Source organism: Pseudooceanicola nanhaiensis, from assembly GCF_020171315.1.
Taxonomy (GTDB): domain Bacteria; phylum Pseudomonadota; class Alphaproteobacteria; order Rhodobacterales; family Rhodobacteraceae; genus Pseudooceanicola; species Pseudooceanicola nanhaiensis_A.
In genome coordinates, this window is the sequence record NZ_JAIUZP010000008.1 from 282,933 (window position 1) to 329,979 (window position 47,047).

Below are 47,047 nucleotides of genomic sequence, written 5' to 3' on the forward strand. Positions count from 1 at the left end.
GCACGTCATAGGTGCCGGTCAGCACCTTGGCAAAGAGCACGGACTGGATCGCCTGCCCGAAGTTCGAGTTGTAAGCCCCTAGATTGCAAAGGGTTTTCACATGATAGGCCAGCAGCTTGTGATCCGCGTCGAAGCCCATGCGCACCACGTGGTCAAGGTCACGCGCACCGTTGTCGGCCAGCATGGATTCGGTCCGATCCGCGATCCAGCGCACCGGGCGCCCCAGTTCCTTGGCCGCGAAGGCGGCCATGACGTATTCCGGGTAGAGCTTGGCCTTCATGCCGAAGCCGCCGCCCACGTCCGGGTGGGTCACCCGCACCGCCTCGCGGTCGAGGGCGAAGAGTTCGGCCAGTTCGGCCTTCGCGCCCCAGACGCCCTGCCCACCGAAGGAGACATGCATCCGGCCCGCCTCCCATTCGGCAAAGCAGCCGCGCGGCTCCATCGCGTTCACGATCACCCGGTTGTCGTGGACCGAGAAGGTCAGCACATGGGCCGCCGCCTGCATCGCCGCCTCGACGGCCTCGGCATCGCCCATGGACCAGTCGAGCCCGCGGTTGTCCGGCGCCTCGTCATGCAGCGCCACCTCGCCCGGGGCGAGCGCCAGTTGCACCGGCAGGTCGTCGATCTCCATCTCCACCAGTTCGGCGGCGTCGCGGGCGGCCTCGAGGCTCTCGGCCACGATCATGGCGACCGGCTGGCCGACCCAGCGGACCCTGTCCTCGGCGAGAATCGGGTGCTTGGGCGCTGCCGCGCTGGAGCCGTCGCGGTTCTTCAGCACGGTGGCGCCCAGGCCCCCGGTGAGACCCGCGGCGTGCAGCTCGGCGGAACCCGCCACCATGACCACGCCCTCGGCCGCGCGGGCCTCGTCGAGGGAGAGCGCGCTCAGCGTGCCATGGGCCACCTGCGAGCGCACCACGTAGAGATAGAGCGATCCGGCCGGGGCGACGTCATCGACGTAGCCGCCCGCACCGGTGATGAAACGGGTGTCTTCGAACCGGCGGACCGGCTGGCTCTTGCCGAACTTTTCCATGGCGTGCCCCTCCTCGATGTGACCTCTTGAGGCGAGAGTACCGGCCATGGGTCCGGTGTCCAGCCCCATCGCCGGGGCAGCGTGTCAGAGGCCGCGCACCGCCACCGGATCGCCAAGCCCGTAGCCGTTGAACCGCGTGCCCGTGGCCAGCGAATAGGCGCCCATGCCCGAGAAGACGAGGTAGTCGCCCTCGGCGATGGTGGCGGGCAGCGGGGTCTCCCCCGGCAGCCGGTCGACGGAATCGCAGGTCGGGCCGAAGAGCACCCGCGGGCGCAGCGGTCCGGTCACCTCCGTCCCGTCGCGCAGAACGCGCAGACGATCGGTCGGGCCGATCTCGCGCAGCTCGCTGAGCCCGCCATAGACGCCGTCATTCAGGAAGACTGTCCCGTCGCGGCGCACCGCCTTGACCCGCGCGGCAATGGCGAAGGCATCGGCCACCATGGCCCGGCCCGGTTCGCAGACGAGCGTCGGGGCCGCCGGCCCGAAAGCCGCCCGCGTCGCGCGGCCGATCCGGTCAAAGATCGCCTCAAGATCAGGCGACAACCCATTGCGGTGGCTTGGGAAACCGCCTCCGACATTCAGCCGCTCCAGCGTCACGCCAGCGGCGCGGGCGACCCGGGCGGAGGCGTGGATATAGGCCTCCCATGCGGCGGCATCCTCGCATTGGGTGCCGGGGTGGAAGGTGATCGCGGGCCGGAAACCTGCGCGGGCCACGCGGCGCAGCAGCTCCGCCGCCTCCACCTCGCCCACACCGAACTTGGAGCCGAAGTCATAGGCCGCGCCCTTCACCGGCAACGCCAGCCGGACCGAGACCTCGATCCCCGCAAGCGGCGCCAGCTTGGCCAGTTCCCCCGGATCGTCGACCGAGGCGGAGGAGATGCCATAGCCCGCCGCCTGCGCGACCTCGCCCCGGGACCGCACGGGGTTGTTGTAATGCAGCACGGCCTGTGGATCGGCGGCGCGGACGGCGGCCATTTCCGCAGGGCTCGCCACGTCGAAGGCCCGCAGACCCGCGCGCACCAGCGTGTCGAGGACGACAGGCGCCGGGTTCGCCTTCACCGCATAGGTGACGAGGCCCGGAAAGCCCGCGCGAAACCGCCGCGCGGTGGCCTCCAGCCGCTCCGCATCGAAGAAGAGCACCGCCTCATCCGGGCACTGCTGGCGCAGGTGGTCAGGGATTTCGGGACGCTCGATCAGGTCAAACATGGGCCTCTCCTGCAGGTTTTCTTTCAGTCTGCGGCACGGCACCGTCGATTTCCGCTGTCACTCCTGCTATTTTGACGGAAACTTTCGGCAGATTGACGGCATGACCAAACAGATTGACGAAACCGACCGCGCGTTGATCGCGCTGCTGTCCCGCGATGCGCGCAGCCCGGTGGCCACGCTGGCCCGGCGGCTGGACCTCGCCCGCTCCACCGTGCAGGCCCGTCTGGAGCGGCTGGAACGTGCGGGCGTGATCGCGGGCTATACCCTCAGGCTGGGGGCAGACGCCCGCCCCGCGATCCGCGCCACCGCCCTCCTCTCGGTCGAGGCGCACCGGCAGGCGGCGCTCGTCTCCACGCTGGAGGCGATCCCGGAGGTGGAGGTGGTGCACACGACCTCGGGCCGGTTCGACCTGATGATCCAGATCGGCGCGCCCACGACAGAGGCGCTGGACGCGGTGCTGGACCGGATCCATGCCGCCAAGGGGGTCAAGAGCTCGGAAAGCCTGATCCACCTGACCACGCGGATCGACCGCCGCCCGCTCTAACCCCTGTCCGACCTTTCCGTCGCGCGTCAAAATTCTTTGAAGAATTTTGAGCAGAATTTTCGAAAATTCTGCCTGCGCCCCGCCCCCGGACCGCAGGGCCCGCCCCCGGCCCGTCAGACGCCGCGGCGACGCTGCCACGCATCACGGCTTTTCCTCCGGGGCCGGACGGGGTATCTCCCCCTGCAAACGTAAAGATAACCTCACGATCTGGGGATCCTCCGATGCCGATGGAAAAGACCTTCAACTCCGCCGAAGCCGAACCGCGCCTCTATGAAAGCTGGGAAAGCTCCGGCGCCTTCAAGGCCGGTGCCAATGCCAAGCCGGGGGCCGAGACCTTCAGCATCATGATCCCGCCGCCCAACGTGACCGGCTCGCTCCACATGGGGCATGCCTTCAACAACACGCTGCAGGACATCCTCGTCCGCTGGCACCGGATGCAGGGCCATGACACCCTCTGGCAGCCCGGTCAGGACCACGCCGGTATCGCGACCCAGATGGTCGTCGAACGGGAACTCGCCAAGTCCCAGCAGCCCGGCCGCCGCGAGATGGGCCGCGAGGCCTTCCTCGAGAAGGTCTGGGAGTGGAAGGGCCAGTCCGGCGGCACGATCATCAACCAGCTGAAGCGCCTCGGCGCCTCCTGCGACTGGTCGCGCAACGCCTTCACCATGTCCGGCGCCCCCGGCGCCCCCGAGGGCGAGGACGGCAACTTCCACGATGCCGTGATCAAGGTCTTCGTGGACATGTACAACAAGGGCCTCATCTACCGCGGCAAGCGGCTGGTGAACTGGGACCCGCATTTCGAAACCGCGATTTCCGACCTCGAGGTCGAGAACATCGAGGTCGCGGGCCACATGTGGCACTTCAAGTACAAGCTGGCCGGCGGTGAGACCTACGAATACGTCGAGAAGGACGAGGACGGGAAGGTCGTCTTCCGCGAGACCCGCGACTATATCTCCATCGCCACCACCCGGCCCGAGACGATGCTGGGCGACGGTGCCGTGGCCGTGCACCCCTCCGACACGCGCTATGCGCCGATCGTCGGCAAGATGGTGCACCTGCCGCTCTGCGACCGCCTTATCCCCATCGTCGTGGACGAATACCCCGATCCCGAATTCGGCTCCGGCGCGGTGAAGATCACCGGCGCGCATGACTTCAACGACTATCAGGTCGCCAAGCGCTGCAATCTGCCGATGTACCGCCTGATGGACACCAAGGGCGCGATGCGCGCCGATGGCCTGTCCTACGAGGAGGCCGTGGCCCGCGCCCGCGAGATCGCCGCCGGCTCCGAGACCAACGAGCTGGAAGTCGACAGCCTGAACCTCGTCCCCGAGAAATACCGCGGCATGGACCGCGCCGAGGCCCGCAAGGCCGTGGTCGCGGACATCAACGCCGCAGGCCTCGCCGTGACGATCAAGGATGAAGACGGCGAGACGGATATTCCCTACGTCGAGTCCAAGCCGATCATGCAGCCTTTCGGCGACCGCTCGAAGGTGGTGATCGAGCCGATGCTGACCGACCAGTGGTTCGTCGACACCTCCAAGATCGTGGGCCCGGCGCTGGACGCGGTGCGCAACGGCACCACCCAGATCCTGCCCGAGCGTGACGCCAAGGTCTATTTCCACTGGCTGGAAAACATCGAGCCCTGGTGCATCTCGCGCCAGCTCTGGTGGGGCCACCAGATCCCCGTGTGGTACGGGCTCGACCTCGGCATCCGCAAGACCGTGGACGCAGAGGGCGACGGCGCCCTCGACCTCGTCGAGATGCTGGAGCTGCTGAACGAAGGCGGCATGCTGCATGCGGGCGACGTGATGCACTGCGCCTCCGACTTCGAGGCGGTCACCGCGGCCTTCCTGAAAGAAATCGCCGATACGCCCACGCCGATCTCCCACGCCCGCGTGGTGGAAGTGGCCGACAAGCACGAAGCGATCGAGACCCTCGCCCGCTGCCTCGCCGAATACACCGCCAGCCAGGACCCGACGAAGATCGTCTACCCGGTCTGGCGTGACCCGGACGTGCTCGACACCTGGTTCTCCTCCGGTCTCTGGCCGATCGGCACCCTCGGCTGGCCCGAGCAGACCGCGGAACTCGACAAGTACTTCCCCACCAGCGTGCTGGTGACCGGCTTCGACATCATCTTCTTCTGGGTCGCCCGGATGATGATGATGCAATACGCCGTGGTCGGCGACCGGCCCTTCGACACGGTGTACGTCCATGCCCTCGTCCGCGACGAGAAGGGCAAGAAGATGTCGAAATCTCTGGGTAACGTGCTCGACCCGCTGGAGCTGATCGACGAATACGGCGCGGACGCCGTGCGCTTCACCCTGACGGCCATGGCCGCCATGGGGCGTGACCTGAAACTCTCGACCCAGCGGATCGCGGGCTACCGCAACTTCGGCACCAAGATCTGGAACGCCGCCCGCTTTGCCGAGATGAACGGCGTCTACGAGCAGCCCGCGCCCGCAGGCGTCCCCGCGGCCACCGCCACGGTCAACAAGTGGATCCTCGGCGAAACCGCACGCGTGCGCGAAGAGGTCGACGCGGCGCTTGCCGCCTTCCGCTTCAACGACGCGGCCAATGCGCTCTATGCCTTCGTCTGGGGCAAGGTCTGCGACTGGTACGTGGAATTCTCCAAGCCGCTGCTGATGGACGATGCGCCCGAACGCGCGGAAACTCAGGCCGTCATGGGCTGGGTGCTGGACCAGTGCCTGGTCCTGCTGCACCCGATCATGCCCTTCATCACCGAAGAGCTCTGGGACAGCCTGCGCAACCGCGCCACGCCCCTCGTCCACACCGACTGGCCGACCTACACCGCCGCCGATCTCGCCGATGCCGAGGCCGACCGCGAAACCACCTGGGTCATCTCGCTGATCGAGAACGTCCGCTCGGCCCGTGCCCAGATGCATGTGCCCGCCGGGCTTCAAATCCCGATGGTCACCACCCAGATGGATGCCGCCTCCATGGCAGCCTGGAGCCGGAACGAGACGCTGATCAAGCGCCTCGCCCGGATCGACAGCCTGACCGAGGTCGCCGCCATGCCCAAGGGCACGATCGCGATCCCCGTGGAGGGCGCCACCTTCGGCCTGCCGCTCGCCGATGTCATCGACATCGCCGAGGAGAAGGCCCGGCTCGAAAAGACGCTCCAGAAGCTCGCCAAGGAGATCGGCGGCCTCGCCGGGCGCCTGAAGAACCCCAAGTTCGCCGAAAGCGCCCCGGCCGAGGTCGTGGAGGAAACCCGCGAGAACCTCGCCGCCCGCGAGGAGGAACAGGCCAAGCTCAACGAGGCCCTCGCCCGCCTTGCCGAACTCGGCTGATCCATTTTCGTTTCGAAAATATCCCGGGGGAGTCGCAAAGCGACGGGGGCAGCGCCCCCTCCCACCCCCGCCTGAAACGCCAACGGCCGGACACGCAAGTGCCCGGCCGTTTCTCTTTCCCGCAAACCTCGGACGTCGTGCCGGGACCAATGCCCCCACGCCTCGCGCCCTAGGGATCAATCGACGATGAAAATCTTCGCGCCCGTCTTGGTCGAGGAGCGGTGCGCCGCATCGCCAAAGTCCGAGACGTGGTAGCCCGTGCCCGCCTTCATGGTGAAGGTCCGGCCATCCTTCAGCTCGGTCTCGATCTCGCCCTCGATAACGTAAAGCACGTGGCCCTTGTCGCACCAGTGGTCCGCCAGGTAGCCCGGCGCATGTTCCACCACACGCACCCGCAGGTCGCCCGCCTTGAAGGTGCGCCAGCTGGTCGAGCCGGTCTCGCCGGGATGTTCGGTGGGGGCGATCTCGCTCCAGTCCACGAAGGTGAAGGGCATGTCGGGGAGTTTCATCTCGGTTCCTTTCGAGTCTGTCTTGGCGCGGACCCTGCGCCAGCCTCCCTGAAAGCACCAGCGCCGCGGACTGGAAAGCCCGCGGCGCTGTGTCATTCGCCTGCGATTTCAGCCGGTCCCGCCCGCTCTGCCCTATACGGGGCATAGGGCGAGGCAAAGGGCGATACCCAGGCCGCTTACTCCTCGAGCTCCGCCTCCGGGTCGCCCCGGCCGACGCCGCGGAAGATCATCTTGAAGGGCAGCGCCCAGACGATCCCCAGAAGGACGTAGACAAGGAATTCCACCCAGATCGGCGGACGTTCCAGCCAGTTCATGATCGTGACGGCCGCCACGATGTAGAGCGGCAGCCCGACCAGCAGGATCACCAGCGACCAGCGCCGCCGCGCCTTGTAGCCGAGCGCCATGGCCTCAGTCCTCGAAGGGGTCGGTGACGAGGATCGTGTCCTCGCGCTCGGGCGAGGTGGAGAGCAGCGCGACCGGGCAGTCGATCAGCTCTTCGACGCGACGGACGTACTTGATCGCATTGGCCGGCAGGTCGGCCCAGCTCCGCGCGCCCTCGGTCGACTCGCTCCAGCCTTCCATTTCCTCGTAGATCGGCGTGCAGCGCGCCTGTTGGTCCGAGGCGATCGGCAGGTAGTCCATGCGCTTGCCGTCCAGTTCGTAGCCGACGCAGATCTTCAGCGTCTCGAAGCCGTCGAGCACGTCGAGCTTGGTCAGCGCGATGCCGTTCACACCCGAGACCGCGCAGGTCTGCTTCACCAATGCCGCATCGAACCAGCCGCAACGGCGCTTGCGCCCGGTGACGGTGCCGAACTCGTGGCCACGGGTGCCGAGGCGCTCGCCGGTCTCGTCCTGCAGCTCGGTCGGGAACGGGCCTTCACCGACGCGGGTGGTATAGGCCTTCACGATGCCGAGCACGAAGTCGATCGAGCCCGGGCCGATGCCCACACCCGTGGCCGCCTGACCGGCGATCACGTTGGAGGAAGTCACGAAGGGATAGGTGCCGAAGTCGATGTCCAGCAGCGAGCCCTGTGCGCCCTCGAAGAGGATGCGTTTGCCGGCCTTGCGCTTCTCGGTCAGGACCTTCCAGACCGGGGCGGCGTATTGCAGGATCTCCGGCGCGATCTCGTTCAGCTTGGCGATGATCTCGTTGCGGTCGATCGCCTCCAGCCCGAGGCCCGCACGCAGCGCGTTGTGGTGCACGAGTGCGCGGTCAACGCGCAGCGCCAGCGTGGCCTCGTCGGCAAGATCCGCGACGCGGATCGCACGGCGGCCGACCTTGTCCTCGTAGGCCGGGCCAATACCGCGGCCGGTGGTGCCGATCTTGGCGACCGAGTTCTGGCTTTCCCGCGCGCGGTCCAACTCGCCGTGGAACGGCAGGATCAGCGGGGTGTTCTCGGCGATCATCAGCGTCTCGGGGCTGATCTCGACGCCCTGCGCCCGGATCTTCTCAATCTCGGAGACGAGGTGCCACGGGTCGAGCACGACACCGTTGCCGATCACCGACAGCTTGCCGCCACGCACCACGCCCGAGGGCAGCGCGTTCAGCTTGTAGACCTTCCCGTCGATCACGAGCGTATGGCCCGCGTTGTGCCCGCCCTGGAATCGGGCGATGACATCGGCCCGCTCCGAGAGCCAATCGACGATCTTGCCCTTTCCTTCATCGCCCCACTGGGCGCCCACGACGACAACGTTTGCCATGACGGACCTCTTGGCAGTTATGAAACCCGGCACTCTATAGCGAAGCCCGTCCCGCTCCGAAACCGGTTTCTTCGCCCTTTTGCCTGCGCCTCACGCAACCCGGCCACCCGTCCCCGGCCCCGGGACACCTGCCGGCGCGCCTCCGCCTGCCCGCGTCCTGACCCTGCGCGTCACGCTCCGCCCACCCAAAGCCACCACCCCCGGGGGACTTGCAAGGCGCAGCCGCGCAAGGGGGTCAGCGCCCCCCGACGCAGGGGCCGGAGGGACCCTGCACAGCCTCGTGCCTCCGCCCCGCCGGGGCGGAGACCGCTGGACAGGTCGCCCTTCCCGCCCACATAAAAGGAGCGCACCAGATACGGAGACGCCGATGCTGTTCCTCGCCCGCTGGGTCATGGCCTTCCTGCTGCTGGCCCTGACCTTCAACCCGACGCCCTGGAACTATATCACATGGGCGCGGACCGATGGCGGCGCGCAGCTTCCGCTGATCCTGCTGCTGGGGCTGCTGCTTCTGGTGGGCTACATCATCTACCTGCGCGCCACGCTGCGCTCGATCGGAGCGCTCGGCATGGGGCTGGTGCTGGCCATCGTCGCCGCGCTGATCTGGGTGCTGGTGGATTACGGCCTGCTCTCGCTCGACAATCCCGGCGTGAACACGTGGCTGGCCATTGTTGCGCTCTCCTTCGTGCTTGGCATCGGGCTCAGCTGGTCCCATGTGCGCCGCCGCCTTGCCGGACAGGCCGATGTGGACGACGTGGACGAGTGACCGGCCGCCTGCCCCTGCGTGAAGTGCGCGTTCCCTTCTACAGGCCCCACCGCAGGAACCCGCACGCAACCCGCAACGATCCGTTTTGCACCCCCTTTGCGTCGCTAAATGGGGTTGTGCCAAGCCGCGTGCTGGCCTAGATAGCCGGCTGATACGAAAAGGAAGGCCCGGGCATGGAAAACGTCGTCCTCATCATCCACCTGCTGCTGGCGCTCTCGCTGATCGGCGTGGTGCTGCTGCAACGCTCCGAAGGGGGCGGTCTCGGCATGGGTGGCGGCGGCGCGATGACCGGGCGGCAGGCCGCCACGGCGCTCAGCAAGATCACCTGGTTCCTCGCCATCGGCTTCATCATCACCTCGCTGGTGCTGACGATCGTCGCCGCCGAGAAATCCGCAGGCTCCTCGATCCTCGACCGTCTCGGCGTGGCCGCACCGGCCGCCGAGCAGAGCCAGACCGCGCCTGTTTCGCCGGACACCGGCGGCAGCCTCGTCCCGCCGCCGGCGGCTGACGACAACACGCTGGTGCCCTCGGCCAACTGAGCCGGGGCCCCGCCGCGGGGGCAGGTCCGCCCTGCCCGTCCGCCACGCGGCAAAACCGCCGCAGCCCGCCCCCGACCCATCGGCGCGGGCAACGGGGACAGCACCCCTGACGACATACAACAAGTTGAGGATCGCCCATAATCCTCAACAGCATCTTGCGTTTGGATTGCCAAAGGCCTCCGAATCTGATAGCGGTCAAATCCCGTGATGCTGCGGTCCCGAGGGGCCGTTTTGGGCATGAATTGGCGTTTCCGACGCTTTGAATGAGACTTCACGGGGGTTATCCGAGCATATGGCCAGATACATCTTCATCACGGGCGGCGTCGTGTCGTCCCTTGGCAAAGGTCTGGCCTCGGCGGCCCTTGGGGCGCTTCTGCAGGCGCGCGGCTTCTCGGTCCGCCTGCGCAAGCTGGATCCCTACCTGAACGTGGACCCGGGCACGATGTCGCCCTTCGAGCACGGCGAGGTCTTCGTGACCGACGACGGCGCCGAGACCGACCTCGACCTCGGCCATTACGAGCGCTTCACCGGCGTGGCCGCCCGCAAGACCGACAGCGTCTCCTCGGGCCGGATCTATTCCAACGTGCTCGAGAAGGAGCGCCGCGGCGATTACCTGGGCAAGACGATCCAGGTGATTCCCCACGTCACGAACGAGATCAAGGATTTCCTCGCCGTGGGCGAGGACGAGGTCGACTTCATGCTCTGCGAGATCGGCGGCACCGTCGGCGACATCGAGGGCCTGCCCTTCTTCGAGGCGATCCGCCAGTTCAGCCAGGACCGGCCCCGCGGTCAGTGCATCTTCATGCACCTGACCCTGCTGCCCTGGCTGGCGGCCTCCGGCGAGCTCAAGACCAAGCCGACCCAGCACTCGGTGAAGGAGCTGCGCTCCATCGGCCTGCAGCCGGACATCCTCGTCTGCCGCTCGGAGCACCCGATCCCCGACAAGGAGCGCGAGAAGATCGGCCTCTTCTGCAACGTGCGTGCGGATGCGGTGATCGCGGCCTACGACCTCAAGTCGATCTACGAGGCGCCGCTGGCCTACCACCGCGAGGGGCTGGACCAGGCCGTCCTGGATGCCTTCCAGATCTCGCCGGCGCCGCGCCCTGACCTCAGCGTCTGGGAAGACGTGTCGGACCGCCTCGTGCACACCGACGGCGAGGTGAACATCGCCATCGTCGGCAAGTACACGCAGCTGGAAGACGCCTACAAGTCGATCAAGGAGGCCCTGACCCACGGCGGCATGGCCAACCGGATCAAGGTCAACGTGGAATGGGTGGATGCCGAGGTCTTCGACCACGAAGACGCGGCCCCCCACCTTGAAGGCTACCACGCGATCCTCGTGCCCGGCGGCTTTGGCGAGCGCGGCACCGAGGGCAAGATCAAGGCGGCGCAATTCGCCCGCGAGCGCAAGATCCCCTACCTCGGGATCTGCCTCGGGATGCAGATGGCCGTGATCGAGGCGGCCCGGAACCTCGCCGGTCTTACCACCGCGGGCTCCGAGGAATTCGACCACGAGGCCGGCAAGAAGCGGTTCGAGCCGGTGGTTTACCACCTGAAGGAATGGGTGCAGGGCAACCACGCGGTGCAGCGCAAGGTCGACGACGACAAGGGCGGCACCATGCGTCTTGGCGCCTATACCGCGGCCCTGGCCGAAGGCTCCAAGGTGGCCGAGGTCTATGGCACCACGCAGATCGAGGAACGCCATCGTCACCGCTACGAGGTGGACATCAAGTACCGCGAGAAGCTGGAAGCCTGCGGGCTTCAGTTCTCGGGCATGTCGCCCGATGGCCGCCTGCCCGAGATCGTCGAGGTGAAGGACCACCCGTGGTTCATCGGCGTGCAGTTCCACCCGGAACTGAAATCGAAGCCCTTCGACCCGCATCCCCTGTTCCGCGACTTCGTGCGCGCGGCCAAGGAAGTCTCGCGGCTGGTGTGATCCCGCCCGGACCCGACCCGGACCCGGACCGAACATGACAAAGGGGAGCCTCGCGGCTCCCCTTTTGCATTCCCCCGACAGTCTTGGCTGCGTGGCAGCTCAGAACCGCATCCGCTGTGCGGCCAGTTCGTCGTAATGCTCCTGCGCCGCATCGAGGGCGCGCAGCATCTCGTCCGTCGAGCGCGAGATATAGAGCGGGTATTCGAACAGCATGCTGACCTTGAGGCGCGGGTTGATGATGATCGTCTTGCGGATCGTCGTCTCGACTTCCTCGTGCGGCAGGATCATCCCGAAGGTGCTGGTCAGCAGCCCGTCCGGATCGGACATGATCGGCACCCTGATCCGCTGACCGCCCCGGGCCGAGGCCTGGGCACACCAGTCGTTCAGCTCTGCCACGCTGTTGCGCGCAATGCCCACCACCTTGACGCCCGCACGCAGCAGGTCTTCCTGAAGCGCACCGAGGGAGATCAGTTCGCGCGTACAGGTGTCCGAGAAGGCCGCAGCGATCGAGAAGAAGATCGTCCAGTTGCCGCTCGCATAGGGGTGGAATGTCATCTTTCCGATGGTGGAGTCGGCGGAGAAGTTGGGGAAGTTCTCACCGATTCTCGGCGTCCATCGTGCCGAATTCGTATAGTCGGTCGGGACCTCGATCCAGGTGGCGGGCACCTTGGGCGGGTCTTTCTTCGGATTTCTCAGCATAACGCCTCAGATATTTATTATGTCACAGACGAACAGCTGTACTCGTACCGGTCGTTTGCCTGTGTCTATTGGGAGCACTGGGTGAGACTAGGAACAATATGTGTCGAAAGTGGGGCCTGTGGCGTTTCCGTAAACAATTTATCGACCGCGCCCAATTTTGTCCCAACGGCCGCCCGCCGGGCCTGTCCTCCGGCCGGAAACCCGGGCCGGTGAGCGGAAAAACTCCCGTCTAGACGGCCCCTTGCGGGTGCCCCCCTGCTCCCGCCGCGCAGGGTCCGAGGCATCATCTGCCTGTCACAAATCCATGGTCTAAGGCTCCCAAAGGCCCCCGTTTCGGCGTGGGGCCCGTATAGTTGCGCGAAGGAGCCCCCGATGTCCCCTGATGATCTCGATGCCGCCCAGGACTGGCTGGAAGCCGAACTGCAGGACGAGCTGGACGAGGATTACGAGATCGAGCTGGAGGATGCCGTCCTCTCGATGAAGATCCGCGAGATCTACCGCAAGGCCCATGGGCCCACGATCCCGCGGCCCGAGTATTTCCGCGCCCTGCTCCACCTTCAGGCCGAGCTGATCAAGCTGCAGGACTGGGTCATCGCCAACAACGAAAAGGTCGTGGTGATCTTCGAGGGCCGTGACAGCGCGGGCAAGGGCGGCGTGATCAAGCGGATCACCCAGCGTCTGAACCCGCGCGTGGTGCGCACCGTCGCCCTGCCCGCCCCGACCGAGCGCGAGAAATCCCAGTGGTATTTCCAGCGCTACGTGCCTCATCTGCCCGCGGGCGGCGAGATCGTCCTCTTCGACCGCTCGTGGTACAACCGCGCCGGGGTCGAGCGCGTCATGGGCTTTGCCGATGAGACGCAGGTGAAGGAGTTCTTCGACGACGTGCCGGAATTCGAGCGGATGCTGAAACGCTCCGGCATCCGGCTGATCAAGTACTGGTTCTCGATCACCGACGAAGAGCAGCAGATGCGCTTCCTCATGCGCATCCACGACCCGCTGAAGCAGTGGAAGCTGTCGCCGATGGACCTGCAAAGCCGCGTGAAGTGGGAGCAGTACACCAAGGCCAAGGAAGAGATGCTGGCCCGCACCAACATCCCCGAGGCGCCGTGGTACATCGTGCCCGGCAACGACAAGAAGCGCGCCCGGCTGAACTGCATCGACCACCTGCTGTCGTTGATCCCCTACGCGGAGGTCGACCACGAGGAGATCGCCCTGCCCGAGCGGGTGTTCAACCCGGCCTATGAGCGCGACGTGCTGCCGCCAGAGCTTTACGTGCCGTCGAAGTACTGATCCCCGGCACGCGCCTCAGAACGACAGAAGGCCCGGCAGATGCCGGGCCTTTCAGCAGCCGGGCCTTTCAGATGACGGGGCCGCGTGGGCCCCTGCGGGGCCGTCAGCCCTGAAAGAGCGGCAGCACGTGTTTGCGAAACAGGCTCGAGTCGCGCACGATGCAGCGGCGTTTGCCCGAGGCGCGATACTCCGCGATCATCGGGGCCACGAGCACCGGGTTGAAGCACCAGCGGCCCCGGCGGCCATTGCGCGCATCAGCCTGCTGGCCCGAAACCCACTGGCAGAAGCCCCGGCAGTCGCGCATCTGGCGCGAGGCATCGGGCAGGTAGAAGCCACAGTTCACCCGCTGGCAGATCGCATCGAGAAGCGCACAGGCTGCGCGGTCCTTCTCCGGCACGTCGTCGCGCGGGGTCATGTTGTATTTCAAAGGGTTGCCGTTCATGAACACGGTCAGCGCCGTGCCCAGATCCACGCCCTGATGCGCGAGGATGTCGCGCAGTTCGGGCAGGTTCTCTTCGGTCCAGGGCATTTGCCGGGCACGCCGGCAGTTTTCCACCACGGGATCGACCGCAGGCAGCGGCCGCGATGCGTCTTCAACCTCGCCATTGAGGTCGTGCATCAGCGACATTGTCGCGAGCATTTCACAGTACTCCGTTGTACCAATAGGTCTCAGATGCTGTCCTTCTTTCAGGGGACTTGGAAAATAATTCGGAAAAAATGTGGCATTTACTGGATCGGGCATGTTTTCTCCGTCCGGTGCTGAAAAACCCTTGAAAGACGGGGTTTTGCCTGCGGCCCTTGCTCACAAGTGCTTGTAGATGCGCACATCCCCGGCTTTCTGTGTTGGCGGCCTCCCGCACTCCGCTTATATCGGACCCATGTTCGGAGATTTCCTTGCCCGCCTGATCCAGCCCGAGCCGCCGCGCCTGCCGCAGGCGGAGGCCCGTCTTGCGCTGATTGCCCTGCTGGTCCGCGTCGCGCGCAGCGACAACCATTACGCGGGCGCCGAGCGGGACCGCATCTTTCGCATCGCGCAGAGCCGCTACGCGCTCGACGCCTCCGCCGCGGCCGCCCTGCTGGAAGAGGCCGAGACGCTGGAAGGTCAGGCCCCCGACACCGTCCGCTTCACCCGCGCGATCAAGGATGCCGTGCCCCTCGAAGAGCGCATCGGCGTGATCGAGGCGATGTGGGAGATCGTCATGGCGGACGGCAAACGCGACGAGGAAGAGAACGCGCTGATGCGCCTCGTGGCCTCGCTCCTCGGCATCACGGATCAGGACAGCAATGCCGCGCGTCTGCGCGTGACCCCGCGCTGATCCACCGCCCTCTAGGGATTACCCGGAAAATTCGAATTTTCCGGCCCGTTTTCTTCGAAGAAAACGGACAGTGCCGCTGTCGGAGGCACGATTGACGCTGCCTTGCGCGGCGTCATCCGCCCGTTTTCAGGGCATTTCCCTACGTCATGGGGCACATCATCGTTGATTATACCCCGGAATCGCGCCCTACTGGCCGCGTAACGGATCAATGACACCAGAAGAGGCCCCGTGAGCCACCAGCCCCCCGTGATCGAAATCCGGGATCTGCACAAAGCCTATGCCGATCTCGAAGTGCTCAAGGGTGTCACGATCACCGCGCGTCGCGGTGATGTCGTGTCCATGATCGGCTCTTCCGGTTCGGGCAAGTCGACCCTTCTGCGCTGTGCCAACCTGCTGGAGGACAGCCAGCAGGGCGAGATCCTCTTCAAGGGCGAGGCCGTGCACTGGCGCGGTTCCGGCCCCCATCGGCGCCCGGGCGACCCGAAACAGGTGCTCCGGATCCGGACAAATCTTTCCATGGTGTTCCAGCAGTTCAACCTCTGGTCCCACATGACGATCCTTCAGAACGTCATGGAGGCCCCCGTCACCGTGCAGGGCCGCGACCGGGCCGAGGTGGAGCAGAAGGCACGCCATTACCTTGCCAAGGTGGGCATCGGCGACAAGGCCGACGCCTGGCCGGCGCAGCTTTCGGGCGGCCAGCAGCAGCGGGCGGCGATTGCCCGCGCGCTCTGCATGGAGCCCGAGGCGCTGCTCTTCGACGAGCCCACTTCGGCGCTGGACCCGGAACTGGAACAGGAAGTGGTGAAGGTCATCAAGGATCTGGCCAACGAGGGCCGGACGATGATCCTCGTCACCCATGACATGCGGCTGGCAGCGGACGTGTCGGACCACGTCGTCTTCCTGCATCAGGGCCGCATCGAGGAGGAGGGTCCGCCCTCCGCCCTCTTCGGCGCGCCCAAGACGGCCCGCCTGCAGCAATTCCTCAGCGCGACGCAGAGCGCCTGAGGCAATCGGACCCAAGTCCAACACAAACGGGAGAAATTTCATGAAAACGCTGATCCAAGCCACGGCCATTCTGGCGCTCACCGCCGGCATGGGCATGGCTCAGACCGTGCGTCTGGGGACCGAGGGCGCCTACCCTCCGTACAACCTGATCAACGACGCGGGCGAGGTCGACGGCTTCGAACGCGAGCTGGGTGACGAGCTGTGCAAACGCGCCGAGCTGACCTGCGAGTGGGTCACCAACGACTGGGATTCGATCATTCCGAACCTCGTGTCGGGCAACTACGACGTGATCATGGCCGGCATGTCGATCACGCCCGAGCGGGACGAGGTCATCGACTTCACCCAGAACTACACCCCGCCCTCCTCCTCCTCCTACGTCGGCCTGTCTGATGACGTGGACATCACCGGCGGCGTGATCGCAGCCCAGACCGCCACCATCCAGGCCGCCCACGTGGCCGAGACCGGCGCGACCCTGCTGGAATTCGCAACGCCCGACGAAACCGTCGCGGCCGTGCGCAACGGCGAGGCCGACGCGGTGCTGGCCGACAAGGACTTCCTCGTGCCGATCGTGGCCGAGTCTGGCGGCGAGCTGACCTTCGTGGGCGATGACGTGCCGCTCGGCGGTGGCGTCGGCGCGGGCCTGCGCGAAAGCGACACCGAGCTGAAAGAGAAGCTCGACGCGGCCATCGGTTCCATGAAGGAAGACGGCACGCTCAACGCGATGATCACCAAGTGGTTCGGCGAAGACGCCCTGACCTACGAGTGATCCCGGCGGTTCTTCCGCTTTCCTGATCGGGGTGGCCGCGCCTCTGCGCGGCCGCTCCCTCCGGACCCAACCCGGATTTCACACAGATGTTCGACTACTGCGCCAATCCCGACACGCTGGAAGGGCTCCGCTGGTTCAGCTGCTACCTGACCACGGCCAAGCACATGATGTTCTACGAGAGCTTCCTCGTGGTCATCGGGCTGATGCTGATCACCGTGCCCTGCGCCATGGCCTTCGGCTTTGGCGGCGCGCTTGCCGCGCGCTCGCATGTGACGCCGCTGCGCTGGATCGGCAAGGGCTATGCCGCCATGGTGCGCGGCGTGCCGGACATCGCCTTCTTCCTCTTCGTGCCGCTCGCCCTCGATCAGGGGCTGGAATGGATGCGGCACAAGGTGAAATGCCCCGACTGGGATCAGCCGATCCGGCAGGGCAACGATTTCGTGGTCTGTGCGCAGGCCAAGCTGCCGCTCGGCTCGGCCCCGCAATGGCAGCATGAGACCTATGGCATCATCCTCGCCGTCGCGGCCTTTGCCTTCGTCTTCGGCGCCTTCGCGGCCCATGTCCTGTCGGGCGCGATGAACGCGGTGCCCAAGGCGCAGCTGGAAACCGCCGAGGCCTATGGCATGACCAAGGGCCAGATCACCCGCCGCATCCTGATCCCGCAGATGTGGGTCTATGCGCTGCCGGGCCTGTCGAACCTCTGGATGGTGCTGATCAAGGCGACGCCGCTGCTGTTCCTGCTGGGGGTTCAGGACATCGTCTACTGGGCGCGGGAACTGGGCGGCTCGAAGACCAGCGCCTATGCCTATCCGCACCCGGACTGGCGTCTTTATTACTTCCTCGCGCTGCTCGTCTTCTACCTCGGGCTGACGAAAGTGTCCGAGATCGGGCTGGCGCGGCTGAACCGCCGCCTGTCGCGGGGACAGGCCACACTGGCCGGTGAAGAACAGAGGAAGGCCCCGGCATGAGCTGCGCCCAGACCATCCACGACTACGCCCTGCGCTCCATCGGCATCGGCGAGCGCCTGCTGCCGCGCTCCGACTTCACGCTGTGCCAGCAGTTCACGCTGATCGGCTCCGGCCTGATCTGGAACATCTACTTCGCGGTCTGCGCCCTCGCGCTCGGCTTCTTCCTGTCGACCGGCGTGGCGCTTGCCCGCTCCGCCCCCTCGCCCTTCGTGCGCAAACCGGCGGAATGGTTCATCTTCGTCTTCCGGGGCAGCCCGCTCTTCATCCAGTTCTTCCTCTTCTACGAGGCGCTGACCCTGCTGCCCAAGGCGGGCATCGACCTGAACCTCGGCATCGTCGAGATCAACATGGCGACCCGCTGGCTGACCCGGGCGTGGGCGGGCGCGCTGATCGTGCTGTTCCTGAACACCTCCGCCTATGGCGGCGAGATCTTCTATGGCGCCCTGCGCTCGGTCCCCAAGGGCGACCTGGAGGCGGCGGATGCCTACGGCTTCTCGGGCTGGAAGAAGTTCCGCAAGATCACCTGGCCCACCATGCTGCGCCTCGCCTGGCCCGCCTATACGAACGAGGCGATCTTCCTCTTCCACGCCACGACGCTGGTCTACTTCAGCTCCTTCCCGGCGTGGCAGCAGAAGGGCGATGCGCTCTACTACGCGAGCTATTTCGCGGACAAGACCTTCAACCCCTTCATCCCCTACCCGATCCTCGCCTTCTATTTCATGATGCTGACGCTGGCGATCATCGGCACATTCGGCCTGATCAACAGGCGGTTGAACCGCCACCTGCCACAATCCTCCCGCAAGGGGTTACGCCCGCGGATGATGTTGGTAAGGTGATCCCATGCGTTTCGATCCCAAGGTAATGGCCGCGATGGGCTGCGTCTGGTGGCGCCGTCGCATGGGCCAATGGCAGGGCCGGACCCCGGGGGCCGGCGGCAAGGGCTTCTAAAGCCCTTCCGATCGCATGTTTTCTCGCAGGCGGGCCGGACGGGCATTGACCCCTTGTGCCTGATTGACGGGCCCCCACGGCCCCATTGCCAGATGAGAAAACCATGATCGACTTCGAAGGATTCCGGACTTTCCGTGTTGCCGCCGCCGACCTGAACGGCCAGATGCGGGGCAAGCGCGTCCCCCACGGACAATATGACAAGCTGAAGGACGGCACCGTGCGGATGCCGCTTTCCGTGCTCAACGTGGATGTCTGGGGCGCGGATATCGAGGACAGCCCGCTGGTCTTCGAAAGCGGCGACGCCGATGGCGTGCTTTATCCCACCGACCACGGCCCTGTGCCGATGCCCTGGCTGAACTCGCCCTCGGCTCTCGTGCCGATGTGGATGTTCCACGAGACCGGAGAGCCCTTCGAGGGCGACCCGCGCCATGCCCTCGCCCGGGTGCTGGAGCGCTACGCCGCCCGCGGCTGGGAGGTGCAGGCCGCCGTCGAGATGGAATTCTACCTCGTCAACGACACGCAGGACGGGCTGCTGCCGCCCACCAACCCGCTGACGGGCCGGCCGCTCTGGGGCAATGCGATCCTCTCGATCCGGCAGCTGGATGCCTTCGACGCCTACCTGACGGACCTCTACGAGGCCTGCGAGGCGATGGACATTCCCGCGGAATCCGCGATCTCGGAATCCGGTCTGGGCCAGTTCGAGATCAACCTGACCCACCGCTCGGCGCTTGCCGCAGCCGATGATGCCTGGCTCTTCAAGACGCTGGTGCGGGGCATGGCGCGCAAGCACGGCATGGCCGCGACCTTCATGGCGAAACCCTTCGAGGGCGACGCGGGCAACGGGATGCATGTGCATTTCTCGGTACTGGACAAGGCGGGCAACAACATCTTCGACAACGGCGGCCCCGAAGGCACCGACCTGCTGCGCCACGCGGTGCAGGGCTGCCTGAAGGGGATGCATCCCTCGACCCTGATCTTCGCACCGCACGGTTCTTCCTACGACCGGTTCGAACCCGGCGCCCATGCCCCCACCGGGGCCTGCTGGGCCTATGAGAACCGCACCGCCGCGATCCGCATTCCGGGCGGCCCGGCCAAGGCGCGCCGGATCGAACACCGCGTGCCCTGCGGCGACATCAACCCCTACCTGATGCTGGCCGTGATCCTCGGCGCGGCGCTGGTGGGGATCGAGGACGGGGAAAACCCGCCGCCGCCGATTTCGGGCAGCGCCTATGACCTCGACCTGCCGGGCCTTGCGCCCGATTGGGCCTCGGCCATCGACGCCTTCGAAACCGATCCGCTGATCGCGCGTATCTTCCCCGAGATGCTGATCCGCAACCTCGTTATGACCAAACGGCAGGAACTGCGGCGGCTCTCAGAGATGTCCCATGACGACTGGTGGCAGGTCTATCTCGAAACCGTCTGAGGCGCAGGTGCGGGTCTGCCCCTTTGCAGCCCCGCGCCGCCCCGGCGCCCCCTTGTGGCAGACCCGGCCCTCTCGTAGTCTGCCCCCATCAACCCAATTGGTGATCCATGAAAATCGGCATTCTGCAATGCGGCCACATCCCCGATGCACTTCGGGGAGAGCTGGAAGATTATGACCAGCTGTTCCTGACCCTCCTCGGCGACAAGGGCTTTGAATTCGAGGTCTTCCCCGTCGTCGACGGCGCCCCCATCCCGGCCCCGGATGCCTGCGACGGCTGGCTCATCACCGGCTCGCGCCACGGCGCCTACGAGGACCACGCCTGGATCCCGCCGCTCGAGGCGCTGATCCGCCAGATCCACGCCGAGGGCCGCCCCCTCGTCGGCATCTGCTTCGGCCACCAGATCATCGCGCAGGCCCTCGGCGGCAAGGTCGAGAAATTCGCCGGCGGCTGGTCCGTGGGCCGTCAGGTCTATACCATCGAGGGCGAGGATATCCCGCTCAACGCCTGGCACCAGGACCAGGTGACAGAGCTGCCCGCCGACGCCCGGGTCATCGGCTCCACCGATTTCTGCAAGTACGCGGCGCTTGCCTATGGCGATCACATCTACACCGTGCAGCCGCACCCCGAGTTCGGCGCCGATGTCATCGACGGGCTGATCCGCACCCGGGGCCGGGGCAATGTCCCCGATCCGCTGCTCGATGCCGCCGTGGCACAGCTCGACGCGCCGCTGGCGCGCACAAAGATGGCCGACCGCATGGCCGCTGTCCTGAAGGGAGAAAAGGCATGAAGACCCCCACCCCCAAGGCCCAGAAGATCGCTGAGGCCGAACGCAGCGCCCCCGTGGCGCCCCCCGTCGAACAGGCGGACTGGACGGCAGACCTGCCCGCGCCCGCGCGCGACTACCTCGTGGGGCGCCGCCTCGACGAGGTGGAATGCATCATCTCGGACCTGCCCGGCATCGCCCGCGGCAAGGCCGTGCCCGCGTCGAAATTCGCCCGGCAGAAGTATTTCCACCTGCCCAATTCGATCTTCTTCCAGACGATCACCGGCGACTGGTCCGATGCGGCGGGCGAAGAGGGTTTCGTCGAGCCCGACATGACGCTCAAGCCCGACATGTCCACCGCCACCGCCGCGCCCTGGACGGGCGACTGGACCCTGCAGGTGATCCACGATGCCTTCGACCGCAAGGGCAACCCGATCCCCTATGCGCCGCGCAACGTGCTGAAACGGGTCTGCAAGCTCTACGAGGATCAGGGCTGGAAACCGGTCGTCGCCCCCGAGATGGAATTCTACCTCGTGGCCCGCAACCTCGACCCGGCCAAGCCGATCGAGCCGATGATGGGCCGCTCGGGCCGGCCCGCCGCCGCGCGTCAGGCCTATTCCATGACCGCCGTCGATGAATTCGGCCCGGTGATCGACGACATCTACGACTTCGCCGAGGCCCAGGGCTTCGAGATCGACGGCATCACCCAGGAAGGCGGCGCCGGCCAGCTGGAGATCAACCTGCGCCACGGCAACCCGGTCAAGCTGGCGGACGAGGTCTTCTACTTCAAGCGCCTGATCCGCGAGGCCGCGCTGCGCCACGATTGCTTTGCCACCTTCATGGCCAAGCCGATCAAGGACGAGCCCGGCTCGGCCATGCACATCCACCATTCGGTGATGGACATCGAGACCGGCAAGAACATCTTCACCGGCCCGCAGGGCGGCGAGACGGATGCCTTCTACTACTTCATCGGTGGCCTGCAGGAGCACCTGCCCGCGGCGATCCCGCTGCTGGCACCCTACGTGAACTCCTACCGCCGCTACGTGAAGGACCACGCCGCCCCGATCAACCTCGAATGGGGCCGCGACAACCGCACCACGGGCATCCGGGTGCCGATCTCCGATCCCGCCGCGCGCCGGGTCGAGAACCGCGTGGCCGGCATGGACTGCAACCCCTACCTCGGCATCGCGGCCTCGCTCGCGGCGGGCTATCTCGGCCTGATGAACGAGGAACGGGCCGAGAAGCAGTTCCGCGGCGATGCCTACGAGGGCGAGGGCGACTTCCCCCGCACCCTTGGCGAGGCACTCGACGTCTTCGACGAGAACAACGCCCTGGCACAGGTCCTCGGCGAGGAGTTCTGCCGCGTCTATTCCATCGTGAAACGCACGGAATACGAGGAATTCCTCGGCGTGATCAGCCCGTGGGAACGCGAACACCTGCTGATGAACGTCTGATGAACCTGCTCGACGCGAACGACCGCCCCGGCACCTATCCCGGCAGCTGGTACGCCGCCACGGTGGACCCGCTGCCGCCCTTGCCCCCCCTGCGGGGCGAGGTGACGGCCGATGTCTGCATCGTCGGGGCGGGCTTCACCGGGCTCTCCGCCGCGCTGCACCTTGCGGAGGCCGGGCTGAAGGTCGTCCTGCTGGAGGCGCAGCGCGTGGGCTTCGGCGCCTCGGGGCGCAACGGCGGGCAGCTCGGCTCCGGCCAGCGGCAGGATCAGGAGGTGCTGGAAAAGATGCTGGGGCGCGACGATGCCGCGCTCTACTGGCGCCTCGGCGAAGAGGCCAAGGACCTCGTCCGCTCCCTCATGACGCGCCATGACATCGACGCCGCCTACCGCCCCGGCGTGGCCTGGACCGGCTTCTCCGACAGCGAAACGGCGCATCTGCACCACTACGCGGACTTCCTCGAAGACCGCTATGGCTACACCGAGGTCGAGAAACTCGACGCCGCCGCCTGCCATGCGCTCTGCCCCTCGCCGGCCTACAAGGGCGGCATCCTCGACATGGGCGCGGGCCACCTGCACCCGCTGCGCCTCGCCCTCGGCCTCGCGCGGGCCGCGATCGCCGCGGGCGTCACGATCCACGAGGAAACCCGCGTCACCGGCTTGACCGAGGGCCGCCCCGCCACGGTGCAGACCGCCCGGGGCAAGGTCACGGCGGAGCACGTGATCCTCGCCTGCAACGGCTACCTCGGCGGGCTGGAGCCCCGGGTGGCGACCCGCGTGATGCCGATCAACAACTTCGTCGCGGCGACCGAACCCCTCGGCTCCCGCACCGCAGAGGTCCTCACCCGCGATGTCGCCGTGGCGGATACGAAATTCGTGGTGAACTACTTCCGCCTCAGCGAGGACGGCCGCCTGCTCTTCGGCGGCGGCGAAAGCTACGGCTACCGCTTCCCCACGGACATCGCCGCCAAGGTCCGCAAGCCCATGCTGGAGATCTTCCCGCATCTGCAGGATGTGAAGATCACCCACGCCTGGGGCGGCACGCTGGCGATCACCATGAAGCGGCTGCCCCACCTCGCCCGCCTCGCCCCCAACATGCTCTCCGCCTCCGGCTACTCGGGCCACGGCGTCGGCACGGCGGTGCACTCCGGCCTCCTCGCCGCCAAGGCGATCCAGGGCGAGGCCGAAGGCTTCGACGCCATGTCCCGCCTGCCCACGCCGCGCTTCCCCGGCGGCCCCGCGATGCGCCACCCGCTCCTCATCCTCGCGATGACGTGGTTCTCCCTCCGCGACCGCCTCGGCATCTGACATCCGCTGTTCCGAAATATCCTCGGGGGGGGCCGCGCCAGCGGCGGGGGGCAGACAGCCCCCCTCTCCCCTCGAGGATCACGCCCCCTCACCCCGGAGTGCCCAAGAATTTTCGAAAATTCTTGGCAAAATTCTTCGAAGAATTTTGACCCCGCGCATTTGACCGGCCCTCCGGCGCGCACAGCCCCCTCCACGGGCGATGCCCCTGCGATCCAACCCGGAGAATGCGCATTTTCCGGTCCGTTTTCTTCGAAGAAAACGCAAGCAGCCTCAGCCGCCGTATTTCTCCAGGAACGCCTCGGCCTTCAGGGCCCGGAAGTCCTCCAGCGCCGCCCCCAGCCGTGCATGGTCCCAGTCCCACCAGCCAAGCGCGATGAGCCGCTCCGCGATCTCCCGCGGCTGGCGCAGGCGGATGGGTTTCGCGGGCGTGCCGGCCACGATCTCGTAGTCGCCCACGTCCTTGGTGACGATCGCCCCCGAGGCCACCACCGCGCCGTGGCCGACCCGGATGCCCGGCTTCACCTGCGCGTTGTGACCCAGCCATGTGTCATGGCCGATCTCTGTGATCCGGGCGCGGCGGCGGGCAAAGAAGGCCTCGTCGCGCGGGGTCCCCTCCCAGTAATCGGCAGAGCGGTAGAGGAAATGGTGCAGCGAGGCACCCTCGAGCGGATGATCCGTGGCCCCCACCCGCACGAAGCTGGCGATATTTGCAAACTTCCCCACGCGGGTGTTTGCAAAGTCGCAGTAGCGGTCGCAGTAGGAATAATCCCCCAGATCCACGTTGGTGAACCGCGTGCCCCGGCCGACCTCGGTCCAGGCGCCGAGCCGGCTGTCCTCGATCTCTGTCTCCGGGTGCAGGTAGGGGGTGTCGGCGCTGAGCTTGGTCATGTCGGTCTCTTCCGCAGTGGCTTCCGCAATGTCTTTTCCCAGTCTCCTCGGTCAACCCGTGCTAGCAGCGCACACCGCCCGGGAAAAGAGCCTGCGCCCTCCGCCCGTGCCAAAGCCGCAGGCAGTTGCCCGGCGACATCCGTCAATCCAGCCCTCTACACCGTAAATCGACCTCAGCCCCCTTGCCCCTCGGGCCCCGCGGGCAGAGCCTGCGGCCAGACAGATCAGATGAAACGGACCCCTCACATGACCGCCCCTTCCTACCGCTGGATCGACTACCGCTCGCCCGACCTTGCCCCGCCCGAGGACATGGTGGTGATCCTGCCCGTCGGCTCGACCGAGCAGCACGGCCGCCACATGCCCGTGGGCACCGACATCCATCTCGCCGAGGCGGTGGCGCTGGAAGCGGCGGCGCAGGCGACGATCCCGGTGCGGGTGCTGCCCCCGGTCTGGATCTCGCTGGCCGAACACCACATGGACCGTCCCGGCACGCTGACGCTGGACATGGCCACGCTGGACGCGCTGATCACCGGGATCGCCAAGGCCCTCGACCGCCAGAAGGTGAAACGCCTGCTGCTGCTCAACAGCCACGGCGGCAACCGCAACGCCCTGCCCGTCATCGCCGACAAGCTGACCCGCGACCTCACCATGAACGTGGCCTATTCGACCTACTGGGAGACGGCCATGGCAGAGCTGACCCCGCTTCTCGAAGGGCAGAAGATGCTGCACCATGCCTGCGAGGCCGAGACCTCGATGATCCTGCACCTGAAGCCCGAGACCGTGGCGATGGAGAAGCTTGCCGACGCGGACGTCCCCGCAACGGTGCCGCCGCAGGGTCTGCATCTCTGGCGGCCGTTCAGCGCGATGACCGAGTCCGGCGCCTACGGCCGGCCCGATCTCGCCTCCGCCGAGAAGGGCGCCAAGATGATCGAGACCGCCGGCAAGGTCGTGGGCGCGAAACTGTCCGATCCCGCGAACTGGCGCTACTGAGCGCGCATCAGACCTATAGCCAAACGCAAGAAGGCCCCGCGGATCGCGGGGCCTTTTCTATCTCCGGGGCGGCGCGGCGGGACCGCGAGGCCCCGGCCCGCGCCTCTCACTCGGGGCAGCGCGCGGTGCAGCGGATCTCGATCTTCATCCGCGGATCGGGCAGCGCCACCACGGCAGAGGTGATCCGCGCCGGATAGGGGCCGTCACCGAACTCTTCGCGGTAGATCGTGTTCATCTCGCCCACATCACCGATGTCGGTCAGCAGGACCGAAACCTCGATGATATCCGCCATGGTCGATCCCGCCCGATCAAGAACGGCACGCAGGTTATTGAAAACATTCCGGATCTGTCCCGCGAAATCCTCAGGGTAACCGCCCTGTCCGTCGTGACCCGGCAGGCCGGAGACATAGAGGATGCCGCGATGGGCCGTGGCATAGACCAGCGGCGGAACGCCGGGCAGGCCTTCGGGCGGGGGGAAATAGGTGATCGGGTCCATGGGGTGCTCCTGTTGTTCCCCTCGGTGCTATACAGCGCATAGTCACGAGGAAAGCCCCGGCCGCCCGGAACGCCCCGCTCATCTGCGACCTGCCCAAGCCTGAAGCACTGCGGCCCCGGGCCTCCTCCCCATTGGGCATTTCCATGCCTCACCGGCGGATGCTGGCCACTTGCGGCGAAACGACGCAACGTCACAGTGGAAATTGCAGGAAAGTTACCGTGAAACGCATGCTTTCAGCACGGTATACACTTGTACTCCGTACAATTCGCGCTCAAAGCGCTTCTCAGGAGATTGTCACTGACAATTATTGAGGAGATCCGCATGGAAGCAATCACCAACTTCTCGGTCCGCGTCGTGCAGCGCTGGCTGCCGAGCGCCTTCGTTCTGGCGCTGCTGCTGACCGTGATCGTTTTCGTCCTCGGCATGGTCGTGGGCGGCGAAGGCCCGATGGCGATGGCCGGGTTCTGGGGCGACGGGTTCGCCAAGCTGTTCAACTTCGGCATGCAGATGACGCTGGTCCTGCTGACCGGCTACGTTCTGGCCATGACGCCCTTCGTCCAGTCGATGCTGACCGGTCTGACCGGGCTGGCCTCGACGCCGAAGCAGGCCATGGCGATCACCATCGTCACCAGCTTCGTCTGCTACTACCTGAACTGGGGCTTCGGCATGGTCGCCGGCGCCATCCTGGCCCGCGAGATGGGCCGCCGGGTGCACATCCACTTCCCGCTGATCGTGGCCGCGGCCTACGGCGGTGAGCTGGTGCGTGGCCCCTCCTCCTCGATCCCGCTGGTCATCGCGACCCCGGGCCACTTCCTCGAGGCGCAGATCGGCATCGTGCCGGTGACCCAGACGCTCTACTCGTGGTGGAACATCCTGCTGACGCTGGCCCTGCTGGCGCTGCTGGTGATCTTCTTCATGTTCCAGAAACAGCCCGCGAAGATCGAGGTCCTGACCGATACCGACGACGACGACAAGGCGCCCGAGATGGACCGCGCCGACATGTCGCCCTCCGATCGGCTGGAGCACAGCCGCCTGCCGACGCTCTTCCTCGGCCTTCTGGCGGCGGCCTTCATCATCGACAAGATCGTGGCGGGCACCTTCAGCGTGAACCTGAACACGATCATCCTGATCTTCCTGTCGCTGGGCCTCTTGATGCACAAGAGCTCTGCCGCCTATCTCCACGCCGCCGAAAAGGCCGTGGGGGCTGCACGGGGCATCATCATCCAGTTCCCGCTCTATGCCGGGATCGCCGGGATGATGACCAACTCCGGCCTCGTGACCGAGTTCTCGAACATGATGATCTCGATCTCCACGCCTGCCACCTTCCCGGTGGTGACCTTCCTCTCGGCAGGGATCGTGAACTTCTTCATCCCCTCGGGCGGCGGTCAGTGGGCGATCCAGGGCCCGATCGTGATGCAGGCGGCCTACGAGATCGGCGCAGACCCCGCGCGGACCATCATGGCCTTCACCTGGGGCGATGGCTGGACCAACCAGATCCAGCCGTTCTGGGCCCTGCCCCTGCTGGGCGTGGCCGGGCTCTCGGCCCGGGACATCATGGGTTACCTGATCATCTGGCTGGGCATCTCCGGCGTGGCAATCGGCGGCACCTTCGTGCTCTTCGCGCTCTTCGGCGCCTGAGCCAGCCCCCCCCCCTGACAACGCGAAAGCCCGGGCCGATGGACCCGGGCTTTTTCATGTCTGGCCGCCTCGGATCAGACCGCGACGAAGGACCGGATGATCACCATCTCGCCGGGCCGCGCGCTTTCCACCGTGCCGAGGAAGAAACGCGTGTTGAGCCAGGCATAGGGCCCTTCCGGCGCCTCGACCCGGATGTGCGAGCGGCGGTAGGTCGGCTGGCCGGTCTCGTCCTTCACCACCATGGCGTGGTTGCGGATCTCGATCGTCACGCCGTCGTCGGTCTGCATGTGATAGATCGCCTCCAGCTCCTTCACCCCGTCGCGGCGTTCGCGTTGCAGGTCGAAGCCGCCGGGCAGCACGACACCCTTGAAGGGGCGCGGATCGGCGCTCTCGGGCGCCAGCACGCCCTTGAAGGTGCCCCCGGTGATCGGCACCACGTTGCGCACGCCAAGCGGGCCGGGTCCGTTCACGCGGGTCTTGGAAATCAGCACCTCCGCCTCCCAGCAGGGCAGCAGGCGGGGCTCGGTATTGGAAAAGCTCATGGTCGGTCCTCGTCAGATAGTCCCGGCGTAGGAGCCGCCCAACCTCATGACAAGGCAAAAGAAAAACCGGGGCGCCCCCACGCCCCGGTTTCCCCTTCCCAGCGATCCGATCCGATCACTTCGTGATCGTTTCGGGCCCCATCAACTGGGTTGGAAGCCATGTCGAGATGATCGGCACATAGGTGACGATGATCAGGAAGACGAAGAGCACCGCGAGGAAGGGCAGCGCCGCCTTCACCACCCGCATCATGGGCATCCCTGCGACACCGGAGGTGACGAAGAGGTTGAGGCCCACGGGCGGAGTGATCATGCCGATCTCCATGTTCACGACCATGATGATCCCGAGGTGGATCGGGTCGATCCCCAGTTCGATGGCAATCGGGAACACCAGCGGCGCAACGATCACCAGCAGGCCCGAGGGCTCCATGAACTGGCCGCCGATCAGCAGGATCACGTTGACGATCACGAGGAACATCACCGGGCCGAAACCTGCGGAGAGCATTGCCTCTGCCACATGCTGGGGCACCTGCTCGTCGGTGAGGACGTGCTTCAGGATCAGCGCGTTGGCAATGACGAACATCAGCGTGATGGTCAGCTTGCCGGCCTCGAAGAGGGTGCGCTGCGTGTCGCGGTGGAACCATGCGGTGACCAGGGCGATCGGCTTCTGCCACAGGGCACGGCGCTTGCCGCCCCCGCGCTCCGACAGCGGGCCCATGTCGCGGTAGATGAAGTTTGCCGCGATGAAGGCATAGATCGAGGCCACGGCGGCGGCTTCGGTCGGCGTGAAGATCGCGCCGGTGATGCCGGGGATACCGTAGATGCCCACCATGATGATGACGATCAGCATGAGGCCCCAGAAGGCGTCACGGAAGCTGTCTGCAACCTCGCCCCAGCCCAGCCAGACGCCCTTGGGCATGCCCTTGATGCGCGCCATGATGTAGATGGTGACCATCAGCATCAGACCGGCCAGCAGGCCCGGGAAGACCCCGGCGAGGAACATGCGGCCGACGGAGACGTCGACGGCGGTGGCATAGACGACCATCACGATGGACGGCGGGATCAGGATGCCGAGGGTGCCCGCGTTACAGATCACGCCTGCGGCAAAGTCCTTGGAATAGCCCGCCTGGGTCATGGCGCCGATGACGATGGAGCCGATGGCGACCACGGTGGCCGGGGACGAGCCCGAAAGTGCCGCGAAGATCATGCAGGCAAAGACGCCCGCGATGGCAAGGCCGCCCCGCATGTGGCCGACGCAGGCGATGGAGAAGCGGATGATCCGCTTGGCCACGCCGCCGGTGGACATGAAGGAGGAGGCGAGGATGAAGAAGGGGATCGCCAGCAGGGTGAAGTGGCCGACGAAGGCCTGCATCAGGGTCTGCGCCACCGAGGCCAGCGAGGTGTCGCTGTACCACAGCAGGAAGAGCACCGACGACATGCCGAGAGAGACGGCGATCGGCACGCCGATCAGCATGAAGCCGACGACGAGTGCGAAGAGAAGCGCGACGGACATGGGTCAGAGATCCCCTTTTCTTTCGCGGACTTCCGCGATTTCGTCTTCGACCTCGTGGCTGGCCACGATGCGGTCGATCTTGCCGGCCCAGATCTTCAGGGCGACCTGGATGAACCGGAACAGCAGCAGCGCCATGGACAGCGGCAGCACCGCGTAGGGAATGAAGCGCGGCAGCTTTTCATAGGCTTCGCCCTCGTTCATCGCGTCTTCGAGGAACTTCAGGAAGGCGGGGTTCGGGATGTCGTTGACCTCGTACCAGCTCTTGGCGCGGAACTTGTCCTCGAAGCCGAGCGGGAACCAGCGGCCCTCGGTCTGCGGCAGGTTGGCGAAGTTGGCCCAGTAGTCCCAGGCGCCCTTGAGCAGCAGCAGCGAGAAGGCGATGCAGACCGCCACGGCGATGAGCGAAAGCACGCGGCGCACATGCGGCGGGCACATGTCGACGATGGCATCGACGCCGAGGTGCGCGTTCTTCTTCACCGCGTAGGAGGCCCCCAGCAGGACCAGCCAGCCGAAGAGGAAGACGGTCGCCTCAAGCCCCCAGAGGATGTTCGAGTTGAAGACGTAGCGCGCCACCACGTTGGCGAACGTGATCAGCGTCATGAGCCCGAGGATCAGCGCAATCAGCGTCTCCTCGATGCGGTCGATGAAGGATTCCCCCGGTGCGGGATGCATGGCCTTCCCCCTCTGGTCTTGGCGTTGGTGGGATGTACGAAGGGCGCGGCAGGTGCGCCGCGCCCTTCCCCGGTCCGAGGGACCGGATCAGAAGTTGGCGTTGATCGACTGGGCCGCGTCGATGTTCTCCTGGCCCACGTCGCCGGTGAACTGGGTCCAGACCGGCTTCATCGCCTCGACCCATGCAGCGCGCTGCTCGGGCGTCAGTTCGCGGATGGTGCCGCCGGCATCCAGCACGCCCTGGCGGGCGGCGGCGTCAACCTCGGCGATGGCCGCGTTGCGCTCCTTGGTGACCTCGTCGAGGATCGTCAGGAACTGGTCGCGGGTGCCTTCCTCGAGGCTGTCCAGCCAGTCGACCGAGGCCACGACCATGTAGTCGAGCACGCCGTGGTTGGTCTCGGTGATGCCGTCCTGCACCTCGTAGTACTTCTGGCCCAGAACGTTCGACCAGGTGTTTTCCTGACCGTCCACAACGCCCTGCTGCAGCGCGCCGTAGACTTCCGAGAAGGCCATTTTCTGGGGCGAGGCGCCGATGGCTTCCATCTGGGCAACCAGCACGTCGGAGGGCTGCACGCGGAACTTCAGGCCCTTGGCGTCTTCCGGCATGAGCAGCGGCTTGTTGGCCGAGAACTGCTTGAGGCCGTTGTGCCAGAAGGCGAGGCCCGCGAGGCCGCGGCGCTCCATCGAGGACATCATGTCCTGACCGTTGTCCGAGTTCTGGAACGCGTCCACGGCTTCCATGTTCTTGAACATGAACGGCAGGTCGAAGATGCGGAAGACCTTGGTAAAGGTCTCGAATTTCGACAGCGAGGGGGCGCCCAGCTGGACATCGCCCTGCAGCATGGCTTCCAGCAGCTTGTCGTCATCGTAGAGGGTCGAGTTCGGGTACACTTCCATGCACGCCTTGCCGTCCATCTCTTCGTTGACGCGGGTCTTCAGCAGTTCTGCCGCGATGCCCTTGGGGTGCTTGTCGGTGTTGGTGACGTGGCTGAACTTGATGACGATCTCGCCGGAGTCGCAGCCCGCGGTATCGGCGTAGGCAGCGGTCACGGACAGGGCCAGAGCCGTGGCGGCGGTGGTCAGGAATTTCATGGGGTCTCCTCCCGGATGAAGATCAAGTGAGTGTGCCGTGGGGCCGTGGCCCCGGTGTCGGCAAATTCCGTCCTGCACCGGGTCCGCTCAAGCGCTTGTGCATCCACCGTGAGAAATTCACTTTCCCCCTTTCATATCAATGCCTTGCATTTCACGCGGGTCCGCAATGCGTATGCTGCATGGCAGCATTGTGCGAAATCCCACACACGCCGAAGGGCTGTTTGTGCGGTTTTCCGCACAGCCGTCGCCGAGTTGATTCGTTGCGCGGCGACTCGCGATTCGTCGCGATTCTTGCGCGGCAACCGCGGGAGGGGCCAGATCAGCGCCGCGCCGGTGTCCGCCGTGCGGGGAAAGCGCCCCGGCCCCGGCCGGTCAGCGGAAGTCCTCGGGCTTCAGCCCATAGCGCGCCAGCTTGTCGTAGAAGGTCTTGCGCGGCAGCTTCAGCGCCTGCGCCGCGGCCGAGGCATGGCCCTCGTGCCGTTTCAGCGCCGCCGCCAGAAGCGAGCGTTCCACCTGCGCCATCTGCTCTGCCAGCCCCAGATCGGAGCGGTCGGCCTGCATCTCGTCCGGCATGCCCAGCACGAAGCGCATGGCCGCCGACATCAGCGCCCGCGCATTGCCCGGCCAGTCCCGCGCCATGAGCCCGGCCAGCACGTCAGCGCCCACCTCGGGCGGCTGCAGGCCCGCCTGCTCCGCCGCCTGCGCGACATACTGGCGGAACATCACGGGGATGTCCTCGGGCCGTTCGGAGAGCGCGGGGATGCGCACCCGCATCACGTCGAGCCGGTAATAGAGATCGGGGCTGAAGCGCCCCTCCGCCACGCGGGCGGCAAGGTCTTCCGACGTGCCGCCGAAGAGCCGCGCGGGCAGCCCTTGCTCCAGCCGCTCGGTCAGGGCGAACTGCATGTCGGTGGAGAGCGCGCCGATCTCGTTCAGGAAGAGCGTGCCCGAGGCCGCCTCGTCACAGGCGGTGTCGAAGCCTTCGCGGGTCAGCCCGGCGGCGGCGCGTTTCAGGAACGGGCGCTTGGCGGCGGGCGACATCATGTGGATGACCTCGGCCACCTTGGAGATGCCGGAGCCCGGCGCGCCGTCGATCAGCACCTCGGTCCGGGCCTGCGCCGCGAGGCGGGCCTGATCGCGCAGGGTCTCGGAGAGCGCGGAGGAGCCGAAGATCAGCCGAGCGGCGGGATCGCCCGCCTCCAGCTGTGCCTTCAGGCGACGGTTCTCCAGCACCAGCTCGCGGGTCTTCAGCGCCCGTTCGATCACCGGCAGCAGCTCGCCCGGCCCGCAGGGTTTCTCGAGGAAGCCGAAGGCGCCCTTGTCCATCGCCGAGACCGCCATGGGAATGTCGCCCTCCCCGGTCAACAGGATCACCGGAAGCTCCGGGTCGATCCCCTGGGTATGGGCCAGCAGGTGGAAGCCGTCGCGCCCGGGCATCCGGATGTCCGAGAGGATGACGCCCTCGAAATCGCGCGAGATATGGTCCTTGGCCTCGATGAAGGATCCCGCCTTGGTGGGCAGCAGATCGGCAAGGTCGAGGGTCTGGGCAAGGGCATCGCGCACGGCGATGTCATCGTCCACGACGAGGACGCGGCGGGTGGTCATGGGAGAAGGTCCGAGGTTGGGAGACGGTGTAGGGACGCCTGCGGCGGGCGGGATTGGGGCCGGGTTTGGGGGCTGTCTGCCCCCCTTGGCCCTGACGGGCCAATTCCCCCCGAGGATACTTGGGAAACGGAAAGCTTAGCCGGGGCACCGGGGAAGAGATGACGTGTACGCTGTGCCAGCTGTGGGAAGCGGGTGGCGCCCGGTGACGGTGCCTGCATGCGAGTGGAGTGACCTGCGGCGGTGCGGGGTCCGCGGCAGTGCGGCGCCGGAGCCGGGGGACGGCCGGTCATGCGGCGGCCTCCTGCGGGGCGCGGTCCAGTTCCACCGTGAACTCGGCCCCGCCCTGGGGCAGGTTGCGGCCCCGGATGCGTCCGCCGAAGCTCTGCACGAGGCCGTAGGAGATCGAGAGGCCGAGGCCCATGCCCTCCTCGCCGGTGCCATCGGCCTCGGGGGCGGCGACCTCCTTGGTGGTGTAGAAGGGATCGAAGATGCGTTCCGGCGCGGCGATGCCCGGCCCGGTGTCGGCCACGCGGATGCGGTGCCGCCCGCCGATGCCCCGGTCGATCGCCACGGTGAGGTGGCGCGTCTCGCGGCCCTGCATTGCGTCGAGCGCATTCGTCATCAGGTTCAGCAGCACCTGCCCCAGCCGCACCTCGCCGCCAAGCGCCATGATCGGCCCCGCGGGCGCGCTCCAGTCCAGCGTGACGCCCTCGCGGGCGCGGCGGGCCTCGGTCATCTCCAGCGCGGTCTCCACCGCGCGGGTCAGGTCGATCGGGCGCACCGGGCTGCTCTCCTGCTTGGCGAAGGCGCGCAGGTTGCGGATGATCCGGCCCATGCGCTCGGCCAGTTCGGAGATGCGCGAGAGGTTCTGCGCCGCCGCCTCGGTCCGGCCGCGCTCCATCAGGAGGGTGCCATTCTCGGCGAACTGGCGGATCGCCATGAGGGGCTGGTTCAGCTCGTGGCTGATGCCTGCCGACATCTGGCCGAGGGCCGAGAGCTTGCCCGCCTGCACGAGATCGGCCTGCGCCTTCTTCAGCGCGGCCTCCGCCTCCTGCCGCTCGGCCACCTCGCGGCGCAGCTGCAGGTTGGTGCCGGAGAGTTCCGCCGTTCGTGCCGCAACCCGGGTTTCCAGCAGCGCATTGGCCCGCGCCAGCACCCGGCGGCGCTGCGAGGCCCAGAGGAAGGTGCCCAGCGCGGCGAGCCCGACGAGACCCACCAGCGCCGCCTGCAGCGCCGCGATCCGCCGCACGGGCGCGGTTTCGATCAGCGCCTCGCCGGTGAGGCCGATCTTGGGCAGGTCGCGGGCGAGGTGCAGCCCGGTACGCGGCAGGTAGGCGCCCCAGTCGGTGTGCCAGAGCTCTTCGCCACGCCCGGTGACCTCGGCCCGGAAGGGCGGCGTGGGCCCCGTGGCGGGCACGAGGCCGGGCGATCCCTCGGGCCGGCGCCAGAAGAGGATCTCGGAGCGGTTGGTGACGAAGACCTCGCCCGTGGTGTCGGTGAAGAAGACCGCCGGACGTTCGCCGCGCCATTCCTGTTCCAGCGCGTCGATGTTCACGGCCACGAGCAGCGCGCCGGTCACGCCCCCGCCCGCGGCAAAGCTGGGTGCGGCGAAGTAATAGGCGCGGCGGTCCAGCGCCGGGTCGATCCCGTGCGAGGTGCCCAGCGCGCCGGTCAGGGCGCGGGCGTAGGCCGGCATCGCGGGCGAGCGCGGCAGGGCACTGTCGGACACGGGCCGCGCGGCGGCAAGGACATGGCCCTCGGCATCCACGTAGGCCATGTTCATCACCCCCGTCCGGTCGGCGGCGCGCAGCAGCAGGGCATCGGCCTCCTCCTGCGGGACGGAGCCATCGAGCCGCCCCACCAGCGCGGGATGGGTCACCAGCATCACGGCGAGGTCCTGATAGCGTTGCAGCTGCCCGGTGAGCCTGTCCGTGGTTAGCGCCAGATCGGACCAGCCGCGCTGTGCCAGCCCATCGAGCGCCCGGGCATAGCTGATCCGCCACGCGCCATAGGCGAGCGCGGCCACCACCAGCAGCCCCAGCACCGGAACCAGTGCCCGTCTCAGAAGACCCGAAGTCATGGCCGCAATCTAGACGCCCCCTCTTGCCTTGACCAGCCGGGCACGCAATCTGATCCCATGCAGAGCGTGACCCAATCCCCGACCGATCCAGAGTTCGTCCAGTCCCCCTATGGCTTCTATGCCCATGCGCGGTCCCTCGGGCCCCTCGTGCGGTGGGAGGACTATGGCATGGTGGCCGCCTTCTCCCATGACGTGGTCAACACGCTGCTGAAGGATCGCCGCTTCGGGCGCGAGGTGCCGCCAGAACAGGCCCCTGTCATCCCCCCGCATCTGGAGCCCTTCTACAAGGTCGAGGCCCATTCCATGCTGGAGCTGGAGCCGCCCCGTCATACCCGTCTGCGGGGGCTTGTGCTGCGGGCCTTCACCTCCCGGCGGATCAAGGCGCTTGGACCCGAGATCGCGCAGCTGGCGCGGGAACTGGCCGAGGGCTTGCCGCGGGAGGGGGCCTATGACCTGCTGCCCGCCTTTGCAGCCCCCCTGCCCGCCATCGTCATTGCCCGTCTGCTGGGCGTGCCCGAGAGCATGGTGCCGCAGTTGCTCAGCTGGTCCAACGCGATGGTTGCCGTCTATCAGGCCAGCCGCACCCGCGAGATGGAGAACGCGGCCTCTGTCGCCGCGACGGAGTTCTCGGACTTCCTGCGCGGCTACGTGGAAGAGCGGCGTGCCCATCCCGCCGATGACCTGATCACCCATTTGATCGCGGCAGAGGAGGATGGCGAGAAGCTGACCCCGGACGAGCTGATCACCACCTGCATCCTGCTGCTGAACGCAGGTCACGAGGCGACGGTGCATACCCTCGGCAATGGGGTGAAGCTGTTGCTGGAGAGCGGCATGGGCGCGGAGGTTCTTACCCCCGACCGGGTGGCAGGCACCGTGGAGGAGATCCTGCGCCGCGATCCCCCGCTGCATATCTTCACCCGCTACGCCTATGAGGACATCGAGGTCTTTGGCCATCGCTTCACCCGGGGCGAGCAGGTGGCCCTTGTCCTTGGGGCGGCCTGTCACGATCCTTCCGTCTGGACGCAGCCGGAGGTCTTCGATCCCTCCCGCCCGGTGAAGACCACCACGGCCTTTGGTGGCGGGCTGCATTTCTGTGTCGGCGCCCCCCTTGCGCGGCTCGAATTGCAGATCGCCCTGCCTATTCTCTTCGAGACGCGTCCCGGCCTCTCGCTTGCCGAGGCGCCGCGCTATGCGAACCTCTACCACTTCCACGGGCTCGAGCGGCTGATGGTCACCGGCTGAGGCAGGCCGACCGCGCCTGTCGTGCGGGGGACTGTGCCCTCGTGACACCTGTGGCTTGCTCTCCCCCTCAGGGGGCGGCGCTCAGCTCTCCGGCCTGTCGGAGGTATCTCCCTCCGCGGCGCGCAGGGCGTAATCCAGCGGACCGGCATTGCCCCCGGGCACCTTGCGCCCCGACAGACGGGTCGCGATCTCATGCCCCTTCATCCCGGTACGGGCGAAGTAGCGCGGATTGCGGCGGATGAACTCGGCGATCACATGCCCCATCCCCCCGAAGGACCGCCCCTTGAGATAGGCGTAGCCCACCAGCGATCCGATGAAGGCCCCCGACATGTCGACGATCAGGTCCCACATCGTATCCACGAGGCCGGACTTCTGCATGTTCATCCCGAAGGTCTGGTCCATGGTGAATTCGAACACTTCCCAGGCTGCGCCGATGGTCACGGCAAAGCAGAAGCCGAAGAAGGCAATCGCCCAGTGGGGCGCCGCGTAGAGATCGCCCTGGAACATCATGAAGACGAGGATGAACCCCAGCAGCGAGAAGCCGATGGCCGAGCCCCCGTGCATGGCGATGTCCCACCACCAGAAGCGATTGTAGAAATCGAAGACCTCGCCTAGGAAAAGCGTCCCCGCGACGAAGGCCACCACTGCCGCCATGAAGCCCGGCGGCACATGGACCCCGGCCCAGCGGGCGACGTAGCTGGGCGCCATGGACAGCGCCAGCGTCACCAGCGCGATGAAGGCGAGGGAGTAGCGCCCCTCGATGATCGAAAACGTGGCGTCGATCAGAAGCAGGGCCCAGATCGTCCGCGTCACCAGATTTTGTTCGCGCAACATGGATGACTTCCCCGCCGGAGCGTGTTCATTACAGGATCATGTCACGAGATAGACTGCGTATCGCAACCTACAACCTTCAGAAATGCGTCGGACTGGACCTGCGCCGCCGCCCGGACCGCTCGCTTGCCGTCCTCGGCGCCACCGGGGCACAGATCGCCGTGCTGCAGGAGGCGGACAAGCGGCTGCCGCCGCGGCCCGCCGCCCTGCCCCATGCCATGGCCGAGGCCGAGGGCTGGCATGTCGCCGATCTGGGAGAGCCCGGCGGCTCTCTCGGCTGGCACGGCAATGCCATCCTCGTGCGCGACGGGATCGAGGTCGTGGAGACCGGCCATATCGAACTGCCGGGGCTGGAGCCGCGCGGCGCGGTGTGGATCGTGGCGCAGACCGTGCTGGGGCCCGTGCGGGTGATCGGCACGCATCTTGGCCTCGTGCGGCGCTACCGGCTGCTGCAACTGGCCGCGATCCGCCGCACGCTGGAGCATCTGCCCAAGGTGCCCGTGGTGATGGCGGGCGACTTCAACGAATGGGGTGACGAGGCCCCCCTGCAGGCGCAGCTGCGCGATCTGCGCCTTGTGCCCGCGGGGCCGAACTATCCCGCCCCCCGGCCCGTGGCCGCGCTGGACCGCTTCGCCCTCGGCCCCGGGCTGCGCGCCGACACGCCCGTGGCCCATGTGGCCAGCCCGGCACGGGTGGCCTCCGACCACCTGCCGGTCTGGCTCGACGTGGTGCGCGACAGCTGACGGAAGACCGACCCCCACCGGGGCTGGCGCAACCGCGCCGCACATCGCCTTGCCCCTCACGCCCGCCCGCCGCATCCGGCGGGGTTGCGTGAGGGCCCGCCCCCTGCCAAGAGAAGGCGACAAGAGGGAGGGCCATCATGGGGACATCAGGCAAGAGCGCACCGAAGCCGCGTTCCGATGTGCTGCGGGCCGTCATCTGGATGTCGGGCTCCGTCGTCTCCTTCATCGTCATGGCCGTGGCCGGGCGGCAGGCGGGGCTGCGGCACGACACCTTCGAGATCATGGCCTTCCGTTCGCTCTTCGGCGTGCTGATCATGGTGACGGTGCTGACGGCCTTCGGGCTCTGGCCCCGGGTCAAGGCACGCCGGATGGGGCTGCACGCGGTGCGCAACCTCAGCCATTTCACCGGCCAGAACCTGTGGTTCTACGCGCTCACCTCGATCCCGCTGGCGCAGGTCTTCGCGCTGGAGTTCACCTCGCCGCTCTGGGTGCTGGTGCTCTCTCCGCTGATCCTCGGCGAGCGGCTGACGAAGATGCGCGCGCTCTCGGCGCTGATCGGCTTTGCCGGGGTGCTGCTGGTGGCCCGTCCCGGCGCGGTGCCGATCAGCACCGGGGTGATCTTCGCCGCCATCGCCGCCATCGGCTTTGCCGGGTCGATCACCACCACCAAGCTGCTGACCCGGACCGAGAGCACGCCCTCGATCCTCTTCTGGCTGACCGTGATGCAGGCCGTCATGGGCTTTGCCTGCGCCTTTGCCGACGGCGCCATGGCCCTGCCCGCCGGGCAGGAATGGCTGCTGCTGGCGGTGATCGGATGCTGTGGCCTGATGGGCCATTTCTGCCTGACCTCGGCGCTGTCCTTCGCCCCCGCCACCATCGTCGTACCGATCGACTTCGCGCGGCTGCCCGGGGTCGCGGTGGTGGCCGCGATCCTCTACGGCGAGACGCTGGACCCCTTCGTCCTGCTGGGCGCGCTGATCATCTTCGGCGGCAACTACCTGAATATCTGGACCGAAACCCGCGCCCGCAGGCAGGCGCCGCCAGTGGCCCCACCGGCCTGAACCGGCCCAAGTTGACGTGGCGGCAGGTTACGTAAACTTCCGTCACGTCACGCCGCCCCCCCTGATTGACGGGAGGCATCGACTTCCCCCACCATCTCATCACATATCTGTCACATCCAACGGGGAGGAGAGGATGATGATGAGGGTGGGGACCATCGCGGCGGGCGCCGTCATGGCCATCGCAGCGTCGAACGCGGCTTATGCAGGCGGCATCGAACGCACCACGCAATCGGCCATGCTGCTGTTTGCACAAGGCAACCGGGTTGAGCTGAGCTATGGCCACGTGAACCCGGAACTGACAGGCACGACGGTGGACACCGCCAGCGTGCCCAATGTCGCCGACAGTTTCAATCTGCCGAGCATCGGGCTCAAGATGGACGTGACCGACCGTGTCGCGCTTGCGCTGATCTACGACAAGCCCTTCGGCGCGGACATCCTGTATGATCCGTCGAACATCGTGCTGGGTGGCACGATCGCCGAGGCCGAGACCACGGCGCTGACCGCGCTTGCCAAGTTCAAGATCAACGAGAACGTCAGCGTTTTCGGGGGCCTGCGGTTCCAGAAGGCCGAGGGCGAGATCACGCTGTCCGGGGCGGCCTATGGCGTGGCCAGCGGCTACAACGTGAAGCTGGAAGAGAACTGGGCCACCGGTTACGTGGTGGGTGCAGCCTACGAGATCCCGGAAATCGCCTTCCGGCTCGCGCTGACCTACAACTCCGCGATCGAACATGACTTCGATACGAAGGAGAACATCGCGCCGGGCGTCACCTCGACCACGAACGTGAAGACCCCGCAGAGCGTGAACCTCGAGTTCCAGACCGGCATCGCCGAGGACACGCTGCTGATGGCCTCGGTCCGCTGGGCCGAACATTCGGCCTTCCGGATCAAGCCGACCGCCTTTGGCCGCGACCTCGTCTCGCTCGAGGACACCACGACCTACACGCTGGGGGTCGCACGGCGCTTCACGCCGAAGTTCGCGGCCTCCATCTCGGTCGCCTACGAGGCGCCGGGCAAGGAGCTGGTGAGCCCGCTGTCGCCCCGCACCGGCCTGACGGCCGTCACGCTGGGGGGCAGCTACAAGGTCTCGGAACAGGTCGAGATCTCGGGCGGGATCAGCCACATCTGGTTCGGGGATGCGATGCCGCAGACCGCCGGGACCGCCCGTGGCGACTTCACCGACAACACCGCGACGGCCTTTGGCCTGAAGGTGGCCTACAGCTTCTGATCCCGGCCGGCTGCGGCCGGTTCCGGACGATCGGGTCCACTCACGGGTGCGAGGGGCGGGCATGACGATGCCTGTCAGCGGGCGGGGCCGACGGGCCCCGCCCGTGGTGTTTCCCCCCCTGCCCGTCGCACGAGAGACGCCCCACAGACACGGGCCCGTGTCGGCACTGCCCCGGGCCGCCTGTCCCGCCTGCCCTGTCTGCCTTCTCCGGGGCACCCGGTGCCACCGGCCGCAGCGGCAGCGCGTCACGGCGGGGGGCCGGCCGGGGATTGAATTTGACCATCCCCGCGCAAGCCCCTAACACCCGGGAGAGAAACAGGGGTACGCAGATGATCTACGGCGACGGGCAGGACTGGCTGAAGGCCGAGCGCAAGAAGGTGGTTCTCTTCGGCATGTCCGGACTGGGCAAGACCCATGTCTCGAACCTGCTGCGCGGCGACGGCGACTGGTTCCACTATTCCGTCGATTACCGGATCGGCACCCGCTACATGGGCGAACACATCGCCGACAATGCCAAGAAGCATGCCATGCAGGTCCCCTTCCTGCGGCACCTGCTGATGACGGATTCGATCTACATCGGCTCCAACATCACCTTCAACAACCTGACGCCCCTCTCCACCTACCTCGGCAAGCCGGGCGACCCGGACAAGGGCGGGCTGACCTTCGCGGAATACATGCGCCGTCAGGAACAGCACATGGAGGCCGAAGTGGCCGCCCTGCTGGACACCGCGCATTTCAGCGAGCGGGCGCTGCGGCTCTATGGCTATCCGCATTTCGTCTGCGACAGCGGCGGCTCGATCTGCGAGGTGGTGGACCCGGCCGATCCCGAGGACCCTGTCCTGAAGGCGCTGGAGAGCGAGGCGCTGCTGATCTGGCTGAAGGGCAGCGAGGCCCATACCGAAGAGCTGATCCGGCGCTTTGACCGCGCCCCGAAACCGATGTACTACCAGACCCGGTTCCTGACCGAGGGTTGGGCAGCCTACCAGGAGGAGACGGGTCAGGGTCCGGAGGAGATCGACCCCGACGCATTCGTCCGGTGGTCCTATGGCCGGGCCCTTGCCCACCGTCAGCCGCGCTATGCCGCCATGGCCGAGCGCGGGGTCACCGTGACCGCCGAGGAGGTCTCGCAGATCCGCACAGCCGCGGACTTCGAGACGCTCGTCGCACGGGCTCTTGACCGCAGGTAGGGCTTCCCTTTTCTCGGCCATTGCCTATCTAGACGATCCGCAACAGCCATAAGGGTTCACCATGCCTATCAAGCTTCCGTCCGACCTGCCCGCCTTCGACGTCCTCGTGCGCGAAGGGGTCATGGTCATGTCGGAAGACGTGGCGGCGCGGCAGGACATCCGCCCACTGAAGATCGCGTTGCTGAACCTGATGCCCAAGAAGATCCAGACCGAGACCCAGTTCTCGCGGCTGATCGGGGCGACGCCGCTGCAGATCGAGCTGACGCTGATCCGGATGAGCGAGCACCAGACCAAGAACACCGCCGCCGAGCACATGGAGAGCTTTTACCAGCCCTTCGAGGAGGTCGAGGCCTCGGGCCAGAAGTTCGACGGGCTGATCATCACCGGCGCCCCGGTGGAGCATCTGGACTTCGACAAGGTCACCTACTGGGAAGAACTGCGCCGCATCTTCGACTGGACCCAGACCCATGTGCATTCCACCATGGCCGTCTGCTGGGGCGGCATGGCGATGATCAACTATTTCCACGGCGTGCCCAAGCACCTGCTGGAGGCCAAGGCCTTTGGCTGCTTCCCGCACACCAACCTCGATCCGACCTCGCCCTACCTGCGGGGCTTCTCGGACTTCTGCGTCGTGCCGGTGTCGCGCTGGACGGAGATCCGCCAGTCCGACATCCTCGCCAACCCCGACCTGCGCACCCTGCTGGGATCGGACCAGACCGGGCCCTGCCTCGTGGATGATCCGGCGCACCGGGCGCTCTACTGCTTTAACCACTTCGAATACGACAGTGACACGCTGAAGCAGGAATACGACCGCGACGTCGCCGCCGGGACCGAGATCAACGTGCCGATGAACTACTACCCGGACGACGATCCCAGCCGCCTGCCGCTGAACCGCTGGCGCAGCCACGCCCACCTGCTTTACGGCAACTGGATCAACGAACTCTATCAATCCACGCCCTACAGGCTTGAAGATATTGGCACTTAAGATCCTCGCGGGCCTTCTCGCCGTTCTGGCGGTCTTCTGGGTCGTCACGCTCTGGCGGGCGGCCCGGAACGAGGCCGCGGCAGAGGCCCGTTTCCCGCCCGAGGGACGGCTGATCGAGGTGGACGGCGTGACCGTCCATGCCGTCGTCGAGGGCGCGGGCCCGGACGTGGTGCTGATCCACGGGGCCTCGGGCAACACCCGCGACATGACCTTCTCGCTCTCCAAGCGGCTGGCGCGGGACTTCCGGGTGATCACCTTCGACCGTCCGGGCCTCGGCTACACGGACGAACCCGATGCCGCGGGCTCCCCGATCCGGGAGCAGGCCGCCCTCCTCGCCCGCGCGGCGGCAGAGCTGGGCGCGACGCGCCCCGTGGTGGTCGGCCAGTCCCTCGGCGGGGCGGTGGCGCTCGCCTGGGGCGTCTACCAGCCGCAGGCGCTCTCGGCCCTCGTGCTGCTCGCCGCCCCCGCGCATCGCTGGCCCGGCGGCCTCAGCCCCTATTACCGCACCCTCTCGCATCCGGTCTTCGGCCCGCTGCTGGCGCCGCTGCTGAGCGCCTGGGTGCCCGAAAGCTATGTCCGGCAGGAGATCGGCAGCATCTTCGCGCCCCAGACCCCGCCGGAGGGCTATGCCGAGGCCGTGGGCGCCGGGCTGACCCTGCGCCGCGCGTCGCTGCTGGCCAATGCGCTGCACCGCCGGGACCTCAAGGAAGAGGTCACCGACATGGCCCGCCACTACAGCACGCTGACGATGCCGGTCGAGGTCCTGCATGGCACCGCCGACGACACGGTCTATTTCGAGCTGCATTCCGTCGCCCTCGCCCGCGAGGTGGAGAGCGCCCGGCTGACCCCGCTGGAGGGCATCGGCCACATGCCCCACCATGTCGCGCAGGATGAAACCGTCGCCGCCATCCACCGCGCCGCCGCCCGCGCAGGCTTCGCCCCGGCGCCCTGAAACAGCCGCATTGAACGTGGCCGGTTTCGACCGCATAGTGATGTAAAAAGGAGTGAGATCATGGCCCTGCCCTATGACGGCGCGATCACCCGGTTCCACGAGGAAGAGGCCCCGACGGCCGTGCGCAACGCGATCAAGCGGGCGGACAAGGACGACATCATCACCCCGAGCTACCCCTACTCCGAGGAGATGAAGAAGAAGACCTACGAGGCGGAACTGGAGATGCTCCAGATCGAGCTGTGCAAGCTGCAGGCCTGGGTCAAGGACACCGGCGCCCGGGTCATGGTGCTCTTCGAGGGCCGCGACGCCGCCGGCAAGGGCGGCACGATCAAGCGCTTCCGCGAGAACCTGAACCCGCGCGGCGCCCGCGTGGTGGCCCTGCCCAAGCCGACCGAGGTCGAAGCGACGCAGTGGTATTTCCAACGCTACGTGGAACAGCTTCCCTCCGGTGGCGAGATCACCTTCTTCGACCGCTCGTGGTACAACCGCGGCGTGGTCGAACATGTCTTCGGCTTCTGCACCCCCGAGCAGCGCGAGCACTTCTTCCGCCAGGTTCCCGCCTTCGAACGGATGATCTACGACGAGGGCATTCATTTCTTCAAGTTCTGGCTCAACGTCGGTCAGGCCGAGCAGCTGCGCCGCTTCATCGACCGTGAGCGCGATCCCCTGAAGCAGTGGAAGCTCTCCTCGATCGACGTGGACGGGCTGAAGAAATGGGATGCCTACACCGACGCGATCCGCGAGACGCTGGAGCGCAGCCACCAGCCCCACGCGCCCTGGACGGTGATCCGCTCTGACGACAAGAAGCGTGCCCGTCTTGCCGCGATCCGCACCGTGCTGGCGGGCATCGACTATGCCGACAAGGACCTCAAGGTCGTCGGCACGCCCGATCCGCAGATCTGCGGCGGGCCGGACATCTGGGATGCATAAGAAACGCGGCTATCACCACGGCAACCTGCGGCAGGCGCTGGTGGAGGCGGCGCTGGAACTGATCGAGGAAAAGGGTCCCACGGGGTTCACCCTCTCCGAGGCGGCCAAGCTCGCCGGGGTCACCCCAGCCGCGGTCTACCGCCACTTCGAGGGCCGCGAGGACCTGATCGCCGAGGCGGCCCGCCAGGGCTACGAGATCTTCGCCGACGTGATCCAATACGCCTATGACAGCGGCCAGCCCTCGGCGCTATCGGCCTTCGAGGCCACGGGCCGCGCCTACCTCGCCTTCGCCCGCAAGTATCCCGGGCATTACATCGCCATGTTCGAGAGCGGCATCTCGATGAACCGCACGCCGGAGCTGGCGGCGGTCTCCGCCCGCGCGCGCGGGGTCCTGGAAAAGGCCGCCGCCGACCTCTCCGAGTTCATCCCCCCCGACCGGAGGCCGCCTGCCTCGATGTTCTCGGCCCACGTCTGGGCCATGAGCCACGGCGTCGTCGAACTCTACGCCCGGAACGCCGGCGGCCGCTCACCCTTCTCGCCGGAGGACTTGCTCGAGACGGGGATCGGGATCTACTTGCGCGGACTGGGCCTGGTGCCGCCGGATCGGTGAGGGGTGATTGGGGGGCATGTCCGCGGATTTGCAAAACTTTTTAAGTATCTGTTATGACGCAACAATAATCCTAGACTCTGCCTCTGGTGCGACCGGACAAACCGTGAATGCCTAGACTTCTCCTCGGTGATTTTTGGGAGGTTCCAGCGCTCCTGACCCGCGCCGTCGGACCGCTGTCAGCCACTTTGCTCCCAGCCTGAGTATTGGCCTGCCGACTGACCACACTCAGAAGCACCTTTGCCCCGAAACCAACAGGCAGAGACTTACCCCGCAGTGGAACTGAGTGCTGGGCCAGCACCAATTCCTACACAGGCTGGAGGGCCGGATAGGCACGACGCGCACTGTTCTGAAAGTCGAGCCCCTGAGGCTATGCGTGCCAAAACATGTCAAAGGCGGAACTCGTCTCGCTTGCAAAATTTGCCTTGCTGCAACAATGATTGAGTATGCCGTTACAGGACCTCATCAACTCTATCCGTGCTCGTCTCAAGGAAGGTGCATACCAGAACGAGGCGGCAGTCTCAGTTGGTATCGTCCTCCCTCTTCTCCGCGAATTAGGGTGGGATGACGCGGACCCTGCCCAAATCGTTCCAGAATATGCAATGCCGGGGGCTCGCGTGGATTTCGCACTTTTTGGAGGCATAAGGCAGCCAAGCGTTTTCATTGAAGTGAAGGGAGTGGGGCGTGCAGCTTCAGGTGATAAGCAGCTCTTTGAGTATGCTTTCCACCAAGGCGTCCCAATTTGCATCCTCACTGACGGGCGCGAATGGAGCTTTTACTATCCCCCGGGAGAGGGTGACTACTCCCAGAGAAGAGTTCAAAAAATTCACCTCATTGACCGAGATGAAAAGCAAATTGAACAGACCTTTCGGCGGTACCTTCAGAGAGAAAGGGTAAGGACTGGGGAGGCGCGGGATGCTGTTGATTTGGACTTCCGTGACCTACGCTCCCGACGAGAGGCAGCGCGTAACATTCCCAGCGCATGGCGTTCGCTGGTTGAGGAACCAGAGGAACTGCTTATCGAGCTACTTCAAGATCAAACCGAAGCGGGCTCCGGAGCAAGACCATCAAGTTCAGCCGTATTGAATTTTCTCCGATCACTTCAGCCTCCGGAAAATATCGGGCAACCGATTAGCGCACCCGAACTGAAGGCATTACCGGGATCATCGGAGGTCAAACCTCCAAAAGAGAACGATGTTATAAACTCGTCCAGATCAAGCGGCAGGCAGGTAGATTACGAAGTATTCGGGGACAAGCGCACGGCTACTAGCGCCAAGTCAGCGTTAGTTGAAATATTGACTGAGATTGCAACTCGATATCCTGAGAAAATGCCGGAAATTGCACGGCAGTCTCGCGGAAAGTCAAGAAACCACTTAGCAAGGACCCCGGAAGAGATTTACCCAAAACGCCCAGATTTGGCGCGCGCCGAAGAGTTGGTCGACGGTTGGCTGATTGGCACAAACATTGCCAATCGGGAGAAGCTACGAATAATTCAGTCGGCTTGTAGAGTTGCTGGCTTAACAATGGGGAGCGATGTGGTGATTAGCCTGCCCAACGCCTAGAGTGCAGCTAAAAAGTTCGCAACACATCGAAGGACCCGCTAAGTGCGCAATTTCATTGCGCCTGAATGGATAAGAGCGATCATTGTTGTGGCTTTGCTTAGGCGAAGGATACTTCGTGTCGCTTGCAAAGCGTGTTATCAAGCGGTCGAATAAGCGAAAAGATGTTCCGTACATTGCTCTCCAAGCCGGCCCTTGGTGTGACCGTCCGGAAGCCGAACCCGTGCGCAAATTTCCCACGAACCCCACCAAATGTATGCAGGCTCTGCGATAGTAATCTATCAAAGTCAAATAGCCTTACTCCTATCGGCAGCAGTATGGAGTCCTGATCTTTTGTCTTTATGCCATTAACACCGTATATAGAGGTTGAGTGTTCAGAGATGGCTTTTTTAAAGATTTTTAGGAGTAAATCATGTGCCTTGTCGTCAGGGTTTCGCGTCTGAGCCTCTTCGCTCAGAAGAATCTTATAGTAGCTGCATGCGGATAGGAGTGGGTCTCTGATTCTGCCGTCCGCTTCGAAGTTTCTCAAGCTTTCAGATAGCACCGAGAGTGAAATATTCTCCAGATACTCCTCAATCGCGGCGTGGCAGAGAAGTACATACGATCTCAGTTTCAATTGACCTGCTCCCCGTAGTGTCCGCGTTTTTTAGTTCGCTCTGTTCAGGATTTGGTCCTCTATTGACCGTTGGTGATACTCCCACGGGGTAAGCCCGTCGAGGCTCGTGTGGGGGCGGTG

General features: G+C 66.0%; 44 protein-coding genes (1 of these 44 running past the window's edge). 27 read left to right on the forward strand and 17 right to left on the reverse strand.

Annotated features, from left to right (window positions below; translation table 11 throughout):
• On the reverse strand, positions 1 to 1,030 hold the 5' end (the start) of the coding sequence (locus tag LCM32_RS15305; protein WP_224822000.1) for a xanthine dehydrogenase family protein molybdopterin-binding subunit. Its footprint begins 1,265 nt before the window's first position; only the first 1,030 of its 2,295 coding nucleotides appear in the window; the start codon lies at positions 1,028 to 1,030; its stop codon lies beyond the left edge, outside the window.
• Positions 1,031 to 1,114: 84 nt separating this feature from the next.
• Positions 1,115 to 2,236: a type III PLP-dependent enzyme gene (locus LCM32_RS15310; protein ID WP_224821949.1), complete on the reverse strand. Its 1,122-nt coding sequence runs from the start codon at positions 2,234 to 2,236 to the stop codon at positions 1,115 to 1,117.
• A gap of 100 nt (positions 2,237 to 2,336) precedes the next feature.
• Here LCM32_RS15310 and LCM32_RS15315 point away from each other — a divergent pair, with 100 nt between their 5' ends.
• Positions 2,337 to 2,780 (forward strand): Lrp/AsnC family transcriptional regulator, encoded by a 444-nt coding sequence (locus LCM32_RS15315; RefSeq protein WP_224821950.1) that lies wholly within the window; start codon positions 2,337 to 2,339, stop codon positions 2,778 to 2,780.
• Between the two features lie 221 nt (positions 2,781 to 3,001).
• Positions 3,002 to 6,091: a valine--tRNA ligase gene (locus LCM32_RS15320; RefSeq protein ID WP_224821951.1), complete on the forward strand. Its 3,090-nt coding sequence runs from the start codon at positions 3,002 to 3,004 to the stop codon at positions 6,089 to 6,091.
• 176 nt (positions 6,092 to 6,267) lie between these two features.
• Here the strand turns inward: LCM32_RS15320 and LCM32_RS15325 are convergent, their stop codons facing one another.
• The 3 genes from LCM32_RS15325 to LCM32_RS15335 form a co-directional block, all read right to left on the reverse strand.
• Positions 6,268 to 6,600 carry a DHCW motif cupin fold protein gene (locus tag LCM32_RS15325; RefSeq protein ID WP_224821952.1) on the reverse strand — a complete coding sequence of 111 codons (333 nt, stop codon included), beginning with the start codon at positions 6,598 to 6,600 and terminating at the stop codon, positions 6,268 to 6,270.
• A 176-nt stretch (positions 6,601 to 6,776) separates the two neighbouring features.
• The gene (locus LCM32_RS15330; protein ID WP_224821953.1) at positions 6,777 to 7,004 is read right to left on the reverse strand and encodes a DUF2842 domain-containing protein; all 228 of its coding nucleotides are present in this window, start codon (positions 7,002 to 7,004) and stop codon (positions 6,777 to 6,779) included.
• Between the two features lie 4 nt (positions 7,005 to 7,008).
• Entirely contained in the window at positions 7,009 to 8,301 is a 1,293-nt protein-coding gene (locus LCM32_RS15335; RefSeq protein WP_224821954.1) for an adenylosuccinate synthase, read from the reverse strand.
• A gap of 367 nt (positions 8,302 to 8,668) precedes the next feature.
• Here LCM32_RS15335 and LCM32_RS15340 point away from each other — a divergent pair, with 367 nt between their 5' ends.
• From LCM32_RS15340 to LCM32_RS15350, 3 genes are all read left to right on the forward strand, one after another.
• Complete coding sequence (locus LCM32_RS15340; protein ID WP_224821955.1) at positions 8,669 to 9,064, forward strand: DUF6524 family protein; 396 nt, start codon at positions 8,669 to 8,671, stop codon at positions 9,062 to 9,064.
• A 173-nt stretch (positions 9,065 to 9,237) separates the two neighbouring features.
• Positions 9,238 to 9,603, forward strand: coding sequence for a preprotein translocase subunit SecG (gene secG / locus LCM32_RS15345; protein ID WP_224821956.1), 366 nt, complete (start codon positions 9,238 to 9,240; stop codon positions 9,601 to 9,603).
• A gap of 292 nt (positions 9,604 to 9,895) precedes the next feature.
• Positions 9,896 to 11,539, forward strand: coding sequence for a CTP synthase (locus LCM32_RS15350; protein ID WP_224821957.1), 1,644 nt, complete (start codon positions 9,896 to 9,898; stop codon positions 11,537 to 11,539).
• A 99-nt stretch (positions 11,540 to 11,638) separates the two neighbouring features.
• Here the strand turns inward: LCM32_RS15350 and LCM32_RS15355 are convergent, their stop codons facing one another.
• Positions 11,639 to 12,238 carry a redoxin domain-containing protein gene (locus LCM32_RS15355; RefSeq protein ID WP_224821958.1) on the reverse strand — a complete coding sequence of 200 codons (600 nt, stop codon included), beginning with the start codon at positions 12,236 to 12,238 and terminating at the stop codon, positions 11,639 to 11,641.
• A 372-nt stretch (positions 12,239 to 12,610) separates the two neighbouring features.
• Here LCM32_RS15355 and ppk2 (LCM32_RS15360) point away from each other — a divergent pair, with 372 nt between their 5' ends.
• Positions 12,611 to 13,528, forward strand: coding sequence for a polyphosphate kinase 2 (ppk2, locus tag LCM32_RS15360; protein WP_224821959.1), 918 nt, complete (start codon positions 12,611 to 12,613; stop codon positions 13,526 to 13,528).
• Positions 13,529 to 13,631: 103 nt separating this feature from the next.
• On the opposite strand, the gene LCM32_RS15365 is transcribed toward ppk2 (LCM32_RS15360), so the two are convergent.
• On the reverse strand, positions 13,632 to 14,168 hold the full coding sequence (locus tag LCM32_RS15365; RefSeq protein WP_224821960.1) for a hypothetical protein: 537 nt from the start codon (positions 14,166 to 14,168) through the stop codon (positions 13,632 to 13,634).
• Positions 14,169 to 14,406: 238 nt separating this feature from the next.
• Between LCM32_RS15365 and LCM32_RS15370 the strand changes: the two genes are divergently transcribed.
• From LCM32_RS15370 to LCM32_RS15410, 9 genes are all read left to right on the forward strand, one after another.
• Positions 14,407 to 14,844, forward strand: coding sequence for a TerB family tellurite resistance protein (locus LCM32_RS15370; RefSeq protein WP_224821961.1), 438 nt, complete (start codon positions 14,407 to 14,409; stop codon positions 14,842 to 14,844).
• Between the two features lie 228 nt (positions 14,845 to 15,072).
• On the forward strand, positions 15,073 to 15,849 hold the full coding sequence (locus LCM32_RS15375; protein ID WP_224821962.1) for an ABC transporter ATP-binding protein: 777 nt from the start codon (positions 15,073 to 15,075) through the stop codon (positions 15,847 to 15,849).
• 40 nt (positions 15,850 to 15,889) lie between these two features.
• On the forward strand, positions 15,890 to 16,615 hold the full coding sequence (locus tag LCM32_RS15380; protein ID WP_224821963.1) for a transporter substrate-binding domain-containing protein: 726 nt from the start codon (positions 15,890 to 15,892) through the stop codon (positions 16,613 to 16,615).
• Positions 16,616 to 16,701: 86 nt separating this feature from the next.
• Positions 16,702 to 17,583 (forward strand): ABC transporter permease, encoded by an 882-nt coding sequence (locus LCM32_RS15385; RefSeq protein ID WP_224821964.1) that lies wholly within the window; start codon positions 16,702 to 16,704, stop codon positions 17,581 to 17,583.
• On the forward strand, positions 17,580 to 18,419 hold the full coding sequence (locus LCM32_RS15390; protein WP_224821965.1) for an ABC transporter permease: 840 nt from the start codon (positions 17,580 to 17,582) through the stop codon (positions 18,417 to 18,419). Before LCM32_RS15385 ends, LCM32_RS15390 begins: the two co-directional genes overlap by 4 nt.
• Before the next feature lie 218 nt (positions 18,420 to 18,637).
• Positions 18,638 to 19,954 carry a glutamine synthetase family protein gene (locus LCM32_RS15395; RefSeq protein ID WP_412070692.1) on the forward strand — a complete coding sequence of 439 codons (1,317 nt, stop codon included), beginning with the start codon at positions 18,638 to 18,640 and terminating at the stop codon, positions 19,952 to 19,954.
• Between the two features lie 107 nt (positions 19,955 to 20,061).
• Complete coding sequence (locus tag LCM32_RS15400) at positions 20,062 to 20,742, forward strand: type 1 glutamine amidotransferase (RefSeq protein WP_224821967.1); 681 nt, start codon at positions 20,062 to 20,064, stop codon at positions 20,740 to 20,742.
• Entirely contained in the window at positions 20,739 to 22,172 is a 1,434-nt protein-coding gene (locus tag LCM32_RS15405; RefSeq protein ID WP_224821968.1) for a glutamine synthetase family protein, read from the forward strand. Before LCM32_RS15400 ends, LCM32_RS15405 begins: the two co-directional genes overlap by 4 nt.
• Complete coding sequence (locus tag LCM32_RS15410; protein ID WP_224821969.1) at positions 22,172 to 23,476, forward strand: NAD(P)/FAD-dependent oxidoreductase; 1,305 nt, start codon at positions 22,172 to 22,174, stop codon at positions 23,474 to 23,476. The genes LCM32_RS15405 and LCM32_RS15410 overlap by 1 nt, the downstream gene beginning before the upstream one ends.
• A 270-nt stretch (positions 23,477 to 23,746) precedes the next feature.
• On the opposite strand, the gene LCM32_RS15415 is transcribed toward LCM32_RS15410, so the two are convergent.
• Positions 23,747 to 24,364, reverse strand: a complete 618-nt coding sequence (locus LCM32_RS15415; protein WP_224821970.1) for a chloramphenicol acetyltransferase — start codon at positions 24,362 to 24,364, stop codon at positions 23,747 to 23,749.
• A 246-nt stretch (positions 24,365 to 24,610) separates the two neighbouring features.
• On the opposite strand from LCM32_RS15415, the gene LCM32_RS15420 reads away from it, so the two are divergent.
• Entirely contained in the window at positions 24,611 to 25,354 is a 744-nt protein-coding gene (locus LCM32_RS15420; RefSeq protein ID WP_224821971.1) for a creatininase family protein, read from the forward strand.
• Between the two features lie 106 nt (positions 25,355 to 25,460).
• Here LCM32_RS15420 and LCM32_RS15425 read toward each other — a convergent pair whose 3' ends face one another.
• On the reverse strand, positions 25,461 to 25,850 hold the full coding sequence (locus LCM32_RS15425; protein WP_224821972.1) for a RidA family protein: 390 nt from the start codon (positions 25,848 to 25,850) through the stop codon (positions 25,461 to 25,463).
• A gap of 321 nt (positions 25,851 to 26,171) precedes the next feature.
• On the opposite strand from LCM32_RS15425, the gene LCM32_RS15430 reads away from it, so the two are divergent.
• Positions 26,172 to 27,488, forward strand: a complete 1,317-nt coding sequence (locus LCM32_RS15430) for a short-chain fatty acid transporter (protein WP_224821973.1) — start codon at positions 26,172 to 26,174, stop codon at positions 27,486 to 27,488.
• A gap of 74 nt (positions 27,489 to 27,562) precedes the next feature.
• Here LCM32_RS15430 and LCM32_RS15435 read toward each other — a convergent pair whose 3' ends face one another.
• From LCM32_RS15435 to LCM32_RS15460, 6 genes are all read right to left on the reverse strand, one after another.
• Positions 27,563 to 28,030 (reverse strand): DUF3237 domain-containing protein, encoded by a 468-nt coding sequence (locus LCM32_RS15435; protein ID WP_224821974.1) that lies wholly within the window; start codon positions 28,028 to 28,030, stop codon positions 27,563 to 27,565.
• 115 nt (positions 28,031 to 28,145) lie between these two features.
• Positions 28,146 to 29,540: a TRAP transporter large permease gene (locus LCM32_RS15440; protein ID WP_224821975.1), complete on the reverse strand. Its 1,395-nt coding sequence runs from the start codon at positions 29,538 to 29,540 to the stop codon at positions 28,146 to 28,148.
• A gap of 3 nt (positions 29,541 to 29,543) precedes the next feature.
• Positions 29,544 to 30,212, reverse strand: a complete 669-nt coding sequence (locus LCM32_RS15445) for a TRAP transporter small permease (RefSeq protein ID WP_224821976.1) — start codon at positions 30,210 to 30,212, stop codon at positions 29,544 to 29,546.
• 87 nt (positions 30,213 to 30,299) lie between these two features.
• On the reverse strand, positions 30,300 to 31,304 hold the full coding sequence (locus LCM32_RS15450; protein ID WP_224821977.1) for a DctP family TRAP transporter solute-binding subunit: 1,005 nt from the start codon (positions 31,302 to 31,304) through the stop codon (positions 30,300 to 30,302).
• A 372-nt stretch (positions 31,305 to 31,676) separates the two neighbouring features.
• Positions 31,677 to 32,909 carry a sigma-54-dependent transcriptional regulator gene (locus LCM32_RS15455; RefSeq protein ID WP_224821978.1) on the reverse strand — a complete coding sequence of 411 codons (1,233 nt, stop codon included), beginning with the start codon at positions 32,907 to 32,909 and terminating at the stop codon, positions 31,677 to 31,679.
• 286 nt (positions 32,910 to 33,195) lie between these two features.
• Complete coding sequence (locus LCM32_RS15460; RefSeq protein ID WP_224821979.1) at positions 33,196 to 34,989, reverse strand: sensor histidine kinase; 1,794 nt, start codon at positions 34,987 to 34,989, stop codon at positions 33,196 to 33,198.
• 57 nt (positions 34,990 to 35,046) lie between these two features.
• Here LCM32_RS15460 and LCM32_RS15465 point away from each other — a divergent pair, with 57 nt between their 5' ends.
• Positions 35,047 to 36,231 (forward strand): cytochrome P450, encoded by a 1,185-nt coding sequence (locus tag LCM32_RS15465; protein ID WP_224821980.1) that lies wholly within the window; start codon positions 35,047 to 35,049, stop codon positions 36,229 to 36,231.
• 81 nt (positions 36,232 to 36,312) lie between these two features.
• On the opposite strand, the gene LCM32_RS15470 is transcribed toward LCM32_RS15465, so the two are convergent.
• Positions 36,313 to 37,065: a hypothetical protein gene (locus tag LCM32_RS15470; RefSeq protein ID WP_224821981.1), complete on the reverse strand. Its 753-nt coding sequence runs from the start codon at positions 37,063 to 37,065 to the stop codon at positions 36,313 to 36,315.
• Between the two features lie 38 nt (positions 37,066 to 37,103).
• Here LCM32_RS15470 and LCM32_RS15475 point away from each other — a divergent pair, with 38 nt between their 5' ends.
• The 9 genes from LCM32_RS15475 to LCM32_RS15515 all read left to right on the forward strand — a co-directional run bounded on the left by LCM32_RS15475 (position 37,104) and on the right by LCM32_RS15515 (position 46,314).
• Positions 37,104 to 37,805, forward strand: coding sequence for an endonuclease/exonuclease/phosphatase family protein (locus LCM32_RS15475; RefSeq protein WP_224821982.1), 702 nt, complete (start codon positions 37,104 to 37,106; stop codon positions 37,803 to 37,805).
• Between the two features lie 137 nt (positions 37,806 to 37,942).
• Positions 37,943 to 38,866, forward strand: a complete 924-nt coding sequence (locus LCM32_RS15480; RefSeq protein ID WP_224821983.1) for a DMT family transporter — start codon at positions 37,943 to 37,945, stop codon at positions 38,864 to 38,866.
• A 133-nt stretch (positions 38,867 to 38,999) separates the two neighbouring features.
• On the forward strand, positions 39,000 to 40,091 hold the full coding sequence (locus LCM32_RS15485) for an OmpP1/FadL family transporter (protein ID WP_224821984.1): 1,092 nt from the start codon (positions 39,000 to 39,002) through the stop codon (positions 40,089 to 40,091).
• Positions 40,092 to 40,420: 329 nt separating this feature from the next.
• Entirely contained in the window at positions 40,421 to 41,278 is an 858-nt protein-coding gene (locus LCM32_RS15490; RefSeq protein WP_224821985.1) for an ATPase, read from the forward strand.
• A 61-nt stretch (positions 41,279 to 41,339) separates the two neighbouring features.
• Complete coding sequence (gene metA / locus LCM32_RS15495; RefSeq protein WP_224821986.1) at positions 41,340 to 42,263, forward strand: homoserine O-acetyltransferase MetA; 924 nt, start codon at positions 41,340 to 41,342, stop codon at positions 42,261 to 42,263.
• Complete coding sequence (locus tag LCM32_RS15500) at positions 42,253 to 43,215, forward strand: alpha/beta fold hydrolase (protein WP_224821987.1); 963 nt, start codon at positions 42,253 to 42,255, stop codon at positions 43,213 to 43,215. Before metA ends, LCM32_RS15500 begins: the two co-directional genes overlap by 11 nt.
• A 60-nt stretch (positions 43,216 to 43,275) precedes the next feature.
• Complete coding sequence (gene ppk2 / locus LCM32_RS15505; protein WP_224821988.1) at positions 43,276 to 44,145, forward strand: polyphosphate kinase 2; 870 nt, start codon at positions 43,276 to 43,278, stop codon at positions 44,143 to 44,145.
• Positions 44,138 to 44,755, forward strand: coding sequence for a TetR/AcrR family transcriptional regulator (locus LCM32_RS15510; RefSeq protein ID WP_224821989.1), 618 nt, complete (start codon positions 44,138 to 44,140; stop codon positions 44,753 to 44,755). Before ppk2 (LCM32_RS15505) ends, LCM32_RS15510 begins: the two co-directional genes overlap by 8 nt.
• 443 nt (positions 44,756 to 45,198) lie before the next feature.
• Complete coding sequence (locus LCM32_RS15515) at positions 45,199 to 46,314, forward strand: hypothetical protein (protein WP_224821990.1); 1,116 nt, start codon at positions 45,199 to 45,201, stop codon at positions 46,312 to 46,314.
• A 97-nt stretch (positions 46,315 to 46,411) separates the two neighbouring features.
• Here LCM32_RS15515 and LCM32_RS22160 read toward each other — a convergent pair whose 3' ends face one another.
• Positions 46,412 to 46,927, reverse strand: a complete 516-nt coding sequence (locus LCM32_RS22160; protein WP_224821991.1) for a HEPN domain-containing protein — start codon at positions 46,925 to 46,927, stop codon at positions 46,412 to 46,414.
• Positions 46,928 to 47,047 lie beyond the last annotated feature (120 nt).

Coding starts and splice junctions, on each gene's coding strand:
- LCM32_RS15310 (WP_224821949.1), bottom strand. CDS start 2,236: ATGTTTGACCTGATCGAGCGTCCCGAAATCCCTGACCACCTGCGCCAG.
- LCM32_RS15315 (WP_224821950.1), top strand. CDS start 2,337: ATGACCAAACAGATTGACGAAACCGACCGCGCGTTGATCGCGCTGCTG.
- LCM32_RS15320 (WP_224821951.1), top strand. CDS start 3,002: ATGCCGATGGAAAAGACCTTCAACTCCGCCGAAGCCGAACCGCGCCTC.
- LCM32_RS15325 (WP_224821952.1), bottom strand. CDS start 6,600: ATGAAACTCCCCGACATGCCCTTCACCTTCGTGGACTGGAGCGAGATC.
- LCM32_RS15330 (WP_224821953.1), bottom strand. CDS start 7,004: ATGGCGCTCGGCTACAAGGCGCGGCGGCGCTGGTCGCTGGTGATCCTG.
- LCM32_RS15335 (WP_224821954.1), bottom strand. CDS start 8,301: ATGGCAAACGTTGTCGTCGTGGGCGCCCAGTGGGGCGATGAAGGAAAG.
- LCM32_RS15340 (WP_224821955.1), top strand. CDS start 8,669: ATGCTGTTCCTCGCCCGCTGGGTCATGGCCTTCCTGCTGCTGGCCCTG.
- secG (WP_224821956.1), top strand. CDS start 9,238: ATGGAAAACGTCGTCCTCATCATCCACCTGCTGCTGGCGCTCTCGCTG.
- LCM32_RS15350 (WP_224821957.1), top strand. CDS start 9,896: ATGGCCAGATACATCTTCATCACGGGCGGCGTCGTGTCGTCCCTTGGC.
- LCM32_RS15355 (WP_224821958.1), bottom strand. CDS start 12,238: ATGCTGAGAAATCCGAAGAAAGACCCGCCCAAGGTGCCCGCCACCTGG.
- ppk2 (WP_224821959.1), top strand. CDS start 12,611: ATGTCCCCTGATGATCTCGATGCCGCCCAGGACTGGCTGGAAGCCGAA.
- LCM32_RS15365 (WP_224821960.1), bottom strand. CDS start 14,168: ATGCTCGCGACAATGTCGCTGATGCACGACCTCAATGGCGAGGTTGAA.
- LCM32_RS15370 (WP_224821961.1), top strand. CDS start 14,407: ATGTTCGGAGATTTCCTTGCCCGCCTGATCCAGCCCGAGCCGCCGCGC.
- LCM32_RS15380 (WP_224821963.1), top strand. CDS start 15,890: ATGAAAACGCTGATCCAAGCCACGGCCATTCTGGCGCTCACCGCCGGC.
- LCM32_RS15385 (WP_224821964.1), top strand. CDS start 16,702: ATGTTCGACTACTGCGCCAATCCCGACACGCTGGAAGGGCTCCGCTGG.
- LCM32_RS15390 (WP_224821965.1), top strand. CDS start 17,580: ATGAGCTGCGCCCAGACCATCCACGACTACGCCCTGCGCTCCATCGGC.
- LCM32_RS15400 (WP_224821967.1), top strand. CDS start 20,062: ATGAAAATCGGCATTCTGCAATGCGGCCACATCCCCGATGCACTTCGG.
- LCM32_RS15405 (WP_224821968.1), top strand. CDS start 20,739: ATGAAGACCCCCACCCCCAAGGCCCAGAAGATCGCTGAGGCCGAACGC.
- LCM32_RS15410 (WP_224821969.1), top strand. CDS start 22,172: ATGAACCTGCTCGACGCGAACGACCGCCCCGGCACCTATCCCGGCAGC.
- LCM32_RS15415 (WP_224821970.1), bottom strand. CDS start 24,364: ATGACCAAGCTCAGCGCCGACACCCCCTACCTGCACCCGGAGACAGAG.
- LCM32_RS15420 (WP_224821971.1), top strand. CDS start 24,611: ATGACCGCCCCTTCCTACCGCTGGATCGACTACCGCTCGCCCGACCTT.
- LCM32_RS15425 (WP_224821972.1), bottom strand. CDS start 25,850: ATGGACCCGATCACCTATTTCCCCCCGCCCGAAGGCCTGCCCGGCGTT.
- LCM32_RS15430 (WP_224821973.1), top strand. CDS start 26,172: ATGGAAGCAATCACCAACTTCTCGGTCCGCGTCGTGCAGCGCTGGCTG.
- LCM32_RS15435 (WP_224821974.1), bottom strand. CDS start 28,030: ATGAGCTTTTCCAATACCGAGCCCCGCCTGCTGCCCTGCTGGGAGGCG.
- LCM32_RS15440 (WP_224821975.1), bottom strand. CDS start 29,540: ATGTCCGTCGCGCTTCTCTTCGCACTCGTCGTCGGCTTCATGCTGATC.
- LCM32_RS15445 (WP_224821976.1), bottom strand. CDS start 30,212: ATGCATCCCGCACCGGGGGAATCCTTCATCGACCGCATCGAGGAGACG.
- LCM32_RS15450 (WP_224821977.1), bottom strand. CDS start 31,304: ATGAAATTCCTGACCACCGCCGCCACGGCTCTGGCCCTGTCCGTGACC.
- LCM32_RS15455 (WP_224821978.1), bottom strand. CDS start 32,909: ATGACCACCCGCCGCGTCCTCGTCGTGGACGATGACATCGCCGTGCGC.
- LCM32_RS15460 (WP_224821979.1), bottom strand. CDS start 34,989: ATGACTTCGGGTCTTCTGAGACGGGCACTGGTTCCGGTGCTGGGGCTG.
- LCM32_RS15465 (WP_224821980.1), top strand. CDS start 35,047: ATGCAGAGCGTGACCCAATCCCCGACCGATCCAGAGTTCGTCCAGTCC.
- LCM32_RS15470 (WP_224821981.1), bottom strand. CDS start 37,065: ATGTTGCGCGAACAAAATCTGGTGACGCGGACGATCTGGGCCCTGCTT.
- LCM32_RS15475 (WP_224821982.1), top strand. CDS start 37,104: ATGTCACGAGATAGACTGCGTATCGCAACCTACAACCTTCAGAAATGC.
- LCM32_RS15480 (WP_224821983.1), top strand. CDS start 37,943: ATGGGGACATCAGGCAAGAGCGCACCGAAGCCGCGTTCCGATGTGCTG.
- LCM32_RS15485 (WP_224821984.1), top strand. CDS start 39,000: ATGATGATGAGGGTGGGGACCATCGCGGCGGGCGCCGTCATGGCCATC.
- LCM32_RS15490 (WP_224821985.1), top strand. CDS start 40,421: ATGATCTACGGCGACGGGCAGGACTGGCTGAAGGCCGAGCGCAAGAAG.
- metA (WP_224821986.1), top strand. CDS start 41,340: ATGCCTATCAAGCTTCCGTCCGACCTGCCCGCCTTCGACGTCCTCGTG.
- ppk2 (WP_224821988.1), top strand. CDS start 43,276: ATGGCCCTGCCCTATGACGGCGCGATCACCCGGTTCCACGAGGAAGAG.
- LCM32_RS15510 (WP_224821989.1), top strand. CDS start 44,138: ATGCATAAGAAACGCGGCTATCACCACGGCAACCTGCGGCAGGCGCTG.
- LCM32_RS15515 (WP_224821990.1), top strand. CDS start 45,199: ATGCCGTTACAGGACCTCATCAACTCTATCCGTGCTCGTCTCAAGGAA.